At 74.5% G+C, this 44,954-nt stretch carries 25 protein-coding genes and 1 pseudogene; 16 read left to right on the forward strand and 10 right to left on the reverse strand.

What is annotated here, in order from left to right; genetic code table 11:
• Positions 1–89: 89 nt before the first annotated feature.
• Together ACZ4U4_RS15395 and ACZ4U4_RS15400 are read right to left on the reverse strand one after the other, a co-directional pair.
• Positions 90–1,475: a VanZ family protein gene (locus tag ACZ4U4_RS15395; protein ID WP_467873673.1), complete on the reverse strand. Its 1,386-nt coding sequence runs from the start codon at positions 1,473–1,475 to the stop codon at positions 90–92.
• 390 nt (positions 1,476–1,865) lie between these two features.
• Positions 1,866–3,032, reverse strand: a complete 1,167-nt coding sequence (locus tag ACZ4U4_RS15400; protein WP_467873676.1) for a glycoside hydrolase family 76 protein — start codon at positions 3,030–3,032, stop codon at positions 1,866–1,868.
• Positions 3,033–3,332: 300 nt separating this feature from the next.
• Here ACZ4U4_RS15400 and ACZ4U4_RS15405 point away from each other — a divergent pair, with 300 nt between their 5' ends.
• The 5 genes from ACZ4U4_RS15405 (at position 3,333) to ACZ4U4_RS15425 (ending at position 12,308) form a co-directional block, all read left to right on the forward strand.
• Entirely contained in the window at positions 3,333–4,202 is an 870-nt protein-coding gene (locus ACZ4U4_RS15405; RefSeq protein ID WP_467873679.1) for a protein kinase family protein, read from the forward strand.
• A gap of 4 nt (positions 4,203–4,206) precedes the next feature.
• Positions 4,207–6,366 (forward strand): protein kinase domain-containing protein, encoded by a 2,160-nt coding sequence (locus tag ACZ4U4_RS15410; protein ID WP_467873681.1) that lies wholly within the window; start codon positions 4,207–4,209, stop codon positions 6,364–6,366.
• A 27-nt stretch (positions 6,367–6,393) separates the two neighbouring features.
• Positions 6,394–8,517 carry a serine/threonine-protein kinase gene (locus tag ACZ4U4_RS15415; RefSeq protein WP_467873683.1) on the forward strand — a complete coding sequence of 708 codons (2,124 nt, stop codon included), beginning with the start codon at positions 6,394–6,396 and terminating at the stop codon, positions 8,515–8,517.
• Between the two features lie 202 nt (positions 8,518–8,719).
• Positions 8,720–11,467, forward strand: coding sequence for an AfsR/SARP family transcriptional regulator (locus ACZ4U4_RS15420; protein ID WP_467873686.1), 2,748 nt, complete (start codon positions 8,720–8,722; stop codon positions 11,465–11,467).
• Positions 11,468–11,630: 163 nt separating this feature from the next.
• Positions 11,631–12,308, forward strand: a complete 678-nt coding sequence (locus tag ACZ4U4_RS15425; protein WP_467873689.1) for a DUF4232 domain-containing protein — start codon at positions 11,631–11,633, stop codon at positions 12,306–12,308.
• A gap of 77 nt (positions 12,309–12,385) precedes the next feature.
• Here ACZ4U4_RS15425 and ACZ4U4_RS15430 read toward each other — a convergent pair whose 3' ends face one another.
• Entirely contained in the window at positions 12,386–12,778 is a 393-nt protein-coding gene (locus ACZ4U4_RS15430) for a VOC family protein (RefSeq protein WP_467873691.1), read from the reverse strand.
• A gap of 213 nt (positions 12,779–12,991) precedes the next feature.
• On the opposite strand from ACZ4U4_RS15430, the gene ACZ4U4_RS15435 reads away from it, so the two are divergent.
• The 4 genes from ACZ4U4_RS15435 (at position 12,992) to ACZ4U4_RS15450 (ending at position 28,883) form a co-directional block, all read left to right on the forward strand.
• Positions 12,992–14,221 (forward strand): GDSL-type esterase/lipase family protein, encoded by a 1,230-nt coding sequence (locus ACZ4U4_RS15435; protein WP_467873694.1) that lies wholly within the window; start codon positions 12,992–12,994, stop codon positions 14,219–14,221.
• A 466-nt stretch (positions 14,222–14,687) separates the two neighbouring features.
• Positions 14,688–18,683 carry a non-ribosomal peptide synthetase gene (locus ACZ4U4_RS15440; RefSeq protein WP_467873697.1) on the forward strand — a complete coding sequence of 1,332 codons (3,996 nt, stop codon included), beginning with the start codon at positions 14,688–14,690 and terminating at the stop codon, positions 18,681–18,683.
• Between the two features lie 74 nt (positions 18,684–18,757).
• A complete protein-coding gene (locus tag ACZ4U4_RS15445; RefSeq protein ID WP_467873699.1) occupies positions 18,758–27,967 on the forward strand; it encodes an amino acid adenylation domain-containing protein in 9,210 nt (3,069 codons plus the stop codon).
• Positions 27,968–28,013: 46 nt separating this feature from the next.
• The gene (locus tag ACZ4U4_RS15450) at positions 28,014–28,883 is read left to right on the forward strand and encodes a TauD/TfdA dioxygenase family protein (RefSeq protein WP_467873701.1); all 870 of its coding nucleotides are present in this window, start codon (positions 28,014–28,016) and stop codon (positions 28,881–28,883) included.
• 58 nt (positions 28,884–28,941) lie between these two features.
• Here ACZ4U4_RS15450 and ACZ4U4_RS15455 read toward each other — a convergent pair whose 3' ends face one another.
• Both ACZ4U4_RS15455 and tatA read right to left on the reverse strand, forming a co-directional pair.
• Entirely contained in the window at positions 28,942–29,715 is a 774-nt protein-coding gene (locus ACZ4U4_RS15455) for a hypothetical protein (protein ID WP_467873703.1), read from the reverse strand.
• 151 nt (positions 29,716–29,866) lie between these two features.
• Positions 29,867–30,157, reverse strand: a pseudogene (tatA, locus tag ACZ4U4_RS15460) (Sec-independent protein translocase subunit TatA); the annotation flags it as partial.
• A gap of 139 nt (positions 30,158–30,296) precedes the next feature.
• On the opposite strand from tatA, the gene ACZ4U4_RS15465 reads away from it, so the two are divergent.
• On the forward strand, positions 30,297–31,820 hold the full coding sequence (locus ACZ4U4_RS15465; protein ID WP_467873706.1) for an LCP family protein: 1,524 nt from the start codon (positions 30,297–30,299) through the stop codon (positions 31,818–31,820).
• Between the two features lie 28 nt (positions 31,821–31,848).
• On the opposite strand, the gene mgtA is transcribed toward ACZ4U4_RS15465, so the two are convergent.
• Together mgtA and ACZ4U4_RS15475 are read right to left on the reverse strand one after the other, a co-directional pair.
• A complete protein-coding gene (gene mgtA / locus ACZ4U4_RS15470; RefSeq protein WP_467873709.1) occupies positions 31,849–34,497 on the reverse strand; it encodes a magnesium-translocating P-type ATPase in 2,649 nt (882 codons plus the stop codon).
• Positions 34,490–34,780 (reverse strand): ArsR/SmtB family transcription factor, encoded by a 291-nt coding sequence (locus ACZ4U4_RS15475; protein ID WP_391642655.1) that lies wholly within the window; start codon positions 34,778–34,780, stop codon positions 34,490–34,492. The genes mgtA and ACZ4U4_RS15475 overlap by 8 nt, the downstream gene beginning before the upstream one ends.
• A 234-nt stretch (positions 34,781–35,014) precedes the next feature.
• Between ACZ4U4_RS15475 and ACZ4U4_RS15480 the strand changes: the two genes are divergently transcribed.
• The gene (locus ACZ4U4_RS15480; RefSeq protein ID WP_467873711.1) at positions 35,015–35,428 is read left to right on the forward strand and encodes a DUF779 domain-containing protein; all 414 of its coding nucleotides are present in this window, start codon (positions 35,015–35,017) and stop codon (positions 35,426–35,428) included.
• 139 nt (positions 35,429–35,567) lie between these two features.
• On the opposite strand, the gene ACZ4U4_RS15485 is transcribed toward ACZ4U4_RS15480, so the two are convergent.
• Together ACZ4U4_RS15485 and ACZ4U4_RS15490 are read right to left on the reverse strand one after the other, a co-directional pair.
• Positions 35,568–36,515 carry a hypothetical protein gene (locus ACZ4U4_RS15485; protein ID WP_467873863.1) on the reverse strand — a complete coding sequence of 316 codons (948 nt, stop codon included), beginning with the start codon at positions 36,513–36,515 and terminating at the stop codon, positions 35,568–35,570.
• Between the two features lie 163 nt (positions 36,516–36,678).
• Positions 36,679–37,197, reverse strand: a complete 519-nt coding sequence (locus ACZ4U4_RS15490) for a lytic polysaccharide monooxygenase auxiliary activity family 9 protein (protein ID WP_467873714.1) — start codon at positions 37,195–37,197, stop codon at positions 36,679–36,681.
• A 345-nt stretch (positions 37,198–37,542) separates the two neighbouring features.
• Between ACZ4U4_RS15490 and ACZ4U4_RS15495 the strand changes: the two genes are divergently transcribed.
• The 3 genes from ACZ4U4_RS15495 (at position 37,543) to ACZ4U4_RS15505 (ending at position 39,700) form a co-directional block, all read left to right on the forward strand.
• Entirely contained in the window at positions 37,543–37,887 is a 345-nt protein-coding gene (locus tag ACZ4U4_RS15495) for a WXG100 family type VII secretion target (RefSeq protein ID WP_467873717.1), read from the forward strand.
• Between the two features lie 42 nt (positions 37,888–37,929).
• Positions 37,930–38,250, forward strand: a complete 321-nt coding sequence (locus tag ACZ4U4_RS15500; RefSeq protein WP_467873718.1) for a WXG100 family type VII secretion target — start codon at positions 37,930–37,932, stop codon at positions 38,248–38,250.
• A 73-nt stretch (positions 38,251–38,323) separates the two neighbouring features.
• A complete protein-coding gene (locus ACZ4U4_RS15505; protein WP_467873721.1) occupies positions 38,324–39,700 on the forward strand; it encodes an EsaB/YukD family protein in 1,377 nt (458 codons plus the stop codon).
• Positions 39,701–39,885: 185 nt separating this feature from the next.
• Here ACZ4U4_RS15505 and ACZ4U4_RS15510 read toward each other — a convergent pair whose 3' ends face one another.
• Positions 39,886–40,515 (reverse strand): response regulator transcription factor, encoded by a 630-nt coding sequence (locus ACZ4U4_RS15510; RefSeq protein ID WP_467873723.1) that lies wholly within the window; start codon positions 40,513–40,515, stop codon positions 39,886–39,888.
• A gap of 515 nt (positions 40,516–41,030) precedes the next feature.
• Between ACZ4U4_RS15510 and ACZ4U4_RS15515 the strand changes: the two genes are divergently transcribed.
• Both ACZ4U4_RS15515 and ACZ4U4_RS15520 read left to right on the forward strand, forming a co-directional pair.
• A complete protein-coding gene (locus tag ACZ4U4_RS15515; RefSeq protein WP_467873725.1) occupies positions 41,031–42,050 on the forward strand; it encodes a hypothetical protein in 1,020 nt (339 codons plus the stop codon).
• Entirely contained in the window at positions 42,047–44,812 is a 2,766-nt protein-coding gene (locus tag ACZ4U4_RS15520; protein ID WP_467873727.1) for a right-handed parallel beta-helix repeat-containing protein, read from the forward strand. Before ACZ4U4_RS15515 ends, ACZ4U4_RS15520 begins: the two co-directional genes overlap by 4 nt.
• Positions 44,813–44,954: the final 142 nt, after the last annotated feature.

Below are 44,954 nucleotides of genomic sequence, written 5' to 3' on the forward strand. Positions count from 1 at the left end.
AGCACTCTAAACAACGTCCTAGGGGGTGGTTCTCGGGGTTTTTCTGGGTTCCTGGCCCCCCCCCCCCCCCCCCCCCCCCCACCTGCCGGTCACGGTCCGGCGGGGGTCTTTCCGGGGACGTCAGCCGCGTCCGCGGGCGTGGTGCCGGCGTCCGCGTCGGAGGCTTCCTTGCCGGAGACCTCCTTGCCGGAGGCTTCTGTGCCGGGATCCTCCGCCTCGGGCACGGCCGAGCCTGACCCGGCCGCCCCCGCAGCCTCCGGCCCCTGCTCCGCCCCGGTGCCCGCCGTCGCTCCCGCGGCCGTCGCCCTCGCCATCGCCCGCTTCCGCGCCCGGCCGTGCGGCAGCGGCGTGTTGACGACGCCGGACCAGATCTCGTGGTAGCCGAGGCCGTCGGGGTGGCGGCGGGCCGCGCGGGCGGCCCAGAGGTACAGCACCAGACAGACCAGCACACCGCAGCAGAACACCGCCGCGAGCCCCAGCATCGCCATCCGGCCGCCGGCCCACCGGCCCCCGATCACCCGTAGGAACAGTGCGGCCATGACCAGCACCAGGGCCAGTGGCGGCGCGGCGAGGGCGGTGGCCCGCAGCGCCAGCGCGCCCAGCCGGGGCCGGGAGCCGTCGCGGGCCGTCAGCCGGAGCAGCAACACCCGCTTGCCCGGCGTGAATCCGCCGGTCTGCCACGGCACCACCACGAACCACAGGACGGTGAGGATCACCGGCGTCAGCAGCCCTGCATCGGCGCCGCGGAGGGTGGACACCGCGAAGCTCACCGGCGGTCCGACGATCAGCAGGCCCGTCGCGTCCAGCAGCAGCGCGACCAGACGGCGGCCGAACGGGACCTTGTCACCGGCGGCCAGCGCCCGGTCGTCCAGCGTGTTCAGCTCCGGCAGCCGGCGGGCCAGCGGGGCGCAGATCAGCCAGCCGAGCACCGCCCCGGCCGTGTTGGCGATCAGGTCGTCCATGTCGAAGAGCCGGTAGGGGCAGGGGTAGATCCCCCACAACCCGGTGAACTGGGTCAGCTCGAAGAAGAGGGAGACGCCGAACCCGGCGAGGGTGGCGGCGAGCGGTCCGCGCCGGAGGTGCAGCCGTACGAAGACGCCCAGCGGAAGCAGCAGGAGGAGGTTGAAGATCTCCTGCCAGAAGCCCGAGTTGTGCAGGATCAGCGCGCCGAAGGAGATCTGGTGGTGGGACTCCTTCCACAGGTCGGCAAGGAAGTTCCCCGGTATCCACTGCGGATGCCGGAAGGTCGGGAACATCGCGCAGACGTCCACGGCGCTGCTCGGCAGCGGCACCATCACGAGGCAGAACGCCGAGATGGCGAAGTAGACGAAGGTGAAGACGGACAGGGTGCGCCAGCGGGTCATGATGCCGTGGCGCCGGTAGAGGACGATCGCCAGCGGAACCGATATCAGCAGGGCCAGGGCGGGGAAGAGCAGCGCCGCCGTGTGCAGCGGGAGGAGGTAGGCGTCGGTCACCGCGCCCCCTCCCCCGCCGCGGCGGTGTGCACGCGGTCCGCCGGGTGCCCGTCGGCCGGCGGTGGTGGCCCCGCGGCGCGGTGGTGCGCCGCCGGCCGGACGACTCCCGTGGGGAGGAAGGAGGTCCCGAGGTTCATCTGTGTCCTGTCATCTTCACGGCAAGGATCGACGGAGCGCCCGCCCCGGAACGCGGGGGTCGCGCCGGCGCCTCACGGCCGGCCGGCGCCGGGCCTCCGCCGTGATCCTGTCAGACGCCCAGGCGCCCCGAACAACCCGCTCACACCCCACATGACCTGCCCGTTTCATGCCGCGGGGGCGAAACGGCCGGTACCGCACCACTTCCCCTCCCCGCCACGGGGAAGTGGTGCGCCGGGCCGCCCCGGAAGGTGTTCACGGTGCCGCGTTCAGCAGGTCCAGCGCGGAGTGCTGGCAGCCGTGGCCGGGGCCGTTGCCGGGGTCGCCGTTCCAGTGCGGTCCGTACTGGTCGAGTGCGTTGCGGTCCTTGGCGTAGGCGGTGTCGGCCTGCTTCTTCAGATAGCCGTCGTACGGGTGGCCGTCCAGCTCCCGGTCGAGGGCGCCGAGACCGCGGACGTATGCGCCCTTGAAGCTGGGGCCGTCGCCGGTGCAGCTGTCGGCCTCGTTCGGCTCGCGGAGGATCCCGCCCGGGTTGAGGGCGTCCGATCCGGTGGAGGCGTCGGCCAGTTCGCGAGCGGCACGCAGGAGTTCCTGGTCGCCGGTGGCCTTGTGCAGCTCCGCGAGACCGCCGAGGACCACCCCCTGGTTGTAGGTCCAGGTCGGCTGGCCGTTGTTCCGGCAGGAACCGTCCAGACCGTCGTTGATCAGGTGTTTTCCGTTGATCATGCCGCTGTCGCGCAGCCAGTTCCAGCCGCGGTTCGCCCGGTCGAGATACCGGGTGTCGCCGGGCGTCCGGTTGTGCAGTGCGGCGTTGAGCGCGAGGTAGAGCTCGTTGGTGACGGCGTTCTTGTACGCGGTGTCGGTCTTCCACTGGACGCCGCCACCGCAGGTGTCGGTCCAGTAGCCCGCCATGTGGTCGGCGTCGGCGCGGGCGGTGTCCAGGTAGCGGGCGTCGCCGGTGAGGTCGTACGCCTTGACCCAGGCCAGCCCCCACCAGCCGGTGTCGTCGAGGTACTCGTTGCGGAACTGTCCCTGGTTGCCGCCGTCGGTGCGGTCCTTGTTCTTGTCGTACGTCTCGTTCACGGCGTGGGCGAAGCTCTTGTCGCCGGTGCGCTGCATGGTGTCGATGACGGCGGTCAGCGCATTGGCGCTGGTCCACCAGCCGTTGCCGCCGAAGAGGCCGGTCTTGCGGTCGTAGTCCCGCATCAGCGCGGTGGCGGCGGCCAGGCGGCGGTCGGCGGTGACCGGGGCGGCGCGGTCCGCCCGGGCCTTGGCCGCCGTGGTGGCGGGCGCGGGTGCCGCGACGGCGGCGAGCACCCCCACGGCGGCGAGCGCGGTGAGTGCGGCGGCCGCGCGGCGCGCCGTCACGCGCCGCGGGGACGCCGGTGCCGTGTCGGAGGTGGTGTCCGGTTTCGGTGGCATACGGGCTCCTCGTCGTCGGGTCGCCGGAAGCGGCGGCCCACCGTGTGCGATCACCCCCGAGGACGCCGTCCGCCCGGAGCCAAGTTCCCTGGGGTGCCGGAGGGTTGGCCTCCACGGCGGGCGGCGCGACGGCCGGGGCGGGTCTCTCCGCGGCCGGGCACGGGTCGGGCGAGGTGGGTGCCGCCGGTGACCGGCGCCGCGTCCCTGGTCCGGCGGGGTCCGGCGGGATCACCCCGGCCGCCGGGGGATCCGACCGCCGGGTAGGCTCGCGTGCCGGTGCTTGACGAACGGGGAGACGGTATGGAAGGGCTGCGGCAGGACGATCCGCCGCGGATCGGGGAGTTTCTGACGCTGGCGCGGCTCGATCCGGCCGCGCGGCGGGGCGTTCCCGAACGGCGTTATCTGGCGCGCAGCGCCGACGGGTCGCGGACGGTGCTGATGGGGCTGCCGCTCCAGGGCGCCGATCCGGGGCGCTGGGCGGCCGAGGCGCAGTGGGCGGCGAAACTGAACCAGCCCGGTCTGTGGCCGGTGGCGCAGGTCGGCGGCAGCGCCGCGTTCCCCTGGCTCGCCTCGCCCTACCGGCCGGTGCTGCCGCTGCCGGAGGCGCTGGACGCCTGCGGTGGCCCGCTGCCCGAGGAGGCGGTGCGAGCGCTCGGCGCGGCGCTCGCCGAAGCGCTGGCGTCGGCGCACGTCCTGGGCGTGGTGCACGGCGGGCTGTGCCCCGCCGCGGTGCTGCTCACCGCGTACGGTCCGCTGGCGTCGTGCTTCGGCGCGGTGCGCGCGGCGGCGCCGGAGGGCGCGCCGCGGACCGGGATGCCCGGTATCGACGCGGGCTGTCTCGCGCCCGAACTGGCCGCGGGCGGGCCGGTCCAGGCAGCGGCCGACGTGTACGCGCTGGGCGCCGTCCTGGCGTACGCGGCGACCGGCCACACGGTGCCGGAGCGGGCGGAGCTCCCGGCCGGGCTGCGGGCACCGATCACCGCCTGCCTGTCGCGGGATCCGGCCGCTCGGCCCGAACCGGCCCAGGTGCTGGCGGAGTTGGCGCCGGGCGCGGCCTGGGGCACGCAGAGTGCGGGCACCGAGCCGGTGTCGCTGCCCGGCCGGGTGGTCGCGGCCCTGTCCCTGCAGGCGGCCGCGGTGCTCGCCGCCGAGCTTCCCGAGGTGCGCTGACACCATGCAGACCGCCCTTCTCCACGACGATCCGCACACCGTCGGCCCCTATCTGCTCCTGTCCCGGCTGGGCGCTGGCGGGATGGGCACCGTCTATCTGGCGCGTACGGCGGGCGGCCGCACCGTCGCGCTCAAGGTGCTGCACCAGCGGCTGTCCGCCGATACGGCGCTGCGCCACCGCTTCCGGCTGGAGGTGGACGCGGCGCGGGTGATCGGTGGCCGCCACGGTGCGCAGGTCCACGACGCCGATCCGGACGCGCCCCGGCCGTGGCTGGCGACGGAGTACGTCCTCGGTCCGCCGCTGGACGATGCGGTGGCGGCCGCCGGTCCGCTGCCGGAGCGGGCCGTGCGGGCGCTGGGCGCGGCGCTGGCCCAGGGGCTGGCGCAGCTGCACCGTTCGGAAGTGGTGCACCGCGATCTCAAGCCGTCGAACATCCTGGTCACCGCGGGCGGGCCGAAGATCATCGACTTCGGGGTGGCCCATGCCGTCGGCGAGGCGCCGCTGACGCAGGCCGGTGCGGCCGTGGGGACACCCGCGTTCATGTCGCCGGAGCAGGCGGCCGGTCTCGAACACACCACGGCGGGCGAGGTGTTCGCGCTCGGCGGGCTGCTGGTGTTCGCCGCGTCCGGCCACGGCCCGTTCGGCTCCGGGCAGCCCGCCGATCTGCTCTACCGCGTCCGCCACACCGAGGCGGACCTCGGCGGGGTGCCGCCGGAGCTGGTGCCGCTGCTGGGCCGCGCGCTGGCGAAGGACCCGGCGCAGCGCCCGACGACCGAGGAGCTGGCCGCGGCACTGGCGCCGGACGGCATCCCGCAGGTCTTCGCGGATGTGCTGCCGGACGGGGTGCTGCGGATGATCGCGCAGCGCGGTGACGACGTGTGGCGGCAGCCGCCGCGGCTGACGCCGCCGCCCCCGGACCTGCCGCCGGGTCCGGTGACGCTGCCGGGCGGGGCGGCGGGGCCCTCGCGCCGCCGGATGCTGGCGATGACCGCCGGCGGGGTCGTCGCGGGCGCCGGCGCGGCGGGCGGGCTGTGGGCGTGGCTGGGCCGGGGCGGCGGTCCCGGTGGGGAGGCGCCGCCGCCGAAACCGGTGAAGCCGCCGACGCGGCTGTGGACGTTCCCCTCGCGCACCCCGGACCGCTTCGGCGACGTGGTGTCGACGCCGCACGGGCTGGCGATGCCCGCGGGCGTCGTGCTGTGCGGCGTCAACCCGGAGAGCGGCAAGGGCACCTGGCAGGCGAACGTCGCCGACGTCTGGCGGTGGGCGTGCGACGGCACCGACATCTACGCGCTCCGCGACGACAAGGAGGGCAGGAAGCTGGCGGTCTGCCTCCTCGACCCGGCCGACGGCCAGCCCGGCAAGCCGCTGGTGGAGCTGGCGGAGTACCGCGGCGGCGAGAACCGCAACCAGCTGCTGTGCGTGGTGGAGAAGACCGCCTATCTGGCGGCCCGGGCGGTCTCCCCCGACCGCTGGTACGTCCTCGCCGTCGAGCTGCGCACCGGCCGGGTGCGGTGGCGCACCCATGTGGACTCGGCGGCCGACGGCTATCTGCCGCCGATGCTGCGCGGGGCGGTGGTCGGCGGGCGGCTGGTGGTGTCCCGGTCCGACTCCGGCATCCACTTCGTCAATGTGACGACGTACTCCCTCGCCAACGGCAAGGTGGGGTGGACGCTCTCCTCGCCGTTCTCCGGCGAGCCGCCGTCCGAGCTGCTCGTCGACGGCCGGTACGTCTACCTCTCCGACGAGGCGGTCGGCGCCCGGAAGCTGGCCGACGGGGAGAGCGGCTGGCTCTTCGGCCACGACCGCAACGTCGGCGACAGCGCGGGCCGGACCCGCGTCTACGGGCCCCCGGCCCTGCACGACGGCGTCCTGTACTGCACCGAGGGCGACCGCGGTCTGGTGGCGCTGGACGCGCTGACCGGCAGCCTCAACTGGGCGGAGAAGGGCCTCAAGGGCCGCCGCCTGAACCGCGACGTCGCGCCGGTCGTGGGCCGGAAGTACGTCTACAGCCTCGATGACAAGGGGCTGCGTGCGGTGGACATCCGCAGCCGCACCGCGGTGTGGACGTTCCCCACCGACGCGACGGTGCTGGCCGCCGACCCCGAGCGCGGAAAGCTCTACCTCCGTGAGGAACGGGCCTCCTTCGCGCTGCCGCTCGCCTGAGTACCTCTTGTCCAGGAAGGACCGAAGTTGAGAACTCTCGGCGCCGGAGATCCGCTCCGGCTCGGCCCGTACCGCATCGTCGGGGTGCTCGGCGAGGGCGGGATGGGCAAGGTGTACCTCGGGCGGGACGCGGAGGGGCGGCCGGCGGCCGTCAAGGTCCTGCTGCCCGAGCTGGCGCACGACCGGCATCTGGTCGACCGTTTCGTCCGGGAGGCGCAGACCGCGCGGGCGGTGACCAGCGACGGCATCGCCCGGGTGCTGGGCGCGGAGCTGGAGTCGGGGCGGCCGTGGATCGCCTCGGAGTTCCTGGCCGGGCCGACGCTGGACGATGCGGTGCAGCGGCACGGCCCGCTCGACGAGGGGCTGTTGCGGGAGACCGCGCGGGCGCTGGCGGTCACGCTCGGGGACATCCACGCCACCGGTCTGGTCCACCGTGACCTCAAGCCGTCGAACGTCGTCCTGACCTCCCGCGGCCCGCGCATCATCGACTTCGGCATCGCCCGGCCCGAGCACGGGCTGACGCTGACCCGGACCGGGCAGATCCCGGTCACGCCGGGGTACGGCGCGCCGGAGCAGGTGCTGGGGCAGCGCGTCGGCCCAGCCGCGGACGTCTTCTCGCTCGGCGCGGTGCTGGTCTTCGCCGCGAGCGGCCGCCCGGCGTACACCGGTGCCGAGATCACCGCGATCCTCTACGAAGTGGTGCACGGCGCCCCGGATCTGACGCTGGTGCCGCCGGCGCTGCGGTATCTGGTCGAGCCGTGTTTCGCGAAGGATCCGGCGGCGCGGCCGCTGCCCGCCCAGGTCGCCGAGGCGGCCCGGGCGCCGCAGCGGGGCGCCCGGCTGTGGAGGTCGGGGCCGTACGCCGCCGACATCCGCGACCGGGAGAGCGCGGCGAAGCGGCTGGCCGGGCAGAGCCCGCCAACGGTGCTGCCGGGCGGCGGCGCTCCCGGCACGGAGGCGACCGCGGTGTCCGGTGCGAAGCCGTCGCGGCGGCGGTTGCTGCTGACGCTGGCGGGCGGCGGTGCGCTGGTCGCGGCGGGGGCGGGCGGTGCGGTGTGGTGGCTGTCGGACGGCGGGTCGCAGGTGTTCACCGACCCGTTCGACATCCCGTCGGCCGCCACGGTGCGCCCCGCGGAGCTGGGCACCGGCACCGGGACGCCGGAGCCGCTGTGGGGGCCGGTGGAGCAGGTGGCCGACGCCGGGTCGCCGCCGCCGCTGCCGGTGCGGGACGTGGTGGTGTGCGCGGCGGCGGGCGGCGGTGTCACCGCCCGCCGGGTCGTCGACGGCAAGGAGCGCTGGAGCGCCGGTGACGTCCGGGGCGACGCGGGCTATCTGTCGATCGCCGACCGGCTGGTGGCCACCGCCGACAGCGACGGGGTGCTGCGCACCTTCGTCGCCTCGACCGGTGAGCCCCGGTGGACCGCCGACGCCGGGGTGAACACCCTGCTGGCCGCGGACGCCGCCCATGTGTACGTGCTGACGTCCCAGGGCGAGCTGCGGTGTGTGGCGACGAAGGACGCGACGGTGCGGTGGACGCGCCGGCCGCCGCTGCCGCTGACCGGCGGGCGTCCGGCGGCGGCGCTGGGCGCCGGGGTGCTGGTGGTCTGCACCTCCGGTGGCGACGTGGCCGCGGTACGCGCCTCGGACGGCGGGCGGGCGTGGGTGCGCAAGGGACAGGCCGCGGGTGCGCTGCGGCCCGCGATCGACAACGGCACGGTGTATCTGGGCGGCCACACGCTGGCGGCGGTCGGCGCGGGCGACGGCAAGGTGCGCTGGTCCCGGCCGACGATGCAGCCGATCCGGCGCGAGGTGTACGGCTTCGGCCCGCCCACCGTGGCCTCCGGGGTGGTGTACGCCCTCGACGGCGATGCGCTGCGGTCGCTGCGTACCGACGGGGAGGAGGCGGGCATGACGACGATGGTGGCCGGGGTGACGCCGCCGTGGCAGCCGCCGGTGGTGCAGGCGGGCAGCGTCTGGGTGGTGGAGAGCCGCGACACCGGGATCACCGGCTGGCCGCGCGGCGCCGATGTCACCTCCACCCAGGGGCAGACCTACCCGCTCAAGGAGGGCTCGGGCCGCACGGCGGCGGGCGCCGCGAACCGGCTGTTCGTCCTCAACTCCGGTGCGCTGACGGCGCTTCGGGTGTTCTGAGGGGCCGGGCCGGGCGGCGGGGGCCGCCCGGGCCGCCGCTCCCCGTTCCGTCCGTACGCCCGGATGCCGTCGTGGCGGCCGGGCGGTCCGCCCGCCACCGGCTTTCCCCGGGGTGTGCCCACGGCTGCGCACCGGCCGCGACCGGGGAACACTCCCCCGCGCTCCGGTAATCTGACGGCTTCCCCCAGGAGGAGATACGTCAGTGGAGTTCCGGCTGCTCGGAGCGGTGTCCGTCGTCACCGAGGTCGGTGAGCTGCCGCTCGGCCCCGCGAAGCGGCGCAGTCTGCTGGCCGCTCTGCTGCTGCGGCCCAACCATCCGGTGCCGGTGGAGGCGCTGACGGACGCGCTGTGGGACCAGGAGCCGCCGCCGCGGGCCCGGAGCGTCATCCAGGGTCATGTCTCGCGGCTGCGGTCGCTGCTGTCCGAAGCCGGGGCCGGGATGTACGGCGTGGAGCTGGTCACGCAGGGCGCCGCGTATGTGCTGCGGATGCCGGAGAGTCTGCTGGACGCGTACCGCTTCGAGGAGCTGGTGGCGCTGGCGCGCGGTCAGCGGGCGGCGGGCGACGCGGTGGCGATGTACCAGGACGCGCTGGCGCTGTGGCAGGGCCCCGCGCTCACCGGTGCGTACCGCAGCGCCCCGCTGCAGGCCGCCGCGCACGCCCTGGAGGAACTGCGGCTGACCGCCGTGGAGCTGCTGGCCGGGGCGTACACGCAGGTCGGTGAGTATGCGCGGGCGGCGGCGCTGCTGCGGGCGGAGGCAGCCGCCCAGCCGTTGCGGGAGTCGCTGTCGGCGGCGCTGATCCTGGCGCTGCAGCGGGCCGGGCGCCGTTCGGACGCGCTGGACTGGTTCCACCGCACCCGGCGGCTGCTCTCGGAGGAGCTGGGCGTCGATCCGGGGCGGGAGCTGGCGGACGCGTACGCGGTGGCGCTGCGCGGCGACGGTGACCCGGCGGCGGATCCGAAGGCTCCGGCGGCGCCCGCGGTGCCGGAACCGCGGGCGCCGGAAGCGCCCGTCGCCGCGCCCCCGGAGACCGTCGATCTGCTCCCCCGGATACCGCGCGGTTTCCACGGCCGGGCCGAGGAATTGGCGGCGCTGGACCGTGCCACCGCCGGGGAGGCGCCGGTCTGTCTGGTCACCGGGCCCGCCGGGGTGGGCAAGACCGCGCTGGTGGTGCACTGGGCGCACCGCAACCGTGAGCGGTTCCCCGGCGGTCTGCTCTACGCCGATCTGCGGGGCTTCAGCGACACCCCCGAGGTGGAACCGGCCGAGGTCGTGCGGGAGTTCCTGCTGGCGCTGGGGGTGGCGCCGCGGCGGATACCGGAGTCGGCGCGCGGCGCGTCGGCGCTGTTCCGGTCGTTGGTGGCCGACCGGCGGCTGCTGGTCGTCCTGGACAACGCGCCCGGCTCCGCGCCGGTGCAGGAGCTGCTGCCGGGCGGTGCGCGGTGCGTCACGGTGGTCACCAGCCGCCACCGGCTGCCCGGGCTGATCGCCTCCGACGCGGCCCGCCCGGTGCCCGTGGACGTGCTGGGGCCCGAGGACAGCGCCGCGCTGCTCGCCGCGGTGCTCGGCGAGGAGCGGGTGCGCGCGGAGGCGGGGGCGGCGCGGCGCCTGGCCGAGCTGTGCGGCGGGCTGCCGCTCGCGCTGCGGGTGACCGCGGCCCGGCTGACCGATCAGCCGGAGTGGTCGCTGTCCGCGCTGAGCGGTGAACTCTCCGACGAGTCCCGGCGGTTGGCGCTGCTGGACGTCGAGGACACCGGCGTGCGGGCGGCGCTGCGGCTGACGGTGCGGCGCCTCCCGGCGGACGCCGCGCACCACTTCGCGCATCTGGGCCGCCACCCCGGCACCCATGTCGACCGGTACGCGGCGGCGGCCCTGGCGGGCACCGGTCCGGCCGCCGCCGAGGCCGCCCTGGAGCGGCTCGCCGCGGCCCATCTGGTGACCCGGGCCGCGCCGGACCGCTGGACGCTGCACGATCTCGTCCGGCTGTACGCGCGGGGGCTGGACGCGGATCCGGACGCCCTGCTGCGGGCGCTCGACCACGCGGTGGCGACCGCGCTGGCCGCCGCGGACGCGGCCGAGCCGGGCGACGAGTCGTGTTTCCCGCTGCCCGCGGACGTCCGCACGCCGCGGGAGATCCGCCGGTTCGCCGCCCGGGAGGAGGCGATGGCGTGGTACGAGTCCGAGCACGAGGAGCTGACGCTGGCGGCGGCAGCGGCGGACGCGGCGGGGCTGCACAGCCGGACCTGGCGGCTCGTGCTGGGCCTGTGGCCGCTGATCGTGTGGCGGGTGCGGGACGGCTGGAGCGCGTTGCTGGGCACGGCGCTGGAGGCGGCGCGGGCCGACGGTGATCTGCGGGCGCAGTCGCGGATCCTGGCGCTGCTGGGGTGGGTGCTGACGGAGGAGGGCCGCGTCCCGGAGGCGCTGGCCCATCTGGAGGCGGCGCCGGTGCTGGCGGCGCGGGCCGGGGACCGGAGGGCGCAGGCGACGGCGCTGGTCAATCTGTCGCTGGCGCAGGCGGCGCTCGGCAGTCCGCTGGAGGCGGCGGAGGAGTGCGCCGACGCGGCGCGGCTGGCGCACGACGCCGGCGATCCGTACACCGAACGCCTCGCGCTGTACCACCTGACGCGCCATCAACTGGAGTGCGGGGCCTGGGAGTCGGCGCTCGGGACGGTGGCCGCGGCGCAGGCGCTGGACGAGGTGGTGGACGCCTCGGCGGCAGGAAGGGTGCTGCTGGTCGCCGCCGCCGGTGAGGCGCTGCTGGGGAGGGGGGACGAGGCGGCGGGCACCGCCCGGCTCCGGGAGGCGGCGGACGCGGCGGAGGCGTGCGGGTTCGACGACGGGGCGGTGCGCGCGCTGGGCGTACTGCTCCGGGTGGCCACCGGTCCGGAGCTGGCCACCCTCAAGGCCCGGCACGACCAGGCCCTGGCGCGCCTGCAATCCCGTTCCTGACCTGCGAAAGCGCCGCTCCGACAGCGCTGTCACCCGTTCGCTCGTGGACCGTCAGTGGCACGTTGGTGAGGCGTTGGTGGAACGTCAGCCGCCCCGGGAAGAGTGGTGCACACGACGCGGGAACGACCTGAGAGTCCCGCACTCGACCACAGGGGACCCGATCATGCGTACTTCCCGCATCCGCGCCACCGTCCTGGCGACCGCCACCGCCGCCCTCGCCCTGAGCCTGACCGCCTGCGGCGGCAACGACGGCGCGAAGAGCGACGACGCCGCCGGGCAGAGCCAGTCCGCGTCCGGTGCGGACGCCAAGGGCTCCTCGGCCAAGACCGACGGCACGGAGGCGAAGGACGGCAAGGGCGAGGCCAAGTCGGCGTCGGCGACGGGCGGTGCGGACGCCGCCGGCCAGGGCGGCGGCGCGGCGGGCACCCGGCAGTGCGTCGGCGACGAGCTGCACGTCACGGTAAAGCACCGCTTCGCGGGCCAGCAGGGTGACCACCTGCTGATCACCGCGGTGAACACGGGCGACAAGCCCTGCTGGGTCACCTCGTACCCGTCCGTCAAGCTCAACGGCGAAGGCGCCGCCCTGCCGCTCTCCAAGAAGTCGGACGGCGGCAAGCAGAAGATCACGCTCCGGCCCGAGGGCACCGTCTACAGCGCCGCCAACCTCTTCGACTACGGCAAGGACGACCGCCGCGCCAGCGGCATCTCCATGGCCCTGCGCGACAACAACGGCCGCCTCCAGCCCGAGTACTCCCTCAACGTCACGGGCGAGAACAACGAGTTCGCCTGGAACGAGGCCGACGTCCTGAACTGGAACACCAAGAAGCCCTACGACTTCTGACGGTCCGCGGCCGCCGCGCCGCGTCCGAGGACGGCCGCGTCCGACCGGGAGCCTCCCCGCCCGGTCGGACGCGGCCGTCATGCCCGTGGGACCAGCCACTCCTGGAGTTCGACGAGGTTCCCCTCGGGGTCCTGGAGGTGGGCGACGCGCATCCGGTCGGTCATGGGTGCCGGGCCGTGCACCGGGACGGCGCCGCGGGCGCGGACCTGCGCACAGCAGCGGTCGAGGTCGTCGACGCGCAGGACGACGAGGGAGCGGTGGCCCCGCGGCTCCTCGGCGAGGGCGCCGAGGACGTCGGCCATCTGCGCCCGGTCCTGCAGCGCGATGCCGGTGGCGCCGCCGTCGGCCGTGAACTTCGCGTACGGGCCGTCGGCCGCCTCGAACTGCGGCGTCAGCCCCAGCACGTCGCGGTAGAAGCGGTAACAGCCGGGGAAGTCCGTGACGAGCAGGCGGACCTGGGCGAGTTCCATCGATGTCTCCCTGAAGAGCGGCGGTCGGTCGGCGGTGGCCCGGCGGCGGAGCCCAACGTAGCTGCCGGAAGGCCGAGTTCGCGGGCGGCCGACGCCGTCGTACGCGAGGCCCAGGACCGGGCCGGGCCCGGTCGACGGCGCCCGGTCCGGCCGCTCCGTGCCCCGCGCGGGAATCCGTGTGCGTATCCGGAAGACAATTGACAAGGTGGTGCCATGACCCCTCAGCACGACGACACCGCAGGTCCGGACGGTGCGCCCGATCTGCTCACCGTTCCGCTCACCGAGTCACTGCTGCGCGGCGCCCTCGACGTGGAGCGCACCGCGCACGGGCTGCTGCCGCACCGGCTGCCCGCACGCGCCCGCGCGCAGTTCTCCGATCCGCGGATCTCCCTCGCCGAGTCGCAGCCCTCCGGCGTGCGGCTGGCGTTCCGCACCCGGGCCACCACCCTCGAACTGGACACGCTGCGCACGAAGATGGCGTACGTGGGCGCGCCGGAGCGGCCGGACGGCGTCTACGACCTGGTGGTCGACGGGCAGCTCACCGCGCAGGCGTCGACGACCGGCGGGAACATCCTGCTGCTGGACATGACCGCGGGGACGGCCGAGACGAAGCCGGGAGAGCCCGGCACGGTGCGTTTCGCGGGGCTGTCCGACGGCACCAAGGACATCGAGATCTGGCTGCCGCACAACGAGGTCACGCAGTTGGTGGCGGTGCGCGCGGATGCGCCCGTGGAGCCGCAGCCCTCGCGCGGCGCCCCGGTCTGGCTGCACCACGGCAGTTCGATCAGCCACGGTTCGAACGCCGCGAGCCCGACCAGCACCTGGCCGGCGCTGGCCGCCTCGCTGGGCGGTGCGGAGCTGGTCAACCTCGGTCTGGGCGGCAGTGGGCTGCTCGATCCGTTCACCGCCCGCGCGATGCGGGACACCCCGGCGGACCTGATCAGCGTCAAGATCGGCCTCAACCTCGTCAACAGCGACCTGATGCGGCTGCGCGCCTTCACCCCGGCGGTCCACGGCTTCCTCGACACGATCCGCGACGGCCACCCCACCGCTCCGCTGCTGGTGATCTCGCCGGTGCTCTGCCCGATCCACGAGGACACCCCGGGCCCCAGCGCCCCGGACTTCGAGAACCTCTCCGACGGACAGTTGCAGTTCAAGGCCACGGGCAATCCGGCCGAGCGGGCCGCCGGCAAGCTGACGCTGAACATCATCCGGGAGGAGCTGGCCCGTATCGTGCGCCAACGCGCCGCCGGGGACCCGCGGCTCTTCCTCCTCGACGGGCGGGAGATGTACGGCGAGTCGGACTTCGCCGAGCTGCCGCTGCCCGATCAGCTCCACCCGGACGCCGCCACGCACCGCCGGATGGGCGAGCGGTTCGCGGCGCTGGCGTTCGGCCCCGGCGGCGCGTTCGCCGGTGCGGGGCGGCCCGTCGGCACGGAGTGAGCGACGGGCGGCACCGTCAGCGGTGGGGAGCGGGGGACGGCGGGGTGGCTGCGGCGCGGCCGAAAATGCCTGTTCCGGGGTGGCGTGGGCCCGGATCCGGTTCACCAACGGTCGGCTTCGCGTCACCGAATGCGACGTGAGCCTCCTGCCATTGACACCCGCTCACGTGTTGATCAATCATCACTGAGGTCACAGGAACGAGCTTTCGACTCATTCCGCCCGATACCGACCCCCGCACCAGCGGTGCCACGGCGACGGAGCACGTACGTGGCGGGCGGACACCGGCCGCTCGTTCCCGCCGGTCCCGTTTCCGGCGGACCGGAACCGGCGCCGCCGCCCGCCACCCGGCACGCCGGGCCCACGGGCCGGAGCCACCGCCCCCTCGGAGCGCCACCGACCGTCCCTCTCGACGCGACACCCGCCGGCCTCCGCCCCCTCCCCCACAGCGGAAAGAGATGGTTTCCCGGTGACACAGACCTTCGCTCATCGCCACAGCGGCCCCTCCGATGCGGTGCGGCCCTCCCGCGGCGGGGCAGCCGTGCCGGGAGAGGGGGTGCCGCGGCCGCTGTCGCCCTCGCAGCGCCGCCTGTGGGTGCTGAGCCAGCTGGAGGGGGCCGAGGACGCCTACAACGAGCCACTCCCCTACCGGCTGCGGGGCCCGCTCGACACGGTGGCGCTGCGCCGGGCGCTGGATGCGATCGTGGCGCGGCACGAGATATGGCGCTCCCGCATGGTGGCCATCGACGGCGAGACGTACCAGATAGCGGCGCCCGCCGATGCCGGATTCCCGATGGTCACGCTCGATCTGTCGGACGAGAACCCCTCGGAGGAGCGGCTCGCCGAGGTGCTGCGGGCGGAGTCCGCCGTCCCGTTCGACCTGAGCACCGGCCCGCTCGCCCGGAGCCTCCTCGTCCGGCTCGCGCCGGAGGACCACGTCCTGATGGTGACGGTCCACCACATCGTGATCGACGGGGCGTCCCAGATCATTCTGATCAACGAACTGAACGCGCTCTACGCCGCGTTCCTGGCCGGCGGGGACGATCCGCTGCCGCCGGTGTCCCGGCAGTTCGCCGACCACGCGGCCGATCAGCTCGACCGGGTGGCCGATGCGGAGGTCGTCGCGCAGGAGGCGTACTGGCAGGAGCGGCTGGCGGGCGCGCCGCCTGTGTTGGAGGTGCCCACGGACCGGCCGCGCCCGCCCCGGCAGGACTTCACCGGTGACCAGGTCACGCTAGGGCTGGACGAGAGGACGACCGAGGCGCTGCGGCGGGCGGCGCAGGAGCAGGGCGCCTCGCTCTTCGCCGCCGTGCAGAGCGGCTGGGCGGTGCTGCTGTCGCGGCTGTCCGGTCAGACGGACATCGTTGTCGGCATCCCCAGCGCCAACCGCCGCGGGCGGGACGCCGACGACGTCATCGGGTTCTTCGCCAACACCCTTGCGCTGCGCAGCGATCTGTCCGGCGACCCGACCGTCGCCGAGGTGCTGCGCCGGGCCCGCGCCGGGATCCGTGGCGCGCTGATCCACCAGGAGCTGCCGCTGGAGCGCGTGGTGGAGCTGGTCAACCCGCTGCGCAGCAGTGCCCACACCCCGCTGTTCCAGACGACGCTCTCCTGGACCCCGGCGATCGGCACCCTGCTGGAGCTGCCGGGCCTGAGCGCGGAGAAGCTGAAGCTCCCCTTCATCGCCGCCAAGTTCGATCTGATGCTGATGGTGACCGAGGAGGACGGCTGCCTCTCCGGCCATCTCGACTACGCCACCGCGCTGTTCGACCATGCGACGGCGGAGCGGTACGCCCGGTATCTGGAGCGGGTGCTGACCCAGATGGCCGCGGCGCCCGAGCGGACCATCGGTGAGCTGGAGCTGCTGGACGACGCGGAGCGCCGGTGGCTGCTGGACGACTGGGACGCGACGCACGGCGACGGCGCGGTGCCGGTCGCCGCGCCCGCCGCGCTGATCGCCCGCTTCGACGCGCAGGTCGCGGCCCGCCCCGACGCCACGGCGGTGGAGTGCGCGGGGCAGCGCCTCACCTACGGGGCGCTGGCGCGGCGGGCGGAACGGCTCGCCGCCGCGCTGGCCGCCCGCGGGGTGCGGCCCGGGCAGGTCGTCGGACTGCACGCCGGGCGGACGCCGGAGCTGGTGGTGGGACTGCTCGCCATCCTGAAGGCGGGCGCCGCGTTTCTCCCGCTCGACCCCGGGCAGCCGGACGCCCGGCGCGCCGCGATGATCGCGGACGCCGCCCCGGCGCTGGTGCTCACCGACCGCGCCGACGCGCCCGAGGACCATCTGGACCTGCGGACCGTCGAGGCGGCGGGCGACCCGGAGAAGGCGCCGGTGGTGACCACGGCGCCCGAGGATCTGGCGTATGTCCTCTACACCTCCGGTTCGACCGGGCGGCCCAAGGGCGTGGCGGTCACCCACCGCAGTGTGCTGAACCTCTTCGACACCTGGCTGGACCGGTTCGGGCCCACGCCCGGTGAGGCGACGTCCGCCTGGTCGGGCATCGGCTTCGACGCGATGGTCCACGAGCTGCTGCTGCCGCCGACCACCGGCGCGGAGCTGCACCTCGTCCCCGACGGACTCCGCGGCGACCCGGACGCGTTGCTGCACTGGATGCGTGACCACCGCATCGTCCAGGCGTTCCTGCCGCCCGCCTACGTCCGCTGGATCGACGAGGCGCCCGGCGAGCGGCTGGCCGGGCTGGCGCTGCGGCAGCTGCTGACCGGGGTGGAGACGCTGCCCGAGAAGGCGCTGTACCGGATGGTGGAGGCGCTGCCGGGGCTGCGGATCTGTTACGGCTACGGGCCGACCGAGGCCACGACCTACAGCACCGCGTACACCGATCCGCAGCCGCTGGAGCGGTCGTGTCCGATCGGCCGGCCGCTGGGCAACACCCGGCTCTACCTTCTCGACGCGCGGATGCGGCCGGTGCCGCCGGGTGTGCCGGGTGAGGTCTGGCTCGGCGGCGCCTCGCTCGCCGCCGGGTACCACGGCCGGCCGGATCTGACCGAGGAGCGGTTCCGGCCGGATCCGTTCGTCCCGGGTGGCCGGATCTACCGCACCGGCGATCTGGCGCGGCGGCTGCCCGACGGCAACGCGGAGTTCCTGGGCCGCGGCGACGACCAGATCAAGCTGCGTGGCTTCCGGATCGAACCACGCGAGGTGGAGACGGCGTTGCTGGCGCTGGACGGGGTGCGGGAGGCGACGGTCCTCGCCGACCGGGACGACGCCGGTGAGCTGCGGCTGGTGGCCGCCCTCGGCCGGGGCGACGCCGCGCCGCGCCGCGCCGACGAGTGGCGCACCGCGCTCGCCGACCGGCTGCCCGACCACATGATCCCGGCGCTCTTCGTGGAGTTCCCGGTGCTGCCGCTCAACCGCAGCGGCAAGGTGGACCGGGAGGCGCTGCTGGCGGCGGCGCACGCGGCGCCGTCGCAGGTGAACACCGCGGCGCCGCGCGACCACGTCGAGCTGGCGCTGCACCGGATCTGGCAGGGCGTGCTGCTGCGTCCGTCGATCTCGGTCACCGACAGCTTCTTCGACATCGGCGGCACCTCCGTCTCCGCCATCAAGGTGGCCTCCGCCGTCCGCGAGGAGTTCGGCCGGACACTGCCCATCCGCGACCTGCTGAGCCATCCGACGATCGAGGCGCTGGCCGGGCGGCTGCGCTCCGACACGTCCGGGCAGCCGGGGAGCAATCTGATCGAGTTCCGGCCGGGTGCGGGTCGGCAGCGGGTGGTCTGTGTGCACCCGGCGGGCGGCACCGCCTTCTGCTATCTGCCGCTGGCCACCGCGCTGCCGCCGGAGACGGGTGTCGTCGGTATCCAGTCGCCCGGTCTGAACGCCGGGGAGGAGCCGCTGCCGTCGGTGGAGGCGATGGCCGAGGAGTATCTGCGGCTGATCGAGGTGCGCGAGGACGAGACGCTGGTGCTGTGCGGACTGTCGTACGGCGGGCTGGTCGCCCATGCGATGGGGCGGCTGCTGGCGGCGTCCGGGCACCGCGGGGTGAGCGTGGTGCTGCTCGACACCCGCTCCAGCGACGATCCGGAGGTGCGGGCGGCCGTCACCCCTGTGGACGCCGACGAGTTCCGCGCGAAGCTGGTGCGGTTCAACGGGATGTACCCGGGCATCGAGGACGCGCAGATCGACCGGTACTTCCGGATCTACAACCACAACCGGATGACCGCCCGCGACTACGAGGTGCCGTCGACCGGTGCCCGGCTGGTGTTCGTCCAGGCGGCCGAGGAGGACGAGGATCCGGCGGCCGTGCGGGAGTTCTGGGAGCGGCGGGCCGGCGGCGGGCTGGTGACCGAACCGGTGAGCTGCGGTCACTGGGACATCCTGGAGGGCGACCAGCTGCCGCGGGTGGCGGAGCTGATCACCGCGGAGCTGGCACGGCTGCCGCGACCGGCGCCGCCGACCGCCCCGGACGCCGAGGGCCTCACCTCCCCCGCCGGAGGTGCGGCGTGACCGGATCCCCCCACGGGCCCGCGGCGGACCGCGCGCCGGAAATATCTGAACTCCCCGAAGAAGAAGGTCAGTTGATGCCAGGACTGGCACAGGAGGTGCACGCCCGGGCGGTGCGCACCCCCGAGGCGGCAGCCGTGCAGGACGGTGCGGTGCTGTTGGACTACGCGGCGCTGGACGCGGCCGGTGCCGCCGTCGCGGACGGGCTGCGCCGCCACGGGGTGCGCCCCGGGCAGGCGGTGGCGGTACAGCTGCCGCGCTCCTGGCAGCTGATCTGCGTGATGCTCGGCATCCTGCGGCTGGGCGCCCAGGTCGTCCCGCTGGACGCCCAGAGCCCGCCGGAGCGGCGCCGCCACATCCTCACCGACGCGGGCGCCGTCGCCCTCGTCCACGGCCCGACACCGCCCGAGGTACCGCCGGGCGTCCGGCCGCTGGACGCGGACGGGCTGCTCGCCGCGCGGGACCGCTTCCCGGCGCCGCAGGAGCCGCCGGCCGCCGCCGGGCCGGTCGCCTTCCTCTTCTACACCTCCGGAACGACCGGTCTGCCCAAGGGCGTCGAGGTCCCCGGCGCCGGGGTGCGGCGCCTCGCCCGGCCCGAATTCGTCCGCACCGCACCGGGCATGCGGTTCGGCTGCCTGTCCAACCCGGCGTTCGACGCGCTGACCTTCGAGGTGTGGACGCCGCTGCTGACCGGCGGCTGCTGTGTGATCGTCGGCGATGCGGACGTCCGCGACCCGGAGCGGCTGGCGGCGACGCTGCTGCGGGAGCGGATCGAGACGCTGTTCGTCACCGCGGCGCTGTTCAACGCCGTGGTGGACACCGCGCCCGGCTGCTTCGCCGGCGCCCGGCAGGTCCTCATCGGCGGCGAACAGCTCAACGCCCGCACCGTACGCCGCTGGTACCGCCACAACCCGGACGCCGCCACCCGGCTGATCAACGGCTACGGCCCGACCGAGACCACCACCTTCGCGGTGTCGTACCCCGTCCCCCGCGACTTCGACGGCGAGGTGGTGCCCATCGGGCGGCCGCTGCCGGAGACCGGTGCGGTCGTGGTGGCCGCCGACGGGACGCGCGCCGCGGCCGACGGGGAGGTCGGCGAGGTGTATCTGTCGGGCTCCGGGGTGGCCGCCGGGTACCGCAACCTCCCCGAGGAGACGGCGCGCCGCTTCGTCCGGCTGCCCTGGTACGACGGCGGGCGCACCGTCCACTACCGCAGCGGCGACCTGGTGCGCGCCGGCGCCGACGGGCTGCTGACGTACGTCGGGCGCGCCGACCGGCAGGTGAAGGTGCGCGGCTTCCGGATCGAACCGGGCGAACTGGAGCGGCAGCTCACCGCGCATCCGGCGATCCGGCGCGCGTATGTGTGCACCCGCCGCTCCGGCGCGGACGGCCCGCACGAACTGCTGGCGTTCCTGGTGCTCGACGGGGAGCTGTCGTACGAGGAGTGCGAGCGCCACCTCGCGGACGGGCTGCCCACCTATATGCGTCCGCACCATCTCTTCCTGGTGGACGCGGTGCCGCTGACCGCCAACGGCAAGGTCGACGAGGCGGCGCTGCTGGCCCGCGCCGACCGGCCGTGGCGGCGCACCGCGGAGACCCCCGCCGCCGAGGTCACGCCGTGGCAGCGGGAGGTGCTGGAGCTGGCCGGTGAGGTGCTGGGGCTGGCGGACCCGCGGCCGGACGACCGGTGGATCGCGGCGGGCGGCGACTCGCTGAAGGCGCTGCGGTTCTGCTTCGCGGCGCGCCGCCGCTGGGGCTGTGAGCTGGACCGTTCGCTGGTGCTCGGCGGGGATCTGGCCGCCGTCGCCGAGGCGGTGGCCGCCGCCCGCGACACCGGGGAGTCGCCGTACCCGCCGGTGGCGCCGCCCTCGGGCGCGCGCCGTGCACCGGCCACCGCCGAACAGCAGCGCCTCTGGCTGCACCAGCGGCGCCACCCCGCCTCCCGTGCCTACCACGTGGGCCAGGCGTTCCGGCTGGACGGCGCGGTCGACGCGGCGGCGCTGCGGCACGCGGTGCGGCAGCTGGTGGTGCGTCATCCGGCGCTGCGGACCGGTTTCGAGGCGACGCCCGAGGGGCTGCGGCAGCGCGTCGGCGACCCGTACGACCCGTGGACCGATCCGGGCGACCCGCCGTCGGGCGAGGCGGGCCGCCGTGCCTTCGCCGCCCGGTACTTCGCCGAACCGTTCGACCTGGCCGAGCCGCGGATGCTGCGCGCCTGCCTGCTGCCGGACGACGACGGCGCGGTCCTGCTGCTGCAGCTGCACCACATCGCCGTCGACGGCTGGTCGCTCAACGTCCTCTTCGCGGACCTCTCGCAGGCGTACGCGGCGTACCCGGGCGGGGCGTCCGCGGCGCCGGAGGCCGGGTACACGCCGCTCGACCACGCCCACTGGCAGGCGGAGTGGTTCGCCCGCCCCGCCTACGCCGAGCGCCGTGACGCGCTCGCCGCGCACCACGCACAGGCGCGGTCGCAGGGGCCGGGCGAGCGGCTGCTGCCCGCGCGGCGGACGCCGTTCCCCGAGGCGCAGCTGCTCCACACCCGCCTGGACACGGTGCGCCGCACCCATGTCGACCGGCTCTGCGCCCAGCTGGGTCTGACCCGTTTCCAGGTGCTGCTGGGCGTCTTCGCCTGGAGCCTGTACGCGGTGACCGGCCGCACCCGGCCGCGGATCGCGGCGCCGGTGGCGGGCCGTCCGGTGCCCGAGTTCGCGGACGGTGTCGGGATGTTCGCCAACACCGTGCTGCTGCCGCTGACCGTCGCCCCCGCCGAGGAGCTGCGCGCCCAGCTGCTGCGCCAGGGCGCGGAGGTGGCCGCGGTCCTGGACCGGCAGGACGTGGCGTTCTCGGACGCGCTGGACGCGCTGACCGGTGCGTCCGGCGCGGACGACGGTGCGCCGTTCGATGTGCTCTTCGTCCAGGAGAACACCGACTTCGAGGCGTTGCGGCTGCCGGGCTGCGCGGCCCGCCCGCTGTGGTGGCCGCCGGCCGAGGCGAAGTGCCCGCTGACGTTCTCCGTCGTGGCGTACGCGGACGGCCTGGAGTGCGTCTGGGAGTACGCCACCGATCATTTCGACGCCGACGAGATCACGGCGCTGGACACCCTGCTGCGGCGGGCCCTGGACCTGCTCGCCGACGCGGGCGCCCACACCCCCGCCGAACTGGCCGCCCCGCACCGCGCCCTCCTGCCCGACCACGGCCGCGGCCCGCAGGCCCGTCCCGCGTTCACGACGGTGGCCGAGGGCTTCGCCCGGCAGGTGGCGCGCACCCCGCACGCCCCGGCCGTCGACGACGGTGAGCGGAGCGTCGACTACGCCACGCTGGACGGGTACGCGGCGGCGCTGGCGGCCGAGGTGCGGGAGGCGTTCCCGGTCGCGGAGGGCGCCCCGGCGCGGGTCGCGCTGTATCTGGAGCCGTCGCTGACGCATGTGGTGGCGCTGCTGGCGCTGGCCCGGCTGAATCTGACGGTCGTACCGCTCGATCCGGCGTATCCGCCCGCGGCGTTGCGGCAGATCCTCGACCGCGCCGCGCCGCTGTGTGTGCTGGTGCCGCCGGGGGGTGCGCCCGGTCTGGACGCGGTCGATCCCGAGGGCCGGGTGGTGCGGCATCCGGTGATGCTGCGGGCGGGCGGCCCGGGGGCGCCGGTCGCGGCGCACGACGGGGCCCGGCCGCTGTACACGCTGTTCACCTCGGGCTCCAGCGGCACGCCGAAGGGCGTCCAGGTCTTTGACCGGACGCTCTGCAACCTCCTCGCCTGGCAGGCGGACGCGGGCGGTCTGGGCACGCCCGCCGTCACCCAGCAGTTCTCGATGCTCTCCTTCGACGTGTCGTTCCAGGAGATCTTCTCGGCGCTGTGCGGCGGCGGCACGCTGCGGCTGATCGGCCCCGGGCTGCGGCAGGACGCGCCCGCGCTCCTCGCCCAGCTGGAGGCGTCCGGCGCCGAGCGGATCTTCCTGCCGTACGTGGCGCTCCAGCTGCTGGCGGAGCACGCCGTCCACCTGGGCCGGTATCCGTCGCGGCTGCGCGAGATCGTCACCGCGGGCGAGCAGTTGGTGTGTACGGAGGCGATCCGCCGCTGGCTTTCGGGGCTGCCCGGCGCCCGGCTGTTCAACCACTACGGGCCGACCGAGACGCACGTGGTCAGCGCCCTGTGCCTCGACGGGGACCCGGCGTACTGGCCGGAGCGGCCGGCCATCGGACGGCCGGTGGCCGGTGCGGTGCTGCGGGTCGTGGACGGCGACGGGCGGCCGGTGCCGCCCGGCTGCCCCGGCGAGCTGCTCATCGGCGGCACCATGGCGTCCCGCTGCTACCTGGACACCCCGGAGGCGGACCTCAACGCCGAGCGGTTCACCGAACTGCCCGGCGAGGGGCTGTTCTACCGCAGCGGCGACCGGGCCCGCTTCGACCGGGACGGGCTCCTGCACTACCTGGGCCGCGACGACCAGCAGATCAAACTGAGCGGGCACCGGCTGGAGCTGGGCCAGGTCGAGGCGGCGCTGCTGCGGCACCCGGAGATCACCAACGCCGTGGTGGTGGCCGACGGCGCGGCGCTGACCGCGTGCTTCGAGTGCCGTGGTACGCCGCCGGACGCCGCCGCCCTCACCACGCATCTGGCGGCCCTGCTGCCGGCGTACGTCCGTATCGCCCGCTTCCGGCGGCTGACCGCGCTGCCGCGGACGCCCAGCGGGAAGCTGGACCGGGCGGCGGCGCTGCGCGCGCCCGGTGAGGAGGTCGGCGGCCGGGCGGCGGACGCGGCGCCGCGCTCCCCGCGCGAGGCGGAACTCGCCGCGCTCTTCGAGGAGGTGACCGGCCGCCCGATCGAGCCGGACCGGACGTTCTTCGACGCCGGGGCCTCCAGCCTGACCCTGATGCGCTACCACCTGCGCTGCACCACGGAGCTGGGGCTCCGCTTCACCGTCGCGGACCTCTTCGCCCACGTCACGGTGCGGGCGCTGGCCCGGTTCCTGGACGGGGCGGGGGCGGCGGCCACAGCGGCGCCCGCCCCGGCCGCCGCGGCTCCCGTCCCGGCCGCCGCCCCCGAGCCGCCGGAAGCCCTCCCCGCGGCCGAGCCGATCGCCGTCGTCGGGATGGCGGTCCGGCTGCCCGGTGCGGTGGATCTCGCCGCGTTCTGGGAGCTGATACGCACCGGCGGCCGTGGCATCGAGGACTTCGAGGCCGCCGAGGGCATGGTCGGCGCGCGCAGCATGATGGACGGGCTGCTCGCCTTCGACCCGGAGCACTTCGGTCTCAGCCGTGCCGAGGCCCGGCTGATGGACCCGCAACAGCGCCATCTGCTGATGTGCGCGGCGCAGGCCCTGGCGCACGCCGGCATCGCCGACCCGGCGACCGGTCCGCGCACCGGCCTGATCGCGGGCGCGGGCGAGAGCACGTACTACCGCACGATGCTCCAGGAGGGCGATCCGGCGGCGCTGCCGGACGCGTTCCGGCTCTCGCTCCACCACGAGAAGGACTATCTGGCCACCAAGCCCGCCTACCATCTGGGGCTGACCGGCCCGGCGTTCACCGCCCAGGCCGCGTGCGCCAGTTCGCTGGTCGCGGTGCATCTGGCGGCCGGGCTGCTGCGGCAGGGCGACGCGGACGTGATGCTGGCCGGCGGGGTGCTCGTCGACGCCACGCTGCGCGAGGGCTACCGCTATCAGCCGCAGCACATCTTCTCCGCCGACGGCCACTGCCGTCCGTTCAGCGACGGTGCGAGCGGCACCGTCGGCGCCAGCGGCGTCGGTGTGGTCGTCCTCAAGCCGCTCGCACACGCCCGGCGCGACGGCGACACCGTCTACGCGGTGCTGACCGGCTCCGCGGTGAACAACGACGGTGCCGACAAGATGGGCTACAGCGCACCGTCGCCGACCGGGCAGCGGGACGTGATCCGGGCGGCCCTGCGGCGCAGCGGCCGCACCGGCGCCGACCTCGCGTACGTCGAGGCGCACGGTACCGGCACCCGGCTCGGCGACCCGGTCGAGATCGACGCGCTGCGCCAGGCGTTCGACGTGCCGGAGTCCGGCCGCACGGCGCTGACCTCGGTCAAGAGCCAGCTCGGGCATCTGGGCGCGGCGGCCGGTGTGGTGGGCCTGATCCGCGCGGTGCTCGGTGTGCACCACGGGGTGATCCCGCCGCACGCCGATTTCCGTGCCCCGAGCCCGCACATCGACCCGGACCCGACGCCGTTCCACTTCCCGACCACCGCACAGCCCTGGCCCGCCGACCGGCCCCGGGTGGCGGCGGTCAGCAGCTTCGGCATCGGCGGCACCAACGCCCATGTGGTGCTGGAGGCACCGCCCACGGAGGCGGACGCCACCGGGCCGGACGCGGCGGACGGCGCGCTGTTCCTCTCCGCGTCGAGCCCCGCCGCACTGCGCGCCGACGCCGCGCGCATCGCCGACCATCTGACGGACCGTCCGGAGACCTACGGCGCCGTACTCCGGCATCTGCGGTCCGGGCGCCCGCAGCGGCGCTGGCGGGCGGCCGCGGTCTGCCCGGACGCGGCCGCCGCGGTGCGGTGGCTGCGCGGCGTGGAACCGGTCGCACCCCCGGAGCCCTCCGCCGGGGCACCTGTCGCGGACGGCCCCGACCCGCAGGACACGGTGGCCGCCTGGCTCACCGGCGCCCCGCTCCCCGCCCGCCCCGGCCCGGCCCCGGCACCGTGGGACTTCCCGCCGCCCGCCTTCGACCTGGCGGAGTACGACTTCCCCCGGGCGCGCGCGGAGGACGGCGGACGGGCCCCGGACGGGCACGCCGCCGAACGCCAGGAGCAGTCCGCGGCCGACGCCACGGGCCACGCCGATTCCGCCGTCCCTCCGCGCCTGCCCGAGGCCGAGTGGTTGAGCCAGCCGCACTGGGTGCGGTGGCGGCGGGCCGCTCCCGGCTGCCGGGAGCGCACCCTGCGACAGCTGGTGCTGGTCACGGACGGGCCGGTACCGGACGCGGTGCCGCCGCAGCTGGCGGCGGCGTACTCCCGGGTGGTGCGGGTCGGCACCGGGGACGCCTTCGCCCGCCGCGGCGACGACGCCTTCGAGGTCGATCCGGCCGACCCCGCCGCCTGGCGCAGCCTGCTCGATGTGCTGGGCCCGGAGGCCGACGGCGGCACCGACTGGCTGCACGCGCTGCCGCTGGGCCTCACCGGACCGGTCGGTGCGGCCTCCCTGGCCCGGGCCGAACGCGCGTGTCTGGACGCCCCGGCCGCCCTCGTCCAGGCGCTGGCGGACACCCCGCCCGCGCTCCGGCCGCGCCTGTGGTGGCTGTCGTACCGGACGCAGCCGGTCCACGGCTCCGTCGAACGGCCGGAGTCGGGGCTGCTCACCGGGATCGCCACGGTCGCCGGGCAGGAGGGCGCCGCCGACGGCCGGTGGCTGGATCTGCCCGCCGCCGACCCGGCCGAGTGGGCCGGACCGCTGGCCGCGCTCCTCACCTCGGCCACCCCGCGCACCGCCCTGCCCGCGCAGTTGGCGCTGCGCGACGGCCACTGGTGGCACCAGGTCGTCGTGCCGGTCACCGCGCCGGAGCCGGCGCCCGAGCTGCCCGAGGGCGACCACGTCGTCCTCGGTGGCACCGGCGGCATCGGGACGAGCATCGCCGCGTGGCTGCTGCGGCACACCGCGGGCCGGGTGCTGCTGGTCTCCCGGCGGCCCCGGCTGCCGGAGGCGCTGGCGTCCTGGGCGGAACGGGTCGAGCTGATCGAGGCGGACCTCGCCGACACCGGCGGCCACGGCGGGCTCGTGGAGGAGATCGCCGCCCGCGCCACGGGCCCGGCCACGGTGGTGCACGCCGCCGGGGCCGCGACCGGCGGGCTCGTCGTGCGGCGCCCGGCCGGGGTGGACGGCCAGCGGGCCAAGCTGCACGGTGCGCTCCTCGTCGAGCGGCTGGTCGACCGCTGTGCCCCCGCGCTCGTCGTGCACTGCTCGTCGATGTCGGCGCGGCTCGGCGGCGTCGGGCAGTACGACTACGCCGCCGCGGCGGGCCTGTTGGACGCCTTCGCCCACCACCGGCCCGGCGCCACCGCGCGGATCGCCCTCAACTGGGACGTGTGGCGGGAGACCGGGATGGCGCTGCGGGTCCCGGCGGGCGACGCCCGTCACCGTGCCCATCTCTCCGTCGGTCTGACCGTCGAGGAGGGCAAGCGGGTCTTCGGCCGGGCCGTCGCGCTGCAACTGCCGCAGCTGCTGGTCTCCACCACGCAGATCGAGGCGTCCCGCACCTTCTACGCCGGGCCCGTCCCGGAGACCACCGGCGCTTCGGTACCGGCCGGCAGCCCGGCACCGGCCGTCCCGGAACCGGCCGCTCCCCTCCCCGCGGACCTGCTCGCCGACTGGCTCCGCGACTGGCTCGACGCCGACCCGCTCGACCCGGACGCCCCGCTGTACGACCTGGGCGCCGACTCGCTGACCCTGCTCGACCTGATCGGCGTGGTCAAACAGCATTACGGCGTGGAGCTGGACCTGTCGTGGTTCGGGCCCCGGGCCAGCCTCAACGACCTGCTGGCCCACCTCGATCAGGACACGGCGTCCGAGGCCGCCGCGGCGGACCCGGTGGCGCTCGACGTGTGGCAGGAGGGCACCGGACCCGAGGTGGTGTGCCTGCTGCATCCGGTGGGCGGCGACATCCAGGCGTACCGGTCGCTGGTCTCCGCGCTCGACGACCGGGCGACGGTCTGTCTGATCGCGGACCCGGCGCTGCGCGACCCGGACGCGGCCACCCCGGCGCTGGACGAGCGGGCCCGCCGCTATTACGCGGCGCTCCGGGCGCGGTTCGGCGATGCCACGGAGCGGCTGCACCTGGTCGGCTGGTCGTTCGGCGCCTGGACCGCGGTGGGCATCGCCGCGCTCGCCGAGGCGGCCGGGCACCCGGTGTCCGGCGTCCATCTGCTCGACCCGCCGCCCCCGGGCTCCGGCCCGGGCTTCCAGGGCTACGACGAGCAGCAACTCGAAGCGGTCTTCGCACACGAACTGGGCTCGGTGGACGGCGCGTTCACCGGCGAGGGGCAGGCGTACGCCCAGCGACTGGCGCGGTGCTGCCGGGCCAACCTCGCCTCGATGGCCGACCACCGCCTGCCCCGGCTGGACCGGACGCCCGCCCGGATGTGGCTGGCCGAGCACCCGGCGGAGGGCCTGCCCGCGCCGCTGCCCGCCGCCGCGCACCGGGAGCTGTGGCGCGACCATCTGGCGCTGCCCGGCGACTGGCACTCGCTCCCCACCGACCACTACGGGATCGTCCGGCCCCCGCACACCCGGGCCGTCGCCGCCGCACTCCATGCGGCGCTGGACGCCCGTCCCTGAACCATCCTCCGTCCGCCCTACCGTCCCTCCACCGAAGGAAGCAGACATGGAGCAGTACGAACTCGACGCCATCGAGCGTCTCGTCACCCGGCCCGCCCGGGAGTACCGGACCATCGAGGTCGCTCCGCTCACACAGGTGATCGGCGCGGAGGTGTCCGGCGTCGATCTGTCCGAGGAGCTCCCGGACGATCAGCTCGCCGAGATCAGGACGGCCTTCCTCGACCACCACGTCCTGGTGCTGCGGGATCAGGACATCAGCCGCGAGGACCATCTGCGGTTCGCCTCGCACTTCGGTGAGCTGCGGCCGGTGAACCCGCCGCCGCCCGAGGGCGATCCGCACATCCTGGAGATCGTCACCACCCCGGGCGCGGAGGACGTGGCGGGCAACGCCTGGCACGCGGACGGCACCGCCGACCTCGAACCGTCGCTCGGCTCGATGCTGCACGTTCTGGAGACTCCGGAGGGCACCGGCGGCGACACCCTCTTCGCCAACATGCACCTCGCGTACGACCTGCTCTCCCCGACGATGCGCGAACTCCTCGACGGGCTGACCGCGGTCCACGACGGGCGGCTCGCGTTCGGGGACCGGCCCATCCCGAAGGGGCACATCACCGCGCGGAACGAGCACCCGGTGGTGGTCCGCCACCCGGAGACCGACCGCAAGCTGCTCTACGTCAACCCGATCTACACCCAGCGGATCCCGCAGCTGTCGGCGCAGGAGAGCCGGGCCCTGCTGGACATGCTCTACCAGACGGTGTCGGGGCGGCCGCTGCTCCAGTGCCGGGTGCGCTGGGAGCCCAACACCCTGGTGTTCTGGGACAACCGCTGTGTGCAGCACCATGTGTCGTACGACTACTACCCGCTCGCCCGCTACGGGCGCCGGATCGCGATCAACGGCGGCCCGCTCAAGGGCTGAGGCACGGAGAGACACCCCCTGGGGCGGGGCCGGTTCCCGGCGCCGCCCCGGCGGGGGCTCAGCGCTCCGTGGCGCCGCCCGGCCCGGTGAAGTCCGGACTGCCGAAGTCCGGACTCGCGAAGTCCGGGCTGGCGAAATCGGGCGCGCTGTAGCCGGGGCCCGTACGGGGCGGCTCCTCGCCCGGCGACGCGTCCGTCCCGGGCCGCGGCTCTCCCGCGGCCTCGCCCAGCCGGACCCGCAGGAAGGGCATCAGCCCGCGTTCGAACAACGCCTCCTGATAGGCCGTCAGCGCGTGGGCCACCTCGGCGTCCGCCGCCGAACGGCTCCTCGCCGACGGGCGGTTGCGGGCCGCGACCACCACCATCCACAGCAGGCCGCAGAGCGTCGCCACCGCCGCGACCGCGGCCGCGATCTCCCCCGCGAAGATCAGCTCGTCGGCGAACTGCCCGCGCAGCCCGACGCCCCGCAGCAGGAACCCGAGCAGCAGGAAGATCGCCGCCGCCACCCCTGCCAGCCCCGGCACGAGCACACCGAGCGCGGGCAGCACGCCGCCGGTGGCCCCGCTCGACGGACGGACCGCCGGACGGGCCGGGCGGGCCGGACGGGGTGCGGGACGAGCCTCGGCGAGGCGGCGGTAGGTGCGGCACTCCTGCTCGGCCGCGGCGGCGATGACGGCGACCGAGCTCAGCGCATCGGCGCGCAGTCGCCCGGCGTCGGGGTCGCCGCCCGCCCGGCGCAGCCCCTCGGCCATCTCCCGGGTGGCCAGCGCGCGGTCCAGCAGCTGCGGGAAGTCCGCCTCGTCCGGCAGCCGGAACATATCGGTCGTCGTCACATCAACCCCCGTGGTCGGTGCGGTCGGAAGGGTGGTGCGGGGTCTCTCGTCAGCCACCGCCGGTCCCCCGGTCGGTGACGGGCACGGCTGCCGGGGCGGAGTCGCCGGACGCGGTGGGGCGGCCGGCTCCCGTCGCGGGCAGCGGGTGCGCGGTGGCGGCGGCCGGGCCGCCGGGCTCGGAGGCCGGGGCCGTTGCGCCGGGCGCCGGGGCCGGGCCGGTGGTGGCGCCCGGGGCGTGGAAGGCGGCGTAGGGCTCGGCGGACCCGGGCGGCGGCCCGGCTCCGGTGTCGTCGCTCTTCATCGCCTTGGTCTCGCTCTTGAGGATCCGCAGGGACTTACCCAGCGCGCGTGCGGTGTCGGGGAGTTTGCTGGAGCTGAAGAGCAGGATCACCACGATCCCGACGACCAGCAGGTGCCAGGGCTCCAGTGCGTTGCGCAGCATCGCCGCCGCCTCTCGGATTGCCGGGTCGCCGGTGGACCAGCACCGGCATTTACTTGCTACATTGCGCAACTATACAACTCTGGGCGGGGGATGAACCGCCTTCCCCGCAGGAAAAATCCGGGCAATTGAGGGTGCACACGTGACAGGCAGCCATTCCGCACGCGACGGACGCCGCAATGGGGACAACGCCGCCCGGGGACGGCGCAGGCGCAGGCGCAGCAAGGCCCGGATAATCGGGGTGACGTCCGCATCCTTCGTGGTCCTGGTGGCCGCCGGGGCCGGCTGGCTCTACCACCGGCTGGACGGCAACATCACCACGTTCGGCGCCGACGGCGTCAGCCGCGACCGCCCCGCCGCCAACACCGGCGGCAGCAACGTCCTGGTCATCGGCTCGGACTCGCGCTCCGGAAAGAACAGTGAACTGGGCGGCGGCGAGGGCGACGTGGGCCGCTCCGACACCGCGTTCCTGCTGCACATCTACGGTGACCAGAAGCACGCGCTCGCGGTGTCCGTCCCCCGCGACGCCCTCGTCGACATCCCGCCCTGCAAGCTCCCGGACGGCTCCTGGACCCAGCCACGTACCAACGCGATGTTCAACACCGCGTTCACCGTGGGCGAGACGGCCGAGGGCAACCCCGCCTGCACCCAGAACACCGTCGAGAAGCTGACCGGGGTGCGCGTCGACCACACGGTGGTCGTCGACTTCAACGGCTTCGCGAAGATGACCGAGGCGGTCGGCGGCGTCCCCGTCTGCGTACCTCAGGACCTCTACCAGGGCGATCTCAACCCGAACCTCGGCCACCGCGGCAAGCGGATCTTCACCAAGGGCCAGCAGACCGTCGAGGGGCAGAAGGCGCTGGACTACGTACGGCTGCGGCACGGCATCGGCGACGGCTCCGACATCGGCCGCATCAAGCGGCAGCAGGCGTTCGTCTCCGGGCTGATCCGCAAGATCAAGGAGCAGGGCGTCAACCCCACCACGCTGCTGCCGCTCGCCACCGCGGCCACCGAATCCCTCACCGTCGACCCGGAGCTGGGCAGCGCCCAGAAGCTGCTGTCGTTCGCGATGGGGCTCAAGGACATCGATCTGCACAACACCGCGTTCGTCACCGTGCCCTGGCGCTATCAGGGCGCCCGGGTCGCGATCGTGCACCCCGCCGCCGACAACCTCTGGGCGGCCCTGCGCGCGGACCGCACCATCGACGGCAAGGACGCCGCCGGGGCGGGCGGCGGGAAGAAGCACGACGAGCCCACCGCGCCCGCGTCCGAGAAGCCCGTCTCCGGCGCCGGGATCGACGTCACCGTCCTCAACGGCACCCACAGCAGCGGACTGGGCTCCCGCGTGGCGGACACCCTGCGGTCGTCCGGCTTCACCGTCCTGTCCACCTCCACCGCGCCCTCCCAGGACCACCTCACCACGCAGATCTCCTACGGCCCCGGGCAGGAGGAGCACGCCCGCACCACGGCCCGGCTCTTCCCCGACGCGGAACTCCACGAAGGGTCCGCGCCCGGCGTCACCGTCACGCTGGGCAACTCGTACAGCGAACCGCCCGAGGGAGGCGCCACCTCCTCGCCGCCGGCGGACGGCAAGGTGCCCACGGAGGTCTCCGACGACGCCCGCACCGCCGACGACGACGCCTGCGCGAAACTGTCGTACGGCTGACGGGGTATGCGGGCCCGGTACGTGCCGGTCAGCGGGTGTCCGGCACGTACCGCCGCCGGGCCGCGACCAGCGCCGTCCCGTACAGCGCGAGGACGGCGGCGAGCAGCGCGTAGTACAGCAGTGGCGGGGCCGCCAGGCCCAGCGGCGGTCCCAGCGGGGAGAGCGGCAGCAGCAGACCGATGACGGCGAGGACCGCCGCGGCGCACGAAACCGGGCCCGGGCGGCCCCGCACGGTGAGGTGTCCGGCGCGCAGCAACAGCATCACCAGCGCCTGGGTGAAGAGGTTCTCGGTGAACCACGCGGCGTGGAACACCTCCTCGCCTCCGGCGCCCGCGGTGTGCAGGGCGATCCCGAGGGCGGCGAACGTCGCCACGTCCGCGGCGGCGTTGATCAGCCCGAACACCGTGATGAACCGCAGGAAGGCGCGCGGCCGCAGCGCCGCGGGCCCGCGCAGCACGCCGTCGCCCGGCCGGTCCAGCGCGAAGGCCAGCTGGGCGGCGTCGAAGCAGAGGTTCTGCACCAGGACCTGCGCGGGCAGCATCGGCAGGAACGGCAGCAGCAGCCCGGCGCCGAGCATCGCGAGGACGTTGCCGAGGTTGGACGAGAGGGTGATGCGCAGATACGCGGCGAGCGAGCCGCTGCTGTACCGCCCGGCGGCGACGGCCCGGCCGATGGCGGTGAGTTCCTTCTCCGCCAGCACCACGTCGGCGCCCTCCCGCGCCACCGTCACCGCACCCCGCGGCGTGATGCCGACATCGGCGGCGTGCAGCGCGGGAACGTCGTTGACGCCGTCGCCGAGGAAGCCGGTGACCTGCCCGGACCCGCGCAGCGCGGCGACGATCCGGGCCTTGTCGGCGGGGGCGCAGCGGGCCACGACGGTGGCACCGTCGACGGCCGCGGCGAGCGATGGGCCGTCCAGCTCCGCCAGCGCCGCGGCGGTCAGCACCTCGCCGGGGTCGAGGCCCAGATCCCGGCAGACGCGGGCGGCGGTGCCCGGGTGGTCGCCGGTGAGGATCTTGACGCGGATGCCGCGCCGGGCCAGCACCCCGAGCGCGTCGGCCGCCGACGGGGCGAGCGCATCGCGCAGCGCGACGAAGCCGAGGAGGGTCAGCCCCCGCAGATCGGCCTCGCGGTACTCGCCGGTGCGGGCGGGGCGGTCCGCTACGGCGACGGCGAGCAGCCGCAGCCCGTCGTCGGTCTCCCGCGCCACCCGGGCGAGCAGCTGCGCCCGTCCGTCGTCGTCCAGTTCGGTGTCCGTGCCGTCGCTGCGCGCCCGGGCGCAGCGGGCCAGTACGTCCTCGGCGGCGCCCTTGACGACGAGGGTGTGGGTGCCGAGCGCGCCGGGGCGGCGGACGACGGCGGCGGCGATCCGCCGCACCGGGTCGAAGGGGAGCGCCGCGATGCCGTCGTGGGCGAGCGGGTCGGCGCCCGCCTCGTCGGCGGCGGTCAAGATGGCCTCGTCGAGGGTGTCCGGGGCGGGCAGTTCGGCGAGTTCCAGGGTCCAGAAGCTGGCGACGGCGGCCCAGCGCAGCACGCCGGGGTCGGGGCGGCCGCGGGCGTCCACGGCGTGTTCGACCAGCGGCCGGTCCTGGGTGAGGGTGCCGGTCTTGTCGAGGCAGAGCACCTGCATCGCGCCGAGGTCGTGGAGGGCGGGCAGCCGTTTGACGATCACTCCGCCGGTGCGGGCGAGCCGGGCGGCGCCGCGGGCCAGCGTCGCGGTGACGACGACCGGCAGCATCTCCGGGGTCAGGCCCACGGCGACGGCCACCGCGAACGGCAACGTCTCCAGGCCCCGCCCGCGCACCGCCGCGTTGGCCATCAGCACCAGCGGCGGGGTCAGCAGCATGAAGCGGATGAGGGTCCAGGCGATGCCGTGGACGGAGCGGTCGAAGGCGGTCTCGGCGCGCCGCCGCCCGAGGGCGCGGTAGGAGGCGGCGAAGCGGGTGTCGGAGCCGGTGGCGACGACCAGTCCGGTGCCGCTGCCGGAGGCCACGCTGCTGCCCTGGAAGCACAGGTGCGGCCCGTCACCGTCGCCGTCCGGCGGATCGTCGACGGGGTGTTTGGGCACCGGGGTGGACTCGCCGGTCAGCGACGCCTGGTGGACGGTGAGTCCGCTCGCCCGCAGCAGCCGCAGATCGGCGGGGACCAGATCGCCCGGCCCCAGCCGCACCACGTCGCCGACGACCAGCTCCTCGACGGGGATCTCCCGTACCCGGGGCGGGGCGTCGCCGTCCGGGCGCCGTTGCACCGTCGCCGTGGTGGCGACCATCTCGCGCAGCGCCGCCATCGCGCGTCCGGCGTGCGCCTCGCCGGAGGCGCGCAGCACACAGCTCACCCCGACCAGCACGGTGATCACGCAGGCGGTGCCCCAGGACGCCACGGCCGCCGAGACCAGGCCGAGGCAGAGGAGGACGGCGGTGAACGGGTCGCGCAGGCTGCGCAGGAAGCGGCGCGGCCAGGACGGGGTGTGCCAGGCGGGGACGGTGTTCTCGCCGTCGCGGGCGAGCCGGGCGTCCGCCTCGGCCTCGGTGAGGCCGCGCGGTCCGCTCGCCAGGCGGCGCATCAGCTGGAGCGGGGTGAGGGCGGCGTCGCTCCCGGCGCCCAGGGTCGCATCGGCGGGCGCCGGCCGGGGACCGGGCAGCCGGCCGGTACCCGGTGCCGCGTCGGTCTCAGCCACCGAAGCGGCGGGCGCCGGACGCGTGCTGCCCGCCGCGGTCGGCGAGCCGTCCGACGAGCAGCCGGACGACGGCCACCACATCGGGGTCGTCGACGAGATAGACGACACGGCGGCCCTCGCGGCGCGAGCGGACCAGACCGGCCAGTTTCAGCTTGGACAGGTGCTGGCTGACGGCGGGCAGCGCACCGCCGACACGCTCGGCGAGCCCGCTGACGTCGCTCTCGCCCTGGGTCAGTGCCCAGACGAGGTGCAGCCGCGGCGGCGAGGCCAGCAGGCCGAACATCCCGGCCGCCTCGGCCAGCACCTCGGCGGACGGATCCACCCCGCCACCCTCGATGCCCCTTGTCACTGCCGTCTCCGTCCCCCTGGGCGTATCCCTCGTACCGAAGGGACAGTCTAGAGCCGCCGGGCGAGGCGGCACCGGGCGGTGCAACGTCGGTGCAACGCGGCGGCGGGTTGGCTGAAGGCGCGGGTGCGCGCGGGAGCGGTCCCGCGGTGACGGACGGGAGGACCACGGATGGACGAGGCGGCGAGCGGGCCGGAGGGTGCGGTGGCGCGGGTGGCGGTGACGGAGGCGGCCGCCGGTCTGCTGCGGCGGCTGCGGGCGGCGCACGGGCCGTTGATGTTCCACCAGTCCGGCGGGTGCTGCGACGGCAGTGCGCCGATGTGCTTCCCGGCCGGGGAGTTCCGCACCGGCGCGTCGGACGTGCTGCTGGAGCGTCTGACGGTGGCCGGGGTGGCGGAGCCGGTGGAGTTCTGGATGGCGGCCGACCAGTTCGCCCGCTGGCGGCACACCCGGCTGATCGTGGACGTCGTCCCGGGCCGGGGCGGCGGCTTCTCGCTGGAGGCGCCGGAGGGGGTGCGGTTCCTGATCCGCTCGCGGCTGCTGGAGGCGGAGGAGGAACGGCCGGGCGGCCCGGAGGCGCCCTAGGCGGGCGCCGGGCGTGCGGCTGCGGACATGGCGAGACCCCGCGCACGGGGGATGACGCGGGGCCTCACTCGGGATAACGGTGCGAGGGCCGTCCGGGTTCCCCTTCTGCGGAAAAAATGAGGCACGATTTTTTCGGCGGTCACGCCTCGTCGTCGACCAACCGCTCCAGCATGTGCTGGAAATCGCCGTCCACGACCACCCGCAGCCCCGCCCCGTCCGGCTCGCTGAGCGGCGTCATCACGCCCCGGCGCCACCAGAACACATGGGGGCTGATGGCGCCCGCGGCGTCCTGGTACCCGGCGGCGGCGAACTCCGCCATCCCCTGGAGTGCCGGGATGACCTGGGCGTCGCAGATGCGGTGGAAGCCGAGCTGGTGGCGGAAGGGCAGCGCGACGAGGGCGCCGTCGGCGGTCAGCGGGGTGCCCATGAGCCGTTCGACCAGCTCGCCGAGGACCAGCACCCGGCTGGCGGTGAAGAACGAGTCGCCGAAGAGGACGTCGAAGGAGGCACCGTCCGGACGGCGTACCGTCTCGTGGCCCTCGACCGGCAGGGCGCGCAGATTGTTCATGGCGCGGATCCGCAGCTCGGCGAGGTCCCCGACGTCCCGCAGCGAGTCCTCGCTGAGCATCTGCACCGCGTCGGGCAGATCGAGCGCCAGCACCTCCCGCAGCCCCTCGGCGGGCTCGCGGCCGTAGCGGAACGCGTCGGAGGCGGGCAGGGTCTCCTCCGCGACGACGCGGGGGTAGAGGCAGGCGCGGATCTCGTCGGTGGAGAGGATCTCCAGCGGCTGCGGGCCGTCCATGGTGCGCAGGACCTTGCCGACGTGGTCGCGGATCAGGCCGGGCCAGCTGCGCTCGCCGCGGCGGTCGCGGTGGCAGACGGCGGCGAGGTTGCCGAGACCGAACCGGCGGCCGCCGGAGTCGGTGACGACGCCCGCGTAGACCGTGACCTCCAGGCCCGCTTCGGCGAAAGCCTGGCGGACCTGGGAGCGGAAGACGCCGCCCTCTCTGTCCGAGAAGAAGGAGAACTCCCCGTCGCGTGGCAGGTCACGGGGATCCCGCTTCGGTCCTCGGCGGAACAGGCCCATCTCGTCCTCCCGGCGACGGCCACGTACGACGGCCACGAAAGGCCGATCGTAACGGCTGTGCCGGGGCGCCGTTCACCGCGTGCGCCGCGTGGTGCGGATGCGCGGTGCCCGGACGGGCGGACCTGATGCGGAACCGGCCGTCCGGGCGGGGCGGGGGGTGCGCTCAGCCGCCGATGTTGACGTCGATGCAGGCGTAGAAGGCGTTCTCGGTGTCGGCGATGTTCCAGACCGCGAGGACCTTCTGCTTGCCGGTGATGTCACCGAAGTTGACCTGGTGGGTGACGGTGGCGCCGGGGGTGGCGCCGTGGTCGTTGAACTCGGCGACCTTCTTGCTGCCGACGAAGTACTGCCAGGTGCTGGTGGCGTGACGGGCCTCCAGCTGCCAGCTGAAGCTGGCGGTGCTGGAGATGGGGGTGACCTTCCAGCCCTTGGAGTCGTCGTCGAGGTCGGCCCACCGCTCGTCGCCGCCGCTGCAGCTGGTCAGCCCCTTCGGGCCCTCGACGCTCTGCGGCTCCCACTTGATGGGCCCGCACTTGACGGTGCCGGCCGCGCACTGGGCCTGGCGGCTGGGCGGGTTGGAGATGTAGCCGTGGGCGCTGGCGGAGCCGGCCGGGACGGTGACGACGAGCAGCGGGGCGATGGCCGCGCCGACGGTCATGGCCAGCCTGCGTTTCCTGTTCATGGCATCCCTTTCGCGGAAGAGGCCACCGCGGACGACATCGGGACGCGGCGCCGCCTGGCACACACGCCCCCGGGCAGCCTCGGGAGTGGGGGTGGTTGACGCGAAGTGGTGCACGGCGGGACGGGCGGCGGACGCCCGGTGCGGGACACCGGATGCGATCCCGACCTCCCCGCCAATTGGTCTGGACTTTACCCGTTGTCCGCGCACGGTCAAGGGGTCGGGACGGTTCCGCGGTACGGGAGGGACATCTGAACAGGGGACTGTTCCGACGCGTCGGCCCGCTGCGACAGTGGCCGCGGAACAGCCGACCGCCGGGCGGGAACCGGCACGCGAGAGGGCAGGCAGATGGGACACGACGGGCAGACCACAGCGGGCTTCCAGGTCACTCCGGAGCTAGTCGCCCAGGCCGCCGCCTCGTGTGACAACACGGCGGCGGACGTGGAGATCAAGCTCCAGAACCTCAAGTCGTACGTCATCTCTCTGGAAGAGTCCTGGCAGGGCATCGCCCACAACACCTTCCAGATCTACATGGCCGAGTACGACACGTACGCGCAGATGCTGCACAACGCCCTGACCGACATCGCGTCGGGCCTGCGCGGCAACGAGGTCAACTACCGGGAGTCCGAGCAGGACAACCTGAACCGGATCAAAACCCTCCAGGCCGAGCTGCCCACGGCCCGGCTCAGCTGACCCCCGAGCCGACCGGCTGACCCCCCAACACCGAGGAGCGTCGTGGCAGGAATCGAAGGAACGTCCATCCTGGTCCGGCAGGAGCTGGAGAACGCAGGCAAGCACATCGACAACCTGTCGGAGCAGATCGCGGAGGAGCTGCACCAGCTGATCGTCCTGCTCCAGCCGATCGCCGACACCTGGACCGGTGAGGCGAAGGTCTACTACGAGGGCCTCCAGGAGGAGTGGAACATCGCCGCCATGGGCCTGTTCGGGCCGACCGGCGTGCTCGGCCAGATCGCCATGGCGATGAACGTCAACTGGACGAACTACGCCGAGGCCGAGGGAGCCAACGCCCTCACCTGGAAGAACACCGGAAGGTAAACGCCCCCTCCCCCGCCGTCCCCCGAGCGGCACCGCACCACGCACCTTGCACGAGAGGACCTGACAGCACCCGATGGCCGATGAGCGCTGCCGGATCACGGTCGTGGGCGAGCACAGGCAGGTGGACCTCGCGGTCCCGGCCCGTGCTCCCATCGCCGAGTACATCGATGACCTGGCCCGCCTGTGCGAGCTGGAGGAGAACGAGCTGATGCCCGCCGCCTGGTCGCTGGCGACGGGCACGGGCGGGGCCCTCGCGCCCGAACGCAGCCTCGCCGACCTCGGCATGGCGGACGGTCAGCTTCTCTACCTGCGCGACGTGGTCGCCGACGAGTTCGACGAGCCCGTCGTGCTGGACGTCGCCGAGCAGGTCTCCGAGGTCTCCGAACAGGCCCTGGACCGGCGCTGGGACCCGCGGTCGCGGACCGTGACGGTGCTGGCCTGCGGGCTGGTGTGGTGGCTGGCCGCGCTGGTGCTGGTCGCCGTGGCGCAGCCGGTCGAGCCCGCGGTCACCGGTACCGCGGCCGCCGCGCTGGGGCTGCTGCTGCCCGGGCTGTCGTGGCTGGCGACGGAGCGGCGCTGGTCGGTGCCGGGCTCGGTGCGGCTGACGCTGGCGCTGAGCGCGATCCCGTGTCTGACGGTCGCCTCGTGGGCGCTGGTGACGCAGGAGTCCGCGCCGTCCGCCGCGTTGACGGCGAACGGGACGACCGCGCTGTGTCTGGCGGGCGGGGTGCTCGTGGGCGCCGTGCTGGCGGCGGTCGCGTCGATGGGCGTCACCACCACCGCGGTGCTCCTCGGCGCGCTGATCGGCACGGCGGTGACCGCGCTGCTGGCGCTGCTCAAGGCCGACACCGCGCAGTGCGCCGCGGTGATCGCGGTCGTCGCGTTCGGGCTGCTGCTGATCGCGCCGGCGACGGTCGGGCGGGTGGCCGCGTTCGGCTACCGGCGCCAGGGCGGGTCGACGCCGGAGGGCGCGGAGCTGGAGACCGCGGTGCGCACCGCGATGCTGCTGCTGGCACTGTGGGGCGGTGCGCTGTCGCTGGCCTGCGCCGTCGCGCTGGTGCTGCTCGGCACCGACACCACCTCGCCGTTCAGCGCGGCGATCACCGCCTGCATCGGGCTGGGGCTGCTGCTGCGGGCCGGTGCCGCGAAGGTCGTCGTCGAGGTGGCGCCGGTCGGCGTCGCCGGGGCGATCGGCCTGTTCACGCTGGTGCTGACCGGGCCCGCGCAGCTGGATCTGCCGGGCTGGTCCGGTCCGGTGGCCGCGCTCGCGGTCGGCGCGGTGCTGGTGCTGTACGGGTTCCGGCGGCTGATGCGGCCCGAACTCCCGTCGATGCGGCGGCCGCTGTGGTTCGGCGGTCTCGGTGCGGTCCTGGGCGCCTTCGCCATCCCGCTCACCGTCGCCGCCTTCGGCGTCTTCGACCAGCTCATGGGCGTCGGCCGGAATCTGTGAGGGGCGACGTGCGGACGGTGGAGAGGTCGCGGCCGGAGCCCGCGGCGGACTGCGCGGTGGTGTCCGCGCCGTCCGCCGGCCGGGCGTCGGTGGCGGCCGTCACCGTCCGGCGTCGCCGGGGCGCGCCGGAGCTGCCGTACGGTGCCGGATCCGCGGCGCCCGGTACGGCGGAGGTGGTGCGGTCGTCAGTTCTTGCCGAGCAGCAGGGAACGGGAGCGGCTGGCCATCGGGCCGAGCCCCCGGCCCGGGGCGGGCAGCGGCGCCGCGACGTCGCCACCGGCCGCCGCGGGGTCGCGCAGCAGACCCAACTCGATGGCGGTGCGGGTCAGATCGGCCTTGTTGCCGACGTTGAGCTTGGTGCGGATGCGCTTGACGTACGTGCTGACCGTGGCCTCGGTCAGGCCCATCCGGCGGCCTATCTGGCTGTGGGTCAACCCCTCGGCGAGCAGGCGCAGCGCCTCCAGTTCACGGCGGGCGAGCGAACGGGGCTCGGCGCCGCCGGGCTGCTGGAGTTCGGACTGGAGCCGCGGCACGAGCGTCGCGGAGAGGTGGAAGCCACCGTTCGCGACGGTGTCGACCGCGCGCAGCAGCTCCTCGTCGTCCACCCGTCCGGTGACACACCCCAACACCCCCGCGCGGACGGCCTCCAGAAGGCGGTAGGGCCGGTGGAAGTCGGAGACCAGGAGCACCGGGGCGCAGCCGACGAGCCGGGCCAGGGTCTGTCCGGGCAGTTCGGATTCGGCGGCGCAGTCGTGCACGGGCGGGCCGTACAGGATCACGTCGGGGGCCGGGGCGTCGAAGGGGAAGTCCTGCACGCGCCCCACCGCGGACACCACGTCGAGCCGTGGGCTCTGGGAAAGCACCCGCTCCAGTCCGTGCCGGACCAGGTTCTGATGCTCGATAATGGCAATTCGCGCGCAATTGGACATGCGTATTCCCGTCGTCAGGTCAAGGCGTCACACTCAGATCCCCCGCTCGACACGCCATCCGGGGCAGCGGGTCGATGCCGTTTCAATGTACCGGACAAAATCAACAGTGCACGGACCGATGACGGGATCTGTCACAGAACCATGACGTCGCAGGTCAGAGCCGTGATACCGCATCAACTTGCTTACGGGTACACCGGTGACGGATCTTTTGCCATCGCGGTTGCATCCACCAGGTCACGATTCCGTCATGCTTTGCCACGGCTACGTGACAATTCCGTACGGGACCGCGAGACAAATCGCTCAAGCTGAATTGAATTCCGCTCACGGCCATTTTCCGTTCACCCCCCGGCGGTATTCTGTGCCGCCTGTCCCTTACGGCACGACAATTGGAGAGTACGTACGTGGCTGACCAGGAAAAGCCCCAGCAGCCCGCTGCCGAGGCGCCGGGCCGTCTGCCGGAGGAGGACCGGCACGGCTTCGTCTCCGCGTTCGTGGGCGGCGTCCGCCCCGACGGCGAACAGGGCAAGCCCGGCAAGCGACTGGTCGCGATCGGCATCGCGGTCGTCGCCGCGCTGAGCCTCGGCGCCCTCGCCATCGGTGCGCTCAGCAGCAGCTCGGACGAGAAGAAGAACCAGGCCGACAAGGTCGCCCCCGCGGGCGCCACCGCCAAGGCCGACCACCACCAGGACGGCAAGGCCGCCCCCAACGGCTCCGGCGGCAACGCGGGCGGCGCCGGCGGCACCGGCGGTCAGCAGCAGACGGTGCCGGACGGTCAGCGGATCATCCCCTCCGAGGACAGCCCCACCACGGGCTCGACGCACACCCCGCCGTCGCCCACCGCCACCACCGAGGACGAGAGCGGCAAGGCCGTTTCGCACAAGGCGGTCACGTCGTTCAGCGCGCTCGCCGGGTACGGCTGCCCGTCGTCCCCCGAGGCCAAGATCTGGACGAAGGACCCGAACTTCAGCGAGGAGGCGGGCTGGCGGAAGAGCAACGGCGGCGGCTACACCGGCTCCGGCTGCAACGGCCAGTATCTGTCCGTCCCCATGTCGGGCTCGACCACGAAGTACGACGCGACGCAGTACGTGCTGTGGAAGTTCGACTACCGCGCGAAGATCAAGGGCGACGCCTCCTGCCGCCTCGCGGTCTTCGTGCCGGGCAACTCCGACATCCGCTACGTCGGCGGTCACCCCGCCAAGTACGCGGTCTACGCCTCGGACCACAGCGGCGGCACCCCCGCCGGCAGCTTCGACGTCGACCAGGTCAACAACCACGGCAAGTGGCTGGCCCGCGGGCCGTTCAAGGTCTCCGGCGGCTTCGTGACCGTCAAGATGTTCAACACCGGCATCGACTACACGTCCGCCACCAAGGACGCGCACGACGCCGCCGGGCCGGTCCAGCTCAGCTGCACCCCGGCATGATCGGGCGGTCCGGCGGCGCGGCCGCACTACGCGTCGGGGCCCGGGGCTGGGGCGGGCACCGCACCATCGGCGCGGCGTTGCGCGCCGCTGGACCGGGCACCACCGTCTCGGTCCAACCCGGCACGTACACCGAGAACATCACCCTGGAACGGGACATCACCGTCGTCGCCGAACAGGGCGCCGGAACGGTCCGCCTGGTCGCCCCCCGCGGCACCCCGCTGACCGTGCTCGGCGGCGCCGGGGAGATCCGCGGGATCACCGTCCAGGGCGCCGACCCGGACCAGCCCGCGGTCGCCGTGACGGGCGGCACCGCCGTCCTCGACGGCTGCGAGATCACCGGCGGCCGCGTCGAGGTCACCGGCACCGCCGCGCCCACCCTGCGCGACTGCCGGGTGCACGCCGCGGGCGGTCCCGCCGTACGCCTGAGCGGGGACAGCCGGGCGACGCTGGAGCGGATGACGGTCACCGACGTCGGCGGCACCGCGCTGCTGGTGGAGCACGGCGCGGACGCCACCGTCACCGGCCTGACCGTCAACACCGCGGCCGGGCACGGCATTCAGGTCCGCGGACCGGCCACCGGCAGCTTCACCGACTGCGAGATCACCAAGGCGACCGCGGCGGCGCTCGCCGTCGAGGACGACGCCCGGCCGGTGCTGCGCTCCTGCCGGCTGACCGACGGCGCCGCCCAGGGCGTGCTGGTCACCTCGTCGGCGACCGGCGCCACCCCGGTGCCCGCCGCCGACGGCACCGGCGCGGGCAGCGGTCCGGAGGGCGACGCCGGGGCGTCCGGGAACACCGCGGGCGTGCTGCTGCACGACTGCGAGATCGCCCGGAGCGGCACCGCGGGCGTCCAGGCGGCAGGCCCGGTGCTGCTGACGCTGCGCTCCTGCCGGGTCGACGAGTCCGGCGGCGTCGGCGTGCTCGCCGCGCAGAACGCGGTGGTACGGCTGGACGCCACCACCGTCGGCGACTCCGCGGACAGCGGACTGGCGGCGGGCGGCACCGCACAGGTCGAGATGCGCGGCGGCGGTCTCGCCCGCTCCCGGGCCAACGGCGCCTTCGCCACCGACGAGGCGCAGCTGACGCTCGTCGACTGCGCGGTCACCGACAGCGCCTTCACCGCCCTGCACCTGGCGGGCTCCGCCCGCGCCACGGTCCGCGACGGCGAACTGCGCGGCACCCCGCAGCACGGCGCCCGCGTCACCGAACGCGCCCTGCTGACACTCACCGGCACCCGCGTGGAGTCGACGGAGCTGTCCGGTATCGCGGTGGACGGCGGCGATCTGACGGCCCGCCGCTGCCGGGTGACGGACGCCGGGACGGGCATCAGCCTGACCTCCGCGCACCGTCCGCTCCTCGACAACTGCGAGATCGCCGACTGCGGCACGGGCCTTGAGGTGACCGCGGACACCGGCGCGCTGGTGGCGGACACCCGGGTGCGCGGCAGCCGTTCGGCCGGGGTGTTCCTCGGCGAGCGCTCCACCGCCTGGCTCGACAGCTGCGAGATCACCGACAGCAAGGGCAGCGCCCTGGTGCTGTGGAACGGCGCCCGGCCGCGGGTCAGCGGGGTGCGCATCGCCCGCGCCGCGAAGAACGGCGTGTATGTCGCCGACGGCGCGGCGGGGCTGCTGACCGACTGCGACATCTCCGCCACCGGCTTCCCGGCGCTCTACGTCGGCAAGGACGCGAAGCCGGTGGTGCGGCGCTGCGTGGTCCGGGACACCGACGAGGACCTCAAGCTCGCGGACGGCGCGGAGCCGGTCTTCGAGGAGTGCCGGGTCGATGCGGTGAAGGACAGCACCCTGCCGGTCTCCGCGGCGGGCCCGGCACCGGCCGGTGTCCGCGCCGTGGCGGCGGGCGGCGCGTCCGCCGCCCCCGCGCTCGGCGCCGAGGTCACCGAGGCGGCCACCGAGTCGCTGGAGGACCTGCTGGCCGAACTCCGGTCCCTGATCGGCCTGGAGCGCGTCAAGCAGGACGTGGAGACGCTGGTCAAGCTGATGCAGCTGGTCCGGCGCCGCACCGAGGCGGGCCTGCCGCCGCCCCCGCTCAGCCGCCATCTGGTCTTCGCGGGGAACGCCGGTACGGGCAAGACGACGGTGGCCCGGCTCTACGGGCGGCTGCTGGCCGCACTGGGGCTGCTCACCCGCGGGCATCTGGTCGAGGCGGACCGGGGCGCGCTGGTCGGTGAGTACGTCGGCCACACCGCGCCGAAGACCACCGCGGTGTTCCGGCAGGCGGTCGGCGGTGTCCTCTTCATCGACGAGGCGTATGCGCTGGTGCCGCACGGCCAGGGCAACGACTTCGGTCTGGAGGCCATCTCCACGCTGGTGAAGCTGATGGAGGACCACCGCGAGGATGTGGTGGTGATCGTGGCCGGCTACCCGGACGACATGGGCCGGTTCATCGACGCCAACCCCGGTCTCGCCTCCCGGTTCACCCGGACCCTGCTCTTCGACGACTACGACGCGGACGAACTCGTCGGCATCGTCGCGCAGCAGGCCGAGCAGCACCGCTACGAGCTGGGCGGGGCCACCACGGAGGCGCTGGCCGCGTACTTCGCGGGCGTCGAGCGCGACGACCGGTTCGGCAACGGCCGCACCGCCCGTCAGCTCTTCCAGCGGATGACGGAACGTCATGCGGCGCGGCTCGCGGATTCGGCGCTGCTGCTGTCCGCGACGGCGGACGAGGCGGACGCCGCGGCGGAGAAGGAGAGCCTGGTGACGCTGTTGCCGGAGGACATCCCGCCGCTGCAGACGCTGTAGCGGGACCACGGCACGGGGCCGGGGGGGGGGGGTGGGGGGGGGGGGGGAGAGGGGGTGGGGGGGGGGGGTGTGTTTCTGTTTTGTGGGGGTCCCCCTCCTCCGACCCTTTTTTTCGTTAGGGATGGAAAAGAAAAAACGCGGA

This window comes from Streptomyces sp. NPDC029159, from assembly GCF_055564055.1.

Bases quoted from the DNA above. Each gene is read 5' to 3' on its own strand.
- ACZ4U4_RS15400 (WP_467873676.1), bottom strand. From the start codon at position 3,032: ATGCCACCGAAACCGGACACCACCTCCGACACGGCACCGGCGTCCCCG.
- ACZ4U4_RS15405 (WP_467873679.1), top strand. From the start codon at position 3,333: ATGGAAGGGCTGCGGCAGGACGATCCGCCGCGGATCGGGGAGTTTCTG.
- ACZ4U4_RS15410 (WP_467873681.1), top strand. From the start codon at position 4,207: ATGCAGACCGCCCTTCTCCACGACGATCCGCACACCGTCGGCCCCTAT.
- ACZ4U4_RS15425 (WP_467873689.1), top strand. From the start codon at position 11,631: ATGCGTACTTCCCGCATCCGCGCCACCGTCCTGGCGACCGCCACCGCC.
- ACZ4U4_RS15430 (WP_467873691.1), bottom strand. From the start codon at position 12,778: ATGGAACTCGCCCAGGTCCGCCTGCTCGTCACGGACTTCCCCGGCTGT.
- ACZ4U4_RS15435 (WP_467873694.1), top strand. From the start codon at position 12,992: ATGACCCCTCAGCACGACGACACCGCAGGTCCGGACGGTGCGCCCGAT.
- ACZ4U4_RS15445 (WP_467873699.1), top strand. From the start codon at position 18,758: ATGCCAGGACTGGCACAGGAGGTGCACGCCCGGGCGGTGCGCACCCCC.
- ACZ4U4_RS15450 (WP_467873701.1), top strand. From the start codon at position 28,014: ATGGAGCAGTACGAACTCGACGCCATCGAGCGTCTCGTCACCCGGCCC.
- ACZ4U4_RS15475 (WP_391642655.1), bottom strand. From the start codon at position 34,780: ATGTTCGGCCTGCTGGCCTCGCCGCCGCGGCTGCACCTCGTCTGGGCA.
- ACZ4U4_RS15480 (WP_467873711.1), top strand. From the start codon at position 35,015: ATGGACGAGGCGGCGAGCGGGCCGGAGGGTGCGGTGGCGCGGGTGGCG.
- ACZ4U4_RS15485 (WP_467873863.1), bottom strand. From the start codon at position 36,515: ATGGGCCTGTTCCGCCGAGGACCGAAGCGGGATCCCCGTGACCTGCCA.
- ACZ4U4_RS15490 (WP_467873714.1), bottom strand. From the start codon at position 37,197: ATGAACAGGAAACGCAGGCTGGCCATGACCGTCGGCGCGGCCATCGCC.
- ACZ4U4_RS15495 (WP_467873717.1), top strand. From the start codon at position 37,543: ATGGGACACGACGGGCAGACCACAGCGGGCTTCCAGGTCACTCCGGAG.
- ACZ4U4_RS15505 (WP_467873721.1), top strand. From the start codon at position 38,324: ATGGCCGATGAGCGCTGCCGGATCACGGTCGTGGGCGAGCACAGGCAG.
- ACZ4U4_RS15520 (WP_467873727.1), top strand. From the start codon at position 42,047: ATGATCGGGCGGTCCGGCGGCGCGGCCGCACTACGCGTCGGGGCCCGG.